56 protein-coding genes (2 of these 56 running past the window's edge) are annotated in these 57,671 nt (G+C 43.1%); 26 read left to right on the top strand and 30 right to left on the bottom strand.

Annotated features, from left to right (window positions below):
• The 11 genes from IEW69_RS10920 to IEW69_RS10870 form a co-directional block, all read left to right on the top strand.
• Window positions 1–464, top strand: the 3' portion of a protein-coding gene (locus IEW69_RS10920; protein WP_188626886.1) for a DNA-3-methyladenine glycosylase. It extends 139 nt beyond the left edge of the window; 464 of the gene's 603 nt are visible here — the last part of the coding sequence; its start codon lies off the left edge, out of view; it ends in the stop codon at window positions 462–464.
• 50 nt (window positions 465–514) lie between these two features.
• Window positions 515–1,003, top strand: coding sequence for a pyridoxamine 5'-phosphate oxidase family protein (locus IEW69_RS10915; RefSeq protein WP_188626885.1), 489 nt, complete (start codon window positions 515–517; stop codon window positions 1,001–1,003).
• Between the two features lie 105 nt (window positions 1,004–1,108).
• Window positions 1,109–2,017: a histone deacetylase family protein gene (locus IEW69_RS10910; RefSeq protein ID WP_188626884.1), complete on the top strand. Its 909-nt coding sequence runs from the start codon at window positions 1,109–1,111 to the stop codon at window positions 2,015–2,017.
• Window positions 2,014–3,846 (top strand): DNA topoisomerase III, encoded by a 1,833-nt coding sequence (gene topB, locus IEW69_RS10905; protein WP_188626883.1) that lies wholly within the window; start codon window positions 2,014–2,016, stop codon window positions 3,844–3,846. Before IEW69_RS10910 ends, topB begins: the two co-directional genes overlap by 4 nt.
• A gap of 56 nt (window positions 3,847–3,902) precedes the next feature.
• A complete protein-coding gene (locus tag IEW69_RS10900) occupies window positions 3,903–4,274 on the top strand; it encodes a response regulator (protein WP_188626882.1) in 372 nt (123 codons plus the stop codon).
• A 63-nt stretch (window positions 4,275–4,337) separates the two neighbouring features.
• A complete protein-coding gene (locus IEW69_RS10895; protein ID WP_188626881.1) occupies window positions 4,338–4,661 on the top strand; it encodes a hypothetical protein in 324 nt (107 codons plus the stop codon).
• A complete protein-coding gene (locus IEW69_RS10890) occupies window positions 4,652–5,479 on the top strand; it encodes a hypothetical protein (protein ID WP_188626880.1) in 828 nt (275 codons plus the stop codon). Before IEW69_RS10895 ends, IEW69_RS10890 begins: the two co-directional genes overlap by 10 nt.
• A gap of 6 nt (window positions 5,480–5,485) precedes the next feature.
• Window positions 5,486–6,430 (top strand): tRNA (adenosine(37)-N6)-dimethylallyltransferase MiaA, encoded by a 945-nt coding sequence (miaA, locus tag IEW69_RS10885; RefSeq protein WP_188626879.1) that lies wholly within the window; start codon window positions 5,486–5,488, stop codon window positions 6,428–6,430.
• A gap of 120 nt (window positions 6,431–6,550) precedes the next feature.
• Window positions 6,551–7,087, top strand: coding sequence for a hypothetical protein (locus IEW69_RS10880; protein WP_188626878.1), 537 nt, complete (start codon window positions 6,551–6,553; stop codon window positions 7,085–7,087).
• Window positions 7,088–7,289: 202 nt separating this feature from the next.
• Window positions 7,290–7,820: a DUF3347 domain-containing protein gene (locus tag IEW69_RS10875; RefSeq protein WP_188626877.1), complete on the top strand. Its 531-nt coding sequence runs from the start codon at window positions 7,290–7,292 to the stop codon at window positions 7,818–7,820.
• A gap of 107 nt (window positions 7,821–7,927) precedes the next feature.
• The gene (locus IEW69_RS10870) at window positions 7,928–9,214 is read left to right on the top strand and encodes a citrate synthase (protein ID WP_188626876.1); all 1,287 of its coding nucleotides are present in this window, start codon (window positions 7,928–7,930) and stop codon (window positions 9,212–9,214) included.
• Between the two features lie 74 nt (window positions 9,215–9,288).
• Here IEW69_RS10870 and IEW69_RS10865 read toward each other — a convergent pair whose 3' ends face one another.
• The 5 genes from IEW69_RS10865 to IEW69_RS10845 form a co-directional block, all read right to left on the bottom strand.
• Complete coding sequence (locus IEW69_RS10865; protein ID WP_188626875.1) at window positions 9,289–10,341, bottom strand: DUF3667 domain-containing protein; 1,053 nt, start codon at window positions 10,339–10,341, stop codon at window positions 9,289–9,291.
• A 24-nt stretch (window positions 10,342–10,365) separates the two neighbouring features.
• Window positions 10,366–11,631: a nucleoside permease gene (locus tag IEW69_RS10860; protein WP_188626874.1), complete on the bottom strand. Its 1,266-nt coding sequence runs from the start codon at window positions 11,629–11,631 to the stop codon at window positions 10,366–10,368.
• Window positions 11,632–11,735: 104 nt separating this feature from the next.
• Window positions 11,736–12,353, bottom strand: a complete 618-nt coding sequence (locus IEW69_RS10855; RefSeq protein ID WP_188626873.1) for a bifunctional nuclease family protein — start codon at window positions 12,351–12,353, stop codon at window positions 11,736–11,738.
• Window positions 12,354–12,391: 38 nt separating this feature from the next.
• Entirely contained in the window at window positions 12,392–13,366 is a 975-nt protein-coding gene (locus IEW69_RS10850) for an electron transfer flavoprotein subunit alpha/FixB family protein (protein ID WP_188626872.1), read from the bottom strand.
• A gap of 34 nt (window positions 13,367–13,400) precedes the next feature.
• Window positions 13,401–14,138 (bottom strand): electron transfer flavoprotein subunit beta/FixA family protein, encoded by a 738-nt coding sequence (locus tag IEW69_RS10845; RefSeq protein ID WP_188626871.1) that lies wholly within the window; start codon window positions 14,136–14,138, stop codon window positions 13,401–13,403.
• Between the two features lie 46 nt (window positions 14,139–14,184).
• Here IEW69_RS10845 and IEW69_RS10840 point away from each other — a divergent pair, with 46 nt between their 5' ends.
• Window positions 14,185–14,520 (top strand): tetratricopeptide repeat protein, encoded by a 336-nt coding sequence (locus IEW69_RS10840; RefSeq protein ID WP_188626870.1) that lies wholly within the window; start codon window positions 14,185–14,187, stop codon window positions 14,518–14,520.
• A 5-nt stretch (window positions 14,521–14,525) separates the two neighbouring features.
• A complete protein-coding gene (chrA, locus tag IEW69_RS10835) occupies window positions 14,526–15,731 on the top strand; it encodes a chromate efflux transporter (RefSeq protein WP_229663596.1) in 1,206 nt (401 codons plus the stop codon).
• Here the strand turns inward: chrA and dnaB are convergent.
• Window positions 15,728–17,299 carry a replicative DNA helicase gene (gene dnaB, locus IEW69_RS10830; protein ID WP_373284101.1) on the bottom strand — a complete coding sequence of 524 codons (1,572 nt, stop codon included), beginning with the start codon at window positions 17,297–17,299 and terminating at the stop codon, window positions 15,728–15,730. The two genes, chrA and dnaB, sit on opposite strands and share 4 nt — an antisense overlap.
• Window positions 17,300–17,446: 147 nt before the next feature.
• Between dnaB and rlmB the strand changes: the two genes are divergently transcribed.
• Complete coding sequence (gene rlmB / locus IEW69_RS10825) at window positions 17,447–18,226, top strand: 23S rRNA (guanosine(2251)-2'-O)-methyltransferase RlmB (protein WP_188626869.1); 780 nt, start codon at window positions 17,447–17,449, stop codon at window positions 18,224–18,226.
• Window positions 18,227–18,301: 75 nt separating this feature from the next.
• Here rlmB and IEW69_RS10820 read toward each other — a convergent pair whose 3' ends face one another.
• Complete coding sequence (locus IEW69_RS10820) at window positions 18,302–19,393, bottom strand: mannose-1-phosphate guanylyltransferase (protein WP_188626868.1); 1,092 nt, start codon at window positions 19,391–19,393, stop codon at window positions 18,302–18,304.
• 21 nt (window positions 19,394–19,414) lie between these two features.
• Window positions 19,415–20,380 (bottom strand): KpsF/GutQ family sugar-phosphate isomerase, encoded by a 966-nt coding sequence (locus tag IEW69_RS10815; protein ID WP_188626867.1) that lies wholly within the window; start codon window positions 20,378–20,380, stop codon window positions 19,415–19,417.
• An 87-nt stretch (window positions 20,381–20,467) separates the two neighbouring features.
• Here IEW69_RS10815 and recQ point away from each other — a divergent pair, with 87 nt between their 5' ends.
• The gene (gene recQ / locus IEW69_RS10810) at window positions 20,468–22,657 is read left to right on the top strand and encodes a DNA helicase RecQ (protein ID WP_188626866.1); all 2,190 of its coding nucleotides are present in this window, start codon (window positions 20,468–20,470) and stop codon (window positions 22,655–22,657) included.
• Between the two features lie 9 nt (window positions 22,658–22,666).
• Complete coding sequence (kdsA, locus tag IEW69_RS10805) at window positions 22,667–23,482, top strand: 3-deoxy-8-phosphooctulonate synthase (protein ID WP_188626865.1); 816 nt, start codon at window positions 22,667–22,669, stop codon at window positions 23,480–23,482.
• Window positions 23,483–23,500: 18 nt separating this feature from the next.
• Here kdsA and IEW69_RS10800 read toward each other — a convergent pair whose 3' ends face one another.
• The 9 genes from IEW69_RS10800 to IEW69_RS10760 form a co-directional block, all read right to left on the bottom strand.
• Window positions 23,501–25,399, bottom strand: coding sequence for an OmpA family protein (locus IEW69_RS10800; protein WP_188626864.1), 1,899 nt, complete (start codon window positions 25,397–25,399; stop codon window positions 23,501–23,503).
• A gap of 42 nt (window positions 25,400–25,441) precedes the next feature.
• Complete coding sequence (locus tag IEW69_RS10795) at window positions 25,442–26,065, bottom strand: 7-carboxy-7-deazaguanine synthase QueE (protein ID WP_188626863.1); 624 nt, start codon at window positions 26,063–26,065, stop codon at window positions 25,442–25,444.
• A gap of 90 nt (window positions 26,066–26,155) precedes the next feature.
• On the bottom strand, window positions 26,156–27,034 hold the full coding sequence (locus IEW69_RS10790; protein WP_188626862.1) for a bifunctional 5,10-methylenetetrahydrofolate dehydrogenase/5,10-methenyltetrahydrofolate cyclohydrolase: 879 nt from the start codon (window positions 27,032–27,034) through the stop codon (window positions 26,156–26,158).
• A gap of 16 nt (window positions 27,035–27,050) precedes the next feature.
• Window positions 27,051–28,838, bottom strand: a complete 1,788-nt coding sequence (gene lepA, locus IEW69_RS10785) for a translation elongation factor 4 (RefSeq protein WP_188626861.1) — start codon at window positions 28,836–28,838, stop codon at window positions 27,051–27,053.
• Between the two features lie 70 nt (window positions 28,839–28,908).
• Entirely contained in the window at window positions 28,909–29,712 is an 804-nt protein-coding gene (locus IEW69_RS10780; RefSeq protein ID WP_229663595.1) for a nitrilase family protein, read from the bottom strand.
• Window positions 29,713–29,724: 12 nt separating this feature from the next.
• Window positions 29,725–30,870, bottom strand: coding sequence for a methionine aminotransferase (locus IEW69_RS10775; RefSeq protein ID WP_188626860.1), 1,146 nt, complete (start codon window positions 30,868–30,870; stop codon window positions 29,725–29,727).
• Between the two features lie 73 nt (window positions 30,871–30,943).
• Complete coding sequence (locus IEW69_RS10770) at window positions 30,944–31,324, bottom strand: YtxH domain-containing protein (protein WP_229663594.1); 381 nt, start codon at window positions 31,322–31,324, stop codon at window positions 30,944–30,946.
• A 60-nt stretch (window positions 31,325–31,384) separates the two neighbouring features.
• The gene (locus tag IEW69_RS10765; RefSeq protein WP_188626859.1) at window positions 31,385–32,230 is read right to left on the bottom strand and encodes a CvfB family protein; all 846 of its coding nucleotides are present in this window, start codon (window positions 32,228–32,230) and stop codon (window positions 31,385–31,387) included.
• 13 nt (window positions 32,231–32,243) lie between these two features.
• Window positions 32,244–33,110: an NAD(P)-dependent oxidoreductase gene (locus tag IEW69_RS10760; RefSeq protein WP_188626858.1), complete on the bottom strand. Its 867-nt coding sequence runs from the start codon at window positions 33,108–33,110 to the stop codon at window positions 32,244–32,246.
• A gap of 123 nt (window positions 33,111–33,233) precedes the next feature.
• Here IEW69_RS10760 and IEW69_RS10755 point away from each other — a divergent pair, with 123 nt between their 5' ends.
• Window positions 33,234–34,382 (top strand): MFS transporter, encoded by a 1,149-nt coding sequence (locus tag IEW69_RS10755; protein WP_188626857.1) that lies wholly within the window; start codon window positions 33,234–33,236, stop codon window positions 34,380–34,382.
• Between the two features lie 32 nt (window positions 34,383–34,414).
• Complete coding sequence (locus tag IEW69_RS10750; protein ID WP_188626856.1) at window positions 34,415–36,457, top strand: prolyl oligopeptidase family serine peptidase; 2,043 nt, start codon at window positions 34,415–34,417, stop codon at window positions 36,455–36,457.
• A gap of 134 nt (window positions 36,458–36,591) precedes the next feature.
• Here the strand turns inward: IEW69_RS10750 and IEW69_RS10745 are convergent, their stop codons facing one another.
• Complete coding sequence (locus IEW69_RS10745; RefSeq protein WP_188626855.1) at window positions 36,592–37,314, bottom strand: DUF4397 domain-containing protein; 723 nt, start codon at window positions 37,312–37,314, stop codon at window positions 36,592–36,594.
• A 452-nt stretch (window positions 37,315–37,766) separates the two neighbouring features.
• Window positions 37,767–37,979: a hypothetical protein gene (locus IEW69_RS10740; RefSeq protein WP_188626854.1), complete on the bottom strand. Its 213-nt coding sequence runs from the start codon at window positions 37,977–37,979 to the stop codon at window positions 37,767–37,769.
• Window positions 37,980–38,156: 177 nt separating this feature from the next.
• On the opposite strand from IEW69_RS10740, the gene IEW69_RS10735 reads away from it, so the two are divergent.
• On the top strand, window positions 38,157–38,777 hold the full coding sequence (locus tag IEW69_RS10735; RefSeq protein WP_188626853.1) for a phosphatase PAP2-related protein: 621 nt from the start codon (window positions 38,157–38,159) through the stop codon (window positions 38,775–38,777).
• Between the two features lie 2 nt (window positions 38,778–38,779).
• On the opposite strand, the gene IEW69_RS10730 is transcribed toward IEW69_RS10735, so the two are convergent.
• Entirely contained in the window at window positions 38,780–41,245 is a 2,466-nt protein-coding gene (locus IEW69_RS10730; RefSeq protein ID WP_229663593.1) for a DUF5686 and carboxypeptidase-like regulatory domain-containing protein, read from the bottom strand.
• 87 nt (window positions 41,246–41,332) lie between these two features.
• Entirely contained in the window at window positions 41,333–41,542 is a 210-nt protein-coding gene (locus tag IEW69_RS10725; protein ID WP_188626851.1) for an alkylphosphonate utilization protein, read from the bottom strand.
• A gap of 193 nt (window positions 41,543–41,735) precedes the next feature.
• Here IEW69_RS10725 and IEW69_RS10720 point away from each other — a divergent pair, with 193 nt between their 5' ends.
• From IEW69_RS10720 to IEW69_RS10700, 5 genes are all read left to right on the top strand, one after another.
• The gene (locus IEW69_RS10720; RefSeq protein WP_188626850.1) at window positions 41,736–43,250 is read left to right on the top strand and encodes a malate:quinone oxidoreductase; all 1,515 of its coding nucleotides are present in this window, start codon (window positions 41,736–41,738) and stop codon (window positions 43,248–43,250) included.
• A 48-nt stretch (window positions 43,251–43,298) separates the two neighbouring features.
• Window positions 43,299–45,725, top strand: coding sequence for an AsmA family protein (locus IEW69_RS10715; protein ID WP_188626849.1), 2,427 nt, complete (start codon window positions 43,299–43,301; stop codon window positions 45,723–45,725).
• 116 nt (window positions 45,726–45,841) lie between these two features.
• Window positions 45,842–46,252 (top strand): OsmC family peroxiredoxin, encoded by a 411-nt coding sequence (locus IEW69_RS10710; RefSeq protein ID WP_188626848.1) that lies wholly within the window; start codon window positions 45,842–45,844, stop codon window positions 46,250–46,252.
• A gap of 116 nt (window positions 46,253–46,368) precedes the next feature.
• Window positions 46,369–46,680, top strand: a complete 312-nt coding sequence (locus tag IEW69_RS10705) for an RNA recognition motif domain-containing protein (protein ID WP_188626847.1) — start codon at window positions 46,369–46,371, stop codon at window positions 46,678–46,680.
• An 82-nt stretch (window positions 46,681–46,762) separates the two neighbouring features.
• Entirely contained in the window at window positions 46,763–47,452 is a 690-nt protein-coding gene (locus IEW69_RS10700) for a lysoplasmalogenase family protein (protein ID WP_188626846.1), read from the top strand.
• 16 nt (window positions 47,453–47,468) lie between these two features.
• Here the strand turns inward: IEW69_RS10700 and IEW69_RS10695 are convergent, their stop codons facing one another.
• Together IEW69_RS10695 and topA are read right to left on the bottom strand one after the other, a co-directional pair.
• The gene (locus IEW69_RS10695; RefSeq protein WP_188626845.1) at window positions 47,469–47,873 is read right to left on the bottom strand and encodes a hypothetical protein; all 405 of its coding nucleotides are present in this window, start codon (window positions 47,871–47,873) and stop codon (window positions 47,469–47,471) included.
• Window positions 47,874–47,894: 21 nt separating this feature from the next.
• Window positions 47,895–50,519: a type I DNA topoisomerase gene (gene topA, locus IEW69_RS10690; protein WP_188626844.1), complete on the bottom strand. Its 2,625-nt coding sequence runs from the start codon at window positions 50,517–50,519 to the stop codon at window positions 47,895–47,897.
• A gap of 152 nt (window positions 50,520–50,671) precedes the next feature.
• On the opposite strand from topA, the gene IEW69_RS10685 reads away from it, so the two are divergent.
• Complete coding sequence (locus tag IEW69_RS10685; protein ID WP_188626843.1) at window positions 50,672–51,181, top strand: glutathione peroxidase; 510 nt, start codon at window positions 50,672–50,674, stop codon at window positions 51,179–51,181.
• Window positions 51,182–51,304: 123 nt separating this feature from the next.
• On the opposite strand, the gene mnmA is transcribed toward IEW69_RS10685, so the two are convergent.
• Window positions 51,305–52,396, bottom strand: coding sequence for a tRNA 2-thiouridine(34) synthase MnmA (mnmA, locus tag IEW69_RS10680; protein ID WP_188626842.1), 1,092 nt, complete (start codon window positions 52,394–52,396; stop codon window positions 51,305–51,307).
• Window positions 52,397–52,655: 259 nt separating this feature from the next.
• Between mnmA and IEW69_RS10675 the strand changes: the two genes are divergently transcribed.
• On the top strand, window positions 52,656–53,501 hold the full coding sequence (locus tag IEW69_RS10675; protein ID WP_188626841.1) for a sigma-70 family RNA polymerase sigma factor: 846 nt from the start codon (window positions 52,656–52,658) through the stop codon (window positions 53,499–53,501).
• Window positions 53,502–53,547: 46 nt separating this feature from the next.
• On the opposite strand, the gene IEW69_RS10670 is transcribed toward IEW69_RS10675, so the two are convergent.
• The 6 genes in view from IEW69_RS10670 to ribD are tightly spaced (at most 51 nt apart) and all read right to left on the bottom strand, a layout consistent with a single transcriptional unit that may run on beyond the window.
• Window positions 53,548–53,865 carry a hypothetical protein gene (locus IEW69_RS10670; RefSeq protein ID WP_188626840.1) on the bottom strand — a complete coding sequence of 106 codons (318 nt, stop codon included), beginning with the start codon at window positions 53,863–53,865 and terminating at the stop codon, window positions 53,548–53,550.
• 37 nt (window positions 53,866–53,902) lie between these two features.
• Window positions 53,903–55,099 (bottom strand): multidrug effflux MFS transporter, encoded by a 1,197-nt coding sequence (locus tag IEW69_RS10665; protein ID WP_188626839.1) that lies wholly within the window; start codon window positions 55,097–55,099, stop codon window positions 53,903–53,905.
• 48 nt (window positions 55,100–55,147) lie between these two features.
• Entirely contained in the window at window positions 55,148–56,011 is an 864-nt protein-coding gene (locus tag IEW69_RS10660; RefSeq protein WP_188626838.1) for a nucleoside phosphorylase, read from the bottom strand.
• Between the two features lie 51 nt (window positions 56,012–56,062).
• On the bottom strand, window positions 56,063–56,668 hold the full coding sequence (locus IEW69_RS10655; RefSeq protein ID WP_188626837.1) for an IMPACT family protein: 606 nt from the start codon (window positions 56,666–56,668) through the stop codon (window positions 56,063–56,065).
• The gene (locus IEW69_RS10650) at window positions 56,658–57,518 is read right to left on the bottom strand and encodes an EamA family transporter (protein WP_188626836.1); all 861 of its coding nucleotides are present in this window, start codon (window positions 57,516–57,518) and stop codon (window positions 56,658–56,660) included. Before IEW69_RS10650 ends, IEW69_RS10655 begins: the two co-directional genes overlap by 11 nt.
• Window positions 57,519–57,671, bottom strand: the final stretch of a protein-coding gene (gene ribD / locus IEW69_RS10645; protein WP_188626835.1) for a bifunctional diaminohydroxyphosphoribosylaminopyrimidine deaminase/5-amino-6-(5-phosphoribosylamino)uracil reductase RibD. 897 nt of this gene lie beyond the right edge of the window; only the last 153 of its 1,050 coding nucleotides appear in the window; its start codon lies beyond the right edge, outside the window; its stop codon occupies window positions 57,519–57,521.

The raw sequence follows: 57,671 nt of genomic DNA, 5'->3' as shown, positions 1-57,671 counted from the left end.
GCATAGAAGACAAGGCATCCCATGCTTATGGCGGAAGACTTACAGATCGTACTAAAACGATGTATTTAAAAGGCGGTGTCTCTTACGTCTATCTCTGCTATGGTATTCACAACCTGTTTAATGTTGTCACCGGGCCACTAAATACGCCACACGCTGTGCTGATCCGAGGAGTGGAGCCTGTAATTGGAACAGAAATCATGTTGCAAAGAAGGGGCATGGCCTTGTTAAAGCCAAATCTTACTGCAGGTCCAGGTGCATTATCCAAAGCATTAGGTATTGACCGAACATTTAACGCCAAGGATTTAACAGGCGAAGAGATCTGGATTGAGGATGGTTGGGATGTTGATACGGAAAGCATTGTTGCTGCACCAAGAGTTGGCGTTGGCTACGCTGCAGATCATGCTTTGTTACCATGGAGGTACTATATCAAAGGCAATCGGTTTGTCAGTAAACCCAATAGCTAAAACAATTTCATTTTCTTTACTGTTGACCTGTTATCCTAAAAATAGATATCATGGAAAACGAAAAGAATATAAAAGCACTTAAAGAAAAAGTTGAAGATGTTCGCATCTGCATGTTCACCACCTTAGATGCCGAAGGTCGCTTCTCTAGTCGTCCAATGGGCACCGCTAAAGTTGAAGAAGATGGTAGCATCTGGTTCTTTACCAATGAATATTCACTGAAGTCTAAAGAAATATCAAGAGATAACGAAGTTTCACTTGCTTATAGCAGCCCATCAGACAATACCTATTTGTATGTAAATGGTAAGGCTGAACTGGTAGACGATCAGGAAAAGAAGAAAGCATACTTTATGCCTCCTGTGAAAGTTTGGTTTCCAGACGGTGTTGATGATCCGAATCTTATATTGATCAAGGTGACACCAGCGTTTGCAGAGTTCTGGGATAGCAGCTCTTCTAAGATGGTCGTCGCTTTCAACATGCTCAAGGCGATTGTCACTGGTGAGAAAGGTGATGTTGGGGATCATGGCGAAATGAAGTTTTAGAAGCTTTCATCCAATTATAAATTGAGGCAGGTAATTAATTTTATCTGCCTTTATTTTTGACATTTGTAAATACCAACACTCAAGCATCTATCTTCAAAGCCAGGAATGATCAAAATAGCCTATTGCGACCTGTACGCTCATCCACTACCAGAAGGTCACCGCTTCCCCATGTTAAAATATGAACTCATTCCTGAGCAGCTCCTGCACATCGGTAAGATTTCTCGGGATCAGCTTTTTTGCCCGGACCCTGTCGCTGAAGATATCATTCTGCTCACGCATGATCGTCATTACTGGGAACAGCTGCGTGACTTAACTTTGCCTCATAAAGATCAACGCAGGATTGGTTTTCCACTCAATGAACAACTCGTAGAACGTGAAATAAGAATCGCACAGGGCACAATAGAGGGCGCCTTGTATGCACAGGACTTTGGAATTGCTTTTAACGTTGCTGGCGGTACGCACCATGCTGGTCGGAACTGGGGAGAAGGATTTTGTATGTTAAATGACCAGGCTATTGCGGCCAATTACCTGCTAAATAAGCAAATACATGACCGCATATTAATAATTGATTTAGATGTTCATCAAGGGAATGGAACGGCAGAAATCTTCCAGAATGAACCCCGGGTATTTACCTTTTCCATGCACGGCGACAAAAATTTTCCATTTCGAAAAGAAGCGTCAGACCTGGATCTACCGCTAGAAAACGACTTGGACGGTGAGCGCTACCTTCGACTTCTGAAAAGAACCTTGCCAGGTATTGTCGAAAGTTTTAAACCACAATTTGTGTTTTATCTCGCAGGCGTAGATGTATTGAGTTCAGATAAGCTGGGAAAATTAAAACTCTCAAAATCAGACGCACTCGAAAGAGACAAGTTTGTATTTGAGCTATGCAAAAGCAAAAACCTACCAGTACAAGTGAGTATGGGTGGCGGCTATTCTGCGGGTATAAAAGATATTGTTGACGCGCATTGTAATACTTTTATAGCAGGAATTGATATTTTTGAGCAATTATGAAAATCGTTATTGCGGAAAAGCCATCTGTAGCAAGGGAGTTGGCAAAGGTCTTTGGAGCTACAACAAAAAAAGATGGCTATATAGAAGGTAAGGGTTATTCTTTCACCTGGGCCTTTGGGCATTTACTACAGCTCGCCCCACCTCAGGAATATGGATTTATCGGTTGGAGAAGACAACACCTGCCAATGTTGCCTAAGAAATTCAAACTGTCCGTTCGTAAAGTGAAGACCAAGGACGGGTTTATTGAGGATCCATCTGTGAGAAAACAGCTTGACATTATCAAAAAGCTATTTGATGAAGCTACGGAAATCATTGTAGCTACGGATGCCGGGCGTGAAGGGGAGTTGATCTTCAGATATATATATTACTACCTTAAGTGCAAGAAGCCTTTCAAAAGGCTCTGGATTTCATCGCAAACAGATGAAGCCATTAAGGAAGGATTTCGCAATTTAAAACCTGGTACAGATTACGATACACTATTCAACTCGGCACACTGCCGTTCTGAATCTGATTGGCTTGTGGGCATGAATGCTACCCAGGCATTAAGTATCGCTGCCGGAAATCGTACGGTGCTGTCGCTGGGGCGGGTGCAAACGCCAACCCTTGCCATGATCTGCTCGAGATTTATTGAAACAAAGAACTTTGTACCTAAACTGTTCTATCAGCTCAGCATACTGTTAGATAAAGATGGTCAGCAGTTTAAGGCATTGTCCATTGCAAATTTCGACAAAAAGGAAGATGCGCAGGTTTTGTTCGACAAGATACAGGATGTCAGTGCTGGCTTCCCTACAGGCGGCCTGATTAAAGATGTCGAATCTAAACCTAGAAAAGAACCACCACCCTTATTACATGATTTAAGTAGCATACAACAGGAAGCCAATAAGAAGAAGGGTTACACAGCCGATCAAACACTGAGTATTCTTCAAAGTTTATATGAAGGCAAACTGATTTCTTATCCACGTACGGGTAGTCGATACATCGGAGATGATGTCTTCGCAGGTATTCCCAAGCTGATAGATCAACTTCGTAACCATCCCGAATTCGGAAAAAGTGCCGAATTCCTCACAACCGTTCCATTAAACAAGCGGAGCGTAAATGCGAAAAAGGTTACTGATCACCATGCAATATTGCCGACAGGAGAACCCCCATATCATTTAAGCAGTGAGAAGCAGGCAATCTATGACATGATCGTAGCACGAATGCTTGAGGCGTTCCATAAAGAATGTGTGAAGGAGCTTACGAAGATTACTATCGAGTCTGGCTCAACGTTCATTGCAAATGGTACAGTTATCCGCTCAGCCGGGTGGCGATCGGTACTAAACGATCCCGAAGATGACAATAAAGGTGAGGAAAGTCTTTCCTTACCAAAGGTAAAAAAAGAGGAATCATTACCCATATTGGAGAAAGCACTGGTTGAGAAACAAACAAAACCAAAACCGCTCTATAATGAAGCATCACTGCTAAAGGCGCTCGAGACCTCAGGAAAAGAGATTGAAGATGAAGAATTGCGATACGCGATGAAGGATAGTGGGCTTGGAACGCCAGCGACGCGAGCTTCAATTATTGAAACTTTAATTACAAGAGAATACATCAAGCGGGAGAAGAGGAATCTGATCCCAACGGACAAAGGCCTTGCGGTTTATGAAGTGGTCAAGGACCAGGCGATTGCCCAGGCGGAGCTTACCGGTCAGTGGGAAAAGCGGCTTGAAGAGATTCGGTCAGGTGCCTCCGTTTCTGAATTTAAGGAAGAGATAACGGCATACACGCGGACCATCACAACCCAGTTACTTGGCTGTGGTGTAAGCATCGCAGAAAAGGCTACTGTTTAGAAAACGCAGCCATGGTGTGGTTTTTGTTGCCTTGGCAAGTTCACAATTGGACTTGAATGGAGAAATTAAAAAGGGTAATGATTGCTGATGATGATCATGCAATTGTAGATGCCGTTATGGCAATGCTCGAGTTTGGAGGATATGATGTAGGCTTCACCTATAATGGCGCGACCATCCTGGAGATGAAAGAGGACTTGCCAGATTTAATCCTGCTCGATATATGGATGTCGGGTACAGATGGTCGGGATGTCTGTAAACTTTTGAAGCAGCAGGAATCAACAAAAAACATTCCTGTGATCATGATCTCCGCAAGCACTGATCTTGAAAAATCAGCAAAGGACGCAGGGGCAAATTATTCCCTCGAGAAGCCCTTCGATATGGATGAGTTGTTTGAAAAAATAGATAAACATCTCAATCCAGTGTCCTGAGATAGCCCACAGTAAACAATTGGAAAACTTCTATGTTTATGAATAAACATAAATCAGCATAGCATGAAAACAGATTATATCGAAATATTTCAGACCATCAGAGCAGAATTACAACCTTATGCTGCCCTTGGATTTACCAACAGAACAAACAGTGAGTCGGAATACGACTTGTGGAGTGAGAAGAACATCAAGGAAGACAACGTTATCGAGCGGTTTTTCGCAAGTATCAAAATCGAGGAAGATCATGTATGTTTCCGCTATTCTACCATAACCGGTGACGATCAGCTTCAGGAACGCATAACCAAGCTGGATGATGTGTCTAAAATGAAAATTGATGATATTCTTTCTGCTACATACAAGACATTTAAAGAAACTGAGTGGGTATAACTCCGGAGTGGATTGGCGATCTAAGACTGCGTCTGGCTGAAAAAGGAATTACAGTAACACGGATTTCAAGTGAGTTATTCTTTTTACTTCAGGTTGAGCAATCCAAAATAGTCATTAATTGCCTACCGCTTTCTACTAAATCAACGATCCAACAGGTAGTTGCTAAACAGCATGAACTACTCGGAAAGAGTCTCCATTTGATAAATCTTTGGGAAGATGTCTGGGACAACAGGCCAATTCAGGTGTTAAACCGACTACTCTCCCTTACAGGAAAAAACCTTCGGCTGCATGGTCGAAAGACAAGAGTTATATCTTTAAACAAAGAACAGGCGGATAATTTTTTATTCGCCTTTCACATTCAGGGCCCAGCCCTCGCCCGTCATAAGCTGGGTTTGATGTATGAGGATGAACTTGTAGCTGTGGCAACCTTTAGCGGTACACGGCTGATGAAACGACAAGGGGAGGGCTATCGCTCAGCGGAACTTATTCGCTTTGCTACAAAGCCTGGGGTAACGGTTACCGGTGGCCTGACAAAGTTGATTAAACACTTTGCCAATCAGGTCCAAACGAATGACATCATGAGTTATGCTGACCGGGACTGGTCTACTGGAGATGGATATAAAGCTGCAGGCTTCACTTTACATAGCGCAGTGCCACCGGCCTACCTTTGGCTGGATACCTCGACGAGCAAACGGTACTTCGAACACCGGCTCCCAAATGCGCTCAACATCACCGTTGCTACAGGGGAGAACCAGGATGATGTGAGATTCATCAGGCTCTTCAATACAGGCAGTCTCAAATACATACTATATTTGTAAACTCATATGCCTGCACAATACGCATCAAATCCACTTCTTGTTGTTCTCGGACCCACAGCCTCTGGTAAGACACGGCTCGCCGTTTCCCTGGCCGGGACGCTCGGTGCCGAAATCATCAGTGCGGATAGCCGTCAGGTTTTCCGTGGAATGGACATTGGTACGGGTAAAGATCTTACAGAATACAACTATAAAGGGCAGGAGATTCGATATCACCTGATTGATATAAAAAGGGCAGGTGAGCGTTATAATGTAGACGCATTTAAAAAGGATTTCTACAAGGTTTACACTGAGCTTTCCGAAAAAGGTGTTCTGCCCATCCTGTGTGGGGGCACAGGAATGTATATGCATAGTTTGCTACAGCATCAGCCATTTACGGCAGTGCCGGTAAACCAACGGCTCCGTGAGGAACTTTCAGGCACGCCCATTCCAGCTTTAATTGCACGCCTAGAACAACTTCCTGAAAGCTTAAGGGCACATGCAGACCGTTCTACAGCAAAGCGATTGATACGGGCAATTGAAATTGGAACTTTCTTATCATCAAATAAGCTCGAAACTGTGGAACCACCAGCATTCAGTTCGTTCGTCGTAGGTTTGGTTGACGATGTGCAAATTAGGCGCAAGAAGATTGAGCTGCGCCTTGAGCGAAGGCTTAAAGAGGGGATGATAGATGAAGTTGAAGAGTTGCTTCGCGCGGGGGTATCTCCAGAAATGTTAATCTTTTATGGCTTGGAATACAAAATCATTGTTTCTTATTTACAACAGAAAATCTCGTTGATGGAAATGAGGACCCAGCTTTTCAACGGAATTTGCCAGTTTGCAAAACGACAGATGACCTTTTTCAGAAAGATGGAGAAAGATGGGGTTAATATACATTGGTATCAGGCAGATATAGACCCGCAGATTTTAAAAGAACAGGTGCTTGCTGATTTCAGGAAAGAATTTCCCACTTAAATCAGTGCTTTTAGGGTATCGCAATCACTGTTTTGCCTTTCAATGGCATGCCTTTTGATTATGCGGTGTTGTCAGACAACAATAAGTTTAATGACGAATGATTAAACTAAATAATTAAAAATGAAAAAATTTACTAAAATTCTAGCTTCTGCAGCAGCTGTAGTTGCTTTATTCTTCAGTACAAATGCAAATGCACAAACTCCAAACTTTGGTATTGGTGCAAACATAGGGGTACCTACAAATGATGACTTCCATAGCCTTACCTTAGGTGTAGATGCTCGTATCCAATTTAATGTTGTTAAACAATTGTCGGTACCAGTTACAGTTGGTTACACACACTTTATAGGTAAAGATTATGACGTTGCCGGTGTTAACGTAGAAGCGCCTGATTACGGATTCATTCCGGTAAAAGCTGGTCTTAAGTATTTCTTTAGTCCAACTGGATCAGGATTATATGCACTTGGTGAAGTTGGTGCGGCATTTGGTGTTTCTGAATTCTCTAAAACCGGTTTTATTTATTCTCCAGCACTTGGTTATTCATGGAGCAGTGGCTTAGACCTTGGCGTTAAGTATGAAGGCATCTCAAAAGGTGTCAAATACACTAATGACAACATGGGTCACGTAGCACTTCGTGTTGCTTACGGTTTCAAGTTGTAATACCTGATAAAACAAAAAACCCCATCTGCATTTCAGATGGGGTTTTTTGTTTTACGACTTTTTCAATCGATTATAATTTGAATTACATAAGTTCAAAAACCAAAGTGGATTTTTGTTCAATCTTTCCAAATTTAAAATTTAAGTGCTAATTTGACCATTGTAGAGCTCGTGCTCTATTTGCAGAAGATATAAACAGAAAAGAATGAAAAATTACGCCGGAGTTGTGCTCATATTCGTATTAGCTGCTTGCTCCAATGCACAAAATCCAAAGGAGACTAGTGAACCTAAAAAGGTCCAGGCTGCAACAACAAACACCGCTGTTGAACTTGAAAATCCAAAACTCCAATCCATCTACAACAACTATGTCGTATTAAAGGATGCCCTTGTGGCCTCTGATTATGAGCCAGCAAAACAGGCTGCATCCGCCCTGGAAAAGCAGTTAGCTGGCTATGAGGGCTGTGAAAATACCTCCTTAATTGCTAAGAAAATCTCAGCATCCAAAGACCTTGCTGCGCAGCGCAAAGAATTTACATACCTCAGCTCTGATGTGATTGCTTTATTTAACCATGCAACGATCAAAAAAGGAACAATTTATGTCGAGCATTGCCCAATGGCGAATAAAGGAGATGGTGGATCCTGGCTTTCATCTGAGAAGAAAATTCAAAACCCTTATTATGGTGATGAGATGATGGAATGTGGTACAGTCACCGATGAGTTCAAAGTCAGCATCTAATCAGGAAAGTTGAATTAATTAACGGCTTTTTAAAATTATTTAAACAGCTTTGTTGGTAGTCTGCTGTGATAACAAGATTTAATTACGTTTAATAATAAATATATAATATGTCAGATATCGTAGAAATAAAGATTGATGGGAAGGCTTATGAGTTTCCTGTTATAACAGGTTCAGAGGGGGAAAAGGCTATAGATATTTCTAAGCTTAGAGACTTAACTGGTCACATTACCTTAGATTTTGGATATAAGAACACCGGATCCACTAAAAGTGCTATAACCTTTCTAGATGGCGAGCAAGGAATTTTGAAATACCGTGGGTACGGAATTGAGGAGCTGGCTCAAAAGTCAACCTTTTTAGAAGTAGCTTACCTGTTAATATATGGTGATCTACCTACCGCTGATCAACTATCAGATTTCCAAACCAGCATCAGTCGTCATACCCTTATCCATGAGGATATGAAGAAGTTTTTAGATGGTTATCCTTCTAAATCTCACCCGATGGCGCAGCTGTCATCCCTGGTTTGCTCACTCTCTACTTTCTACCCGGAGTCTTTAAATGCAAATTCATCTCCGGAAACCATGGATCTAACCATGATCAAGCTTCTGGCGAAATTCCCAACGATTGTTGCTTTCATTTACAAGAAGTCACTAGGACATCCGCTTATTTACCCTAAGAACAAGTATGACTACGTAAGTAATTTCATACACATGATTTTCGGGCAGCGTACAGAGGAAGTGGAAATTGATCCAGTTGTTGTTGCGGCCATGAACACGCTATTAATTTTACATGCTGATCACGAACAGAACTGTTCGGCATCTACAGTAAGAATGGTAGGTTCTTCTGATTGCAACCTTTACGCGTCTGTATCAGCAGGTATTGGTGCCTTATGGGGTCCTTTACATGGTGGGGCTAATCAAGCTGTAATTGAGATGCTTGAGAAGATTAAAGAAGATGGCGGCGATACTGAAAAATGGATCAATAAAGCAAAGGACAAGAATGATTCTTTCCGCATGATGGGCTTTGGGCACCGTGTTTACAAAAACTTTGATCCACGAGCTAAAATCATCAAGAAAGCCTGCGATGACATTCTTTCGAAATTAGGCATAAATGATCCAGTATTGGAAATTGCGAAGAAGCTTGAAGAGGCTGCTTTGAACGATCCATATTTTGTGGAGCGTAAGCTTTATCCTAACGTAGACTTCTACTCTGGGATCATCTATCGTGCACTTGGCTTCCCTACCGACATGTTCACCGTTCTATTTGCACTAGGCCGTCTTCCAGGATGGATTGCGCAATGGAAAGAAATGCACGAGAATAAAGAGCCTATTGGTCGTCCTAGACAAATCTATGTTGGTCACAAAGACAGAACTTTCACCGATATCTCTGAGCGCTAACGCTTAGCTCAATATAACAGAAAAGCCCGCTAAATTCGTTTAGCGGGCTTTTCTGTTATATATGATATAATGGTCTACAACATAACCATGGTTACTGCAATTACGATTATTGAACATACCGTAAATACCATTAAGTAACCGAACATGAGGAACGCAAACTTAGCTATGGTGATCGACCTGCGGCTGCCATAGAAGGTTCGTAATGACCTGTAAATGTACCAGAGTGCATAGATGAACCAGGCAAAGGCTAGCAGGTCAGAGATGTCATAGAACAGTTTGAAGAACCATGTTATCGCTGATAGTAGGAGTAAGCTTAAGAATAATGCAGAATGAACGTGGAAGGAATAGATAAGGTGTTCATAATAGTATTTCTTTGATCTATAGTAAACGACTTTAAGGGTGAGCGCAAATAGTGGTAGCAGCAGGAACATCATTTTAGGGACATTGTGTTTTACATCCTCTTTAATCTTCTCACCAACGTCAGGATATTTTCGAAGCTCAAAGTTCTTCCTTACAATGTAGTGCTTCAAGAAATTGTCACGTTCGGACTTCGGTAGCATTTTCTGTCGATGCTCATAAGCAGTGAGGCTTGTATCCCGACCATCCAGCCACTTACTATTAATCGTGAAGTTATTTTCCTGTCCTTCTTCATTTGAAAACTTTTTAATCGCAACTTTCAGCAAGCTATCACGTTCCTCCTGACTTAATTTTGGATTCTGAAGCTCTTTCTTCAGACGCTCCACTTTCACGTCTATTGATGTTATTTCAGCCGATTTTGAAGTTTCAACTGTATCCTTTTCTTCATGGCTGGATTTTGAACTGCCGAGCATAAAGAGAAAGAACACAATGCTGATGAAGATGTATAACCTGATTGGATGGATGAAGGCTACACGTTTTCCCGCGACGTAAACTTTAGTCAGGTAGCCAGGCTGGAACAAGAGCGGCTTTATTGTTCCGAAAAATTTAGAGTCAAAGTGAAAGTAATCTGCAACAGCATGGGAGATCATATGAATCGCATCTTCTTTAATTTCAATGTTCTCCTGACCACAATGTGTGCAGAAATGTTCTTCTACGTGATGACCGCAGTTGAGGCAATCATGCGCTTTTCTATAGTTACCGCTCGACATTCTAAATGTTCTTCATGATTTAAATTAATGTTCCATCGCCTTGATTGCGGAATCTTCTGCCGCAGTATGCTTGTATTTAAAAACGAAAGGGAAAGTTACAGCAAGTACCAGGGTGTAAGCCGCGAACGTGATCCAAATGTTCGTCCAGTCTTTACTTTGATCAGCATAGGTGAAGAAGTGTTCTATGATCCATCCACTTGCAAAACTTCCGAACAATGCACCAAATCCATTCACCATCATCATGAAAAGCCCTTGTGCACTTCCACGCATCTTAGCATCAACCCGGGTTTCGACGAATAAAGATCCAGAGATGTTAAAGAAGTCGAAAGCCATACCATAGATGATACAAGAAAGGATGATCATCCATAGTCCGCCAGCAGGGTCTGCATAGGCAAACAAACCAAATCTAAGTACCCATGCAAGCATACTGAAAAGCATTACATACTTAATCCCAAATTTCCGGAGGAAAAAAGGTATGGCAAGAATGAATAAGGTTTCAGAGATCTGTGAAATTGACATGATGATAGCCGGATATTTCACGGCGAGTAAATCAGCGTATGCTGGCACATTCTTGAAATCGTGAAGAAAAGTATCTCCGTACGCATTCGTAAGCTGAAGCGCGGCGCCAAGCAGCATGGAATACAAGAAGAATATGGCAAAGTTTCCTTGTTTAAAGAGGGAGAATGCACGCAGACCAAGCGCATCCACAAAGGATTGTGTATCTGTGTTCTTCGCAAGCGGTGGACACTTGGGTAGGGTGAATGCATAGATACCTAAAAATAGGGATACCGCTGAAGCGATGTAAAACTGGTTTGAAGATGCCTCATTGCCGGTTAAGCTCACCACCCAAAGCGCAGCAATGAACCCGATTGTGCCCCAGATCCGTATCGGAGGATAATCTTTAATCACATCTTTGTTGTTGTTCTTGAGTGCGGTGTATGCAACTGTGATTGAGAGCGATAGGGTGGGCATATAGAAGATCATATTTAGCAATATGACCCAGAAAAATGTTGTTGGATTGTCGACCAGGGGAAGGCTAAACAGCACTATTGATCCCAGGATGTGCATCATGCCTAAAAGCTTTTCCGCATTGATCCAACGGTCGGATACTATTCCTGCAAGTGCAGGCATGAATATCGATGCGATACCCATTGTTGAGAAGATAACCCCAAACTCTGAACCAGACCATTGTTTATTTTGAAACCAGTATACACCAATTGTAATAAGCCACGAACCCCAAATAAAGAATTGTAGAAAATTCATTAGGGTCAGGCGGAACTTAACGTTCATAGTAACAGTTTAGTTGAAATTTTATGTGTTGAATATAGAAAAATTTAAGTCCTAAGCCAATTCTGGGCTGAAAACAAGACTTATGTTCAAGCTTTATTTGCGCCTTATTGGCTCGCATTCCTTTTGTTTATTTCATCGCGTAGTCGTGCGGCCAACTCATAGGCCTCATCAGCAATGGCTTGCTGAAGCTTCGATTGAAGATCTTCAAGTGTGTAGGATTTGTAAGAAGTACCAGGTATAGACGTGTTGATGTCCTCTGAACCTTGTTCTTTAGAAATGTTGTCGATATTTTCGAGAAAAAGAAATTCTTCTCCTTCTATAAGTATCCCAGCAGATGATAGGATAAACTCATAGGTATAAATGTTTGCATTGAAACGGACTGCTAAGGCAATAGCATCGGATGTTCTTGCATCTAGTTCCTGTACAACGTTACCATCAAAACAAATGATTTTTGCAAAGAATACACCTTCAACCAGGTTGTATATCAGTACTTCACGGATTTCGACGTTGTAGGCAAGTGCGAAAGTTTTAAATAGATCGTGGGTGAGCGGGCGGGTAGGGGTCATCTTTTCCATTTCAATGGCGATTGCCTGCGCTTCAAATGCCCCGATGATGATGGGAAGACGACGTCGTCCATTTACCTCTCCCAGCACAAGTGCATAGGCTCCAGACTGTGTCTGGCTGTAGGATAGTCCAACGATATCAAGTTTTACTTTTTTCATGATCAAGAATATCTGGCCGGCAAAGCCGGCCAGATATATTACCCTTTATGTGCTTTTAATGCTTCGATTAACTTCGGTACCACTTCAAAAGCGTCACCAACAATTCCATAATCAGCGACCTTAAAGAATGGTGCCTCAGGATCTTTGTTAATAACGACAATAACCTTTGAAGAACTAATGCCTGCAAGGTGCTGGATTGCACCAGATATCCCAATGGCAATGTACAGATTAGGACTTACTGTAATGCCTGTTTGACCAACGTGTTCTGAATGTGGTCTCCAGTCTGCATCAGATACTGGTTTAGAGCATGCGGTTGCTGCACCTAAAAGTGATGCAAGCTCTTCAACCATACCCCAGTTTTCTGGACCCTTCAAGCCACGTCCAGCAGAAACCACGATTTCCGCGTCTGGAAGTGAAACCTTATCTGTTGCTCTGATGATTTCTTTAACCACAGCAGCGAAGTCACTTGCTTTATCAGCTGGAGTAAAGTCTTCTACTGAAATCTCAGATCCAGCAGATTCCTTCACGCCAAAAGCATTCGGGTTCAGAGCAATAACCTTGTTTTCAGCTGTGATTTCCGTTATTGCAAATGCCTTTCCAGAGAAGGCCGTTTTTTTAACGCTGAATTTTCCGCCTTCAACAACGGGCAATTCAATTGCACCATCTACAAATCCCGCTTTCAACTTAACAGCAACTCTTGGGCCTAAGCCTTTGCCTGAAAACGAGTTTGATAGCACAACAATATTTGCGTTTTCTGCATTAGCAGCTTCCGCAATTACAGATGCATAAGCCTGGTTAACAAAATTCTTAAGTTGTTCATTGTTAACGGAAAGAACTTTAGAAGCACCGTATTTTCCAAGTGCACTCAATTCTGTTGCTTCAACTGCTCCAATAGAAATGGCTGTTAAATTTGTATTATTTTGTTCCGCAATGGCTTTAGCATAAGATACTGCTTCATAAACAGATTTCTTAAACTTCCCATCGGCGTGTTCTACGTAGACTAAAACTGACATATATCGTTATTAATTCTAAATGAGTGGAGTTAAATTATATTACTTTAGCCTCTTGATGTAACAGGTCTATCAGTTTTTCGGTTTCTTCCGTTGGTACAAGCTTTACTGTACCTCTTGGTGGGGGCGTTTGAAAAGACTGGATTGTTGAAAGTTGTTCTACTTCTTTTGCCTCAACAACCTGCAAAGGTTTCGTTCTCGCAGACATGATGCCTCTCATATTTGGAATCTTTGGTTCAGCAACACCTTCTGCACAGCTCGCTACAAATTTCCCGGTTACGGTTAAGATTTCCTTACCTCCTTCGATTTCTCGCTCAATGGTTGCAGTAGTGCCGTCGTAATCAAGCTTTTTAATGATGGATACAGATGGGATATCCAGAAACTCTCCAATCATAGCCGCAACCTGGGCACCATTATAGTCGATAGATTCACGTCCGGTAAGGATCATGTCAAAATCATTTGACTTCGCATATTCTGCGATTTGAAATGCAGTAAAATAAGCATCCCTAGGGGCAGCATTAACTCTTACCGCATCATCAGCGCCAATAGCAAGGGCTTTTCTAACTGTTGGTTCAGTACTGCTTTCTCCAACATTAATTACTGTTACAGATCCTTTTCCACCTTCGCAAAGCGAAATAGCTTTGGATAACGCAATCTCATCATAAGGGTTCACAATGTATTGAACACCCGCAGTATTGAATTGTGTATTATCGTTAGTAAAAGTTATTTTTGTCGTTGTGTCTGGCACATTACTTATACAAACTAATATTTTCATAAAAAAAGTCTTTTTGCAAATCTAATTAAAAAAGCAAGGATTAAAAATGCAAACTACCCGATTAAACAAGTTATTGGAATTTTTAAAAGCTGATCCCACTGATCCGTTTATTTTATATGCACTGGCCACCGAATACAATACCTCCGGGGACTATGAACAAGCATTTCATTACTACAACCTGTTGGTTGATAACAGTCCTGAATACGTGGGAACCTACTATCATCTGGGCAAATTACTAGAGAAAACTGGCGACAAAAATCGGGCGGTTGAGATCTATCGCTTAGGCCTCAATGCTGCAAGAAATAAGCATGATAACCATGCTTATGCTGAGCTTCAAGGCGCGCTCAATGCCGCAATGGGTATGGATTATGAAGATGACTAATCCATATGATGTTTGCAGCTAAAAGACTGTTATTCCTGAGACAGGTACTCTTCTTTACTTTTACGGCTTTCGGTGGTGCTCAGGCACATATGTCTCTTTTACTAAAGTATTTCGTTAAGGATACCAAATACATATCTGAGGAGGATTTACTGGAATTAAATGCCTTGGCTCAAGTGCTTCCCGGACCAGCCTCCACCCAAACCCTCGTCGGTCTAGCATATAAAGTAGGCGGGCTAGGGCTATCCCTTATTACGTTCCTGATCTGGATTTTGCCATCTGCAGCAATCATGACTTTCGCCGCCATAAGCTATGGGCGTTTAGATCATAAGCATCAATTTACTGACATCATGCGGTACATCGAGCCTGTAGCGCTAGGGATTGTTGCCTACGGCGCCTATAATCTGGGGAAAAAGGTGTTGCGCTCACAACTATCGTTTTTCCTTGCGGGATCCGCTGTAGTCGCTACGCTTGTACTTAGAAACGCATATGTGTTCCCAATCGCGATTCTTATTGGCGGCATTATATCTTCATCCATCGATACGCCCAGGGAAGAGAACGAATTGCGGATGGGATTGTTCTCGAACATCAACCGTAATAAACTCATCTACTATTTCGGTGTGCTGCTTTTTCTCGCGCTACTTGGCGCCATCATAAATACCACATCGCCATTCAGCTTACCGATCCGTTTATTTGAAAACTTCTACCGAAATGGGATCTTCATTTTTGGTGGCGGACAGGTCCTGGTGCCGCTTATGTTCACGGAGTTCGTGCAAATGAAGCATTACCTAAATGCCTCTGAGTTTATTTCCGGATTTGCGCTACAACAAGCGCTTCCAGGCCCAACCTTTTCCTTTACCAGCTATCTCTCTGCCATAAGCATGAAGAACTTTGGCTATGGTGTTTACGGGCAATTCTTGGGCGGCCTTATTGGCGTACTTGGGATCAACTTGCCTGGCGTTATTCTGGTGCTGTTCATTGTGCCCTTTTGGGATGATCTGAAGAAGGTAAACCGTATAAAATACTCGCTGTCAGGTGTTAATGCTGTGAGCGTAGGCTTCATAATAGCAGCCTTTATGCTTCTTGTAAAACCAATCGGGCTGGATTTGTTGTCCATTGTGATCATGGTTATCACTTTCGGCATATTAAACTTCACGCGCGTAAGCGCACCCATCCTTATTATTGCAGGTATCGCTTTAGGGTATTTTCTTTAGAATGGTGCGTCTTCATCATGCATATCATCCATTCTGGATGGCTTGATGATGACGTTGCCAAAAGAAGACCTGTCAAAATCCGGGGAAGGTGCAAGTCCTGCTCCCGGGCTATCCATTGAAAATGAATTCTGAGGCGCGAAGTCTTCTTCGAGATCCTGAAATTTCACGTATTTACCAACGAAGCGAAGTGGAACAATGCCCGTTTCACCATTACGGTGCTTAGCAATAATAACTTCACCAACTCCCGCCTGCGATCTGCCTTGTTCATCTTCGGTTATACCGTAATATTCTGGTCTGTAAAGAAACAGTACCATATCCGCATCTTGCTCAATAGAGCCGGATTCCCTCAAGTCGGAGAGTAAAGGACGTTTACCATTTTGCCCCGGTCTGTTTTCAACCGCACGACTCAACTGTGAAAGGGCCAGTACTGGCACGTCAAGTTCTTTCGCTACTGACTTCAATGCCCTGGAAATACTACCAATCTCTTGCTCACGATTTCCTCCGCCGCCTTCACCTTTACCATGCATCAACTGCAAGTAATCGATAATGACCATCTGAATGTCGTACTGCGACTTTAGTCTTCTACACTTCGCTCTAAACTCAAAAATATTCAGGGCAGGGGTATCATCAATCAGCAGTGGCGCTTCCGTTAACGTCCCGATCTTACTATGTAGTTGTTGCCATTCCCAGTCCGCAAGATTCCCTTTTCTGATTTTTTCCTGCTCAATCTCTGTTTCACCAGATATCAAACGATTTACGAGCTGAACGGACGACATCTCTAAAGAGAAAACAACAACTGGTTTTTTGAAATCTACAGCAGCATTCCTTGCACAACTTAATACAAATGCCGTTTTACCCATAGCGGGACGTGCCGCAATGATCACTAAATCAGACTTCTGCCATCCACCAGTAATCCGGTCAAGTGCAGTAAAGCCGGAAGGTACACCCGTAAGGCCGTCCGTTTTCGTACGGAGCTCTTCTAAGGTGGCCAGGGATTGTTTTATGATCTCATCCATCTTCTGCGTATCGCGTCGAAGATTGTTCTGTGCAATATCGAAGAGGTTCTTCTCCGCATGATCCAAAAGGTCGAAGATATCCGTTGTATCTTCATAAGCGTTCTGAATGATTTCTGAGGAAATTCTGATGAGTTCACGCTGAATGTACTTCTGCGAAATGATACGGGCGTGGTACTCAATGTTAGCCGCTGAAGCAACCCGATTGGTGAGGTTTGTTATGTAATAAGCACCACCAACCATTTCCAGTAGGCCCAGTGTTCTCAATTCCGAAGTAACGGTAAGAATATCTACAGGCTTTGATTTTTGGAAAAGAAGTTGGATGGCCTCAAATATCTTTTTATGTGATTCCTGATAAAATACCTCCGGCTTAAGAATATCTATAACTGTGGAAAGCGCATCTTTCTCCAGCATTAAGGCACCTAAAACAGCCTCTTCAAGATCTATCGCCTGTGGTGGAATCTTGCCCATCGTACTAACAGTACTAGTTAACCTGTTCTTGCGTGAGGTATAATTAGACCGTTCCTGTCCCTGACTTCCGTTATCAATCATCATAGTACAAAATTATGTAAAATAAGCCGACCTGTAGGATTAGTTTTGCACATAATATAACAGCCAACTAAGGCCGCACGTGGAACTGTAATCCATGATAAATCCTTAAAACAGAAAAATAACCTTAGTTTTGCGAATAATTTTTACAGAATGGAGCAGTTCAAAAGGGTGTCAAGACCTAAAGAAAATAATGAGTTTATATTCGGTATACGTGCTGTTATAGAAGCAATAAAGGCCGGTCGGGATATTGAAAGTATATACCTGCAGCGAAGCTTGAATGGCGAGCTGATTGTCGAACTTAAAGGTCATCTGAAAAACCTGGATGTTCCCGTGCATAACGTTCCTGTAGAAAAGCTGAACCGGATGACGCAGAAGAATCACCAGGGGGTGATTGCTGTAATTTCTTCCATTACCTTTCAGAAAATTGAGGACATCATTCCTGCAATCTACGAAAAAGGGGAAACACCTTTAATATTGATTTTGGATGGCATTACTGATGTAAGAAATATGGGCGCCATTGCCAGAACCGCAGCTTGTACCGGTGTTCATGCCATTGTCGTTCCAACCAAGAACTCTGCTCAAATCAATGCCGACGCCATAAAGACCTCCGCTGGAGCATTGTTTACCATTCCTGTTTGCAGACACGCCAACTTACATAAAACAGCATTATTCCTACAAGAATGCGGATTGCAAATTGTTGCCTGTACGGAGAAAACCAGCGACCTGATTTATGTGCCCGACTATACTGTACCCACAGCAATCGTCATGGGGGCAGAGGATGAAGGCATCTCAAATGATATCATGCGCATGGCAAATCACCTTGCAAAAATTCCGATGTTCGGTGAAATTGGCTCGCTAAATGTCTCTGTGTCTACTGGCGTAATTCTTTATGAAGCCATCCGCCAACGTAGTACAAACACCACCATCTAGTCATATTAAAACATTATAAGGAAAAAGCCTCTGCCGATATTCGACAGAGGCTTTTTCCTCATAAAATGCTTATGCTTAGATGAATTTCGCTCCAAACTTACCTTTTACATCAGCTACAATCTGCTTTACGCGCTCTTCTTCTGTCCTCGGACAGATGAGCAATATATCATTAGATTCTACGACGATGAAATCATGAAGACCTTGTAAGATAACCAGCTTCTCCTTTGGCATGTTCACCATGCAGTTTGACGAATCAAACATCATGACCTGATCCGAGGGTATAACTGCATTACCGACATAATCCTTATCAGCCATGTCGTAAATTGACGACCAGGTTCCCAGATCAGACCAGCCAAAGTCTGCAGGCAGCACATACACGTTTTCTGCTTTCTCCATAATACCAAAATCAATAGAGATGTTGGTGCATTGCAGATAAGCATTGGAAATAAAAGGCTTTTCCATGTCCGTGTTATAGGTCTGCGCGCCGAGCTGAAATATTTCATGCATATCTGGCAAATGCTTCTTAAATGCATTATTAATAGATCTAGCAGACCAGATGAAAATACCGGCATTCCATAAAAAGTCTCCGCTCTGTATAAAAGTTCGCGCAAGCTCTATGTTTGGTTTCTCCGTAAACAACTTAACCTTATGAATCTGCTCATCACTCGCCAGGGTGTTTTCTGTGTACTGGATATAGCCATACCCAGTATCAGGGCGGCTGGGTTTGATACCAAGTGTAATTAAGGAATCAGTTGCAGCTGCCGCAGTCAGCGACTGCTCAATAGCTGTTTTAAATGCTGGCTGATTGGCAATGGTATGATCAGAGGGCGCAACAACAATGATCGCATCCGGATTAAGCTCAGCAATTTTCATAGAACCATATGCAATACAAGGTGCCGTATTTCGCATTATGGGCTCTGCCAGAATTTGGTTATCACTAATGGCTGGCAATTGTTCTTTGATCAGCGTTACATATTGTTCGTTGGTAACGATGAAGATGTTTTCTGCTGGGCAGATATCCAGAAACCGGTCGTAGGTGCTTTGTATTAAAGTTTTCCCGACGCCGAAGAAGTCAATGAACTGCTTTGGAAATTCAGTGCGGCTCACCGGCCAGAATCGACTGCCCACACCACCGGCCATAATCAGTGCATAGTTGTTTTTGTTCATAGTTGAATCGTAAGAGCGTTATTAAATTATTCCTTCGTGAAGAAGGTCGTGCAAATGTATAATCCCAAAGTACTTTTCATTGTCCATCACAAGTAGCTGGGTAATACTATTATCTTTCATGATCTGCAGCGCATCGAAGGCGAGCATATTCTTATCTACTTGTTTTGGATTGACAGTCATAATATCCCTGGCACTAATATTAAGCAAATTCGTGTGTTTTTCCAACATCCTTCGGATGTCCCCATCTGTAATGATACCAAGAACATTCGAGCCTTCCAAAATTACAGCGGCGCCGAGACGATTTTGACTAATCTCCAGAATTACATCTTTTACTGCCGCATCCGCCTGAATCTCCGGTTTCTTGTTTTTCAACGCAAGCTCCGAAACTTTAAGGTATAAACGCTTACCCAAGGCGCCACCTGGATGGTATCGGGCGAAATCGTCTTCATTAAAGTTCCTGGTTTCCAGCAAACACATCGCAAGGGCGTCGCCCATGGCTAACTGTGCGGTTGTACTGGTTGTCGGCGCAAGATTATGGGGGCATGCTTCCTTCTCAACACTCGTATTCAAGATCAAGTCTGCCAGGCTTGCCAAATCAGAATTCAGTTGCCCAACCATCCCGATAAGCAGATTGCCAGATTGTTTTAGGAGGGGTGCCAAGACCTTGATCTCCGGCGTATTACCGCTCTTTGAAATACAGATCACAATATCATCATGCTGTATCATGCCAAGGTCTCCATGAACGGCGTCGCCGGCATGCATGAATATGGAAGGGGTTCCTGTAGAGTTAAAGGTTGCGACAATTTTTTGCGCAATTATCGCACTTTTTCCTATACCAGTAAGTACAACCCGACCCTTACTTTCAGCAATCGTTTCTACAACTTTTATGAAATCCTCATTAACATTTGGAATGAGGTTTAGGATAGCCTGAGCCTCTAATTGCAATGTGTTTATGGCCGTTTCGTAAGTTGATTTTTTACTTTTCAAGGAGAATTTATTAGGGTCCAAATGCTTTTATCCGTGCAAAATTATGTTATTTTGAATGAAATATAGCACTGAATATTTTATACACGGATGGATGTGAAAAAGTCGTTGTTTGACAACTTGCAAACCTTTTTTGGTTTCAATAATTTTAAAGGTGATCAGGAGCCGATCATTACCAATGTTCTAGAGCGGAAGAATACCTTTGTAATAATGCCTACTGGTGGGGGCAAATCAATATGCTACCAGCTGCCTGCACTTATGAGTGAAGGTACCGCCATCGTAATTTCACCCCTTATAGCTTTAATGAAAAATCAGGTAGATCAGCTTCGTGCCTTCGGCGGAAGCGACAGTATCGCCCATTTTTTAAATTCTTCATTAAACAAATCAGAAATAACCCAGGTAAAAAGCGATCTGCTTAATGGAAAAACCAAGCTTCTTTATGTTGCACCAGAGTCTTTGTCAAAGGCCGACAATGTAGAGTTTCTGAAGCTTATTAAAATCTCTTTTGTCGCAGTTGATGAAGCACATTGTATCTCAGAGTGGGGCCATGATTTCCGCCCGGAGTACCGAAAGATTCGTCAGGTCATTGCAGGACTTGGATCGGATATTCCAATCATTGCATTAACGGCTACAGCAACCCCAAAGGTTCAGCTTGATATCATCAAGAACCTTCAAATGGGCGATGCAACCTTGTTTAAATCGTCCTTTAACCGCCCAAATCTATTTTATGAAATCCGCCCCAAGCGTGATGTCATCAAAGAAATCATCAGATACATAAAGCAGAATACTGGTAAATCGGGAATCATCTACTGCCTTAGCCGCAAAAAGGTAGAAGAGGTGGCAGAAGCACTAAACCTGAACGGCATTAAAGCACTTCCATATCATGCAGGTCTGGAACCTAAGGTTCGGGCAGACACTCAGGACAAATTCCTCATGGAGGATGTAGAGGTTATTGTTGCAACCATCGCCTTTGGTATGGGGATCGACAAACCAGACGTTCGCTTTGTGATTCACCATGACATTCCAAAGAGTATGGAAGGTTACTACCAGGAAACTGGTCGTGCCGGCCGTGATGGTGGAGAGGGTGTCTGTATCGCCTTCTACGCACAAAAAGATATTGATAAACTTGCTAAGTTTATGAAAGACAAGCCGGTTTCAGAACGGGAAATCGGTACGCAAATCTTAAAAGAAGTAATCGACTATGCAGAGTCGGGGGTATGTCGGAGAAAACAAATTCTGCACTACTTCGGAGAAAACTTCAACGAAGCGGGTTGTAACGGTATGTGTGATAACTGCAGAAGAGCTAAAACGTACTTCGATGCAGAAGAACACCTGAAAAGCTTATTGGAGCTTATCAAACGTACAGGCGAAAAGTTTGACGACACGCATATCCTGAATATCATTATGGGCATGGAAACAGCCCAGACTATTGCTTACGAACACCGTAAATTACCTGAGTTTGGTTTAGGTAAAATCGAAGGAGAGAACCTTTGGAAGTCGCTTGCAAGACAAGCGCTTCTAAACAACTTCGTCGTAAAGGACATTGATAATTACGGACTGCTAAGTCTATCTAAGGCAGGACACGACTTCATTGATAATCCATACGCCCTCAAATTCATTTTGCGCGAGCCAATTGAGAGTGATACTAGTGATGATGACGATGACGCGAAACAAGGCGCTGATGTACTGGATACACAGCTCCTGCAGCTTCTGAAAGATCTTAGAAAGAAGATCGCTAAACAAAAGAACGTTCCACCCTTCGTAGTTTTTCAAGATCCATCCCTGGAGGAAATGTGTACGCATTACCCGGTATCCATGGAAGAACTTAAACAGATTTCCGGTGTGGGCAATGGAAAAGCCATGAAATTCGGAGCGCCATTTATAGAGCTGATCAAGAAGTATGTCGCGGACAATGATATTGAGCGTCCGGTAGATCTAATCATTAAGACGCAGGCAAATAAATCACAGCTGAAAGTTTCCATCATTCAGAATGTTGACCGTCAGATTGGTCTTGACGATATCGCCAGAGCTAAGGGCATCACTTACGATGATATTTTGAAAGAAATAGAAGCAATCGTAAATTCAGGCACCAAGTTGAACCTTAACTATTTCGTAGACGAAGTATTGGACGATGATCGCCAGGATGAGGTATTTGATTACTTCCGCTCTGCCGAGAATGATTCCATAGACGCGGCTTTGAAAGATCTTGGTGAAACCGACTATACACGTGAGGAAATACAGTTAATGCGCATTAAGTTCATGTCTGAACTTGGAAACTAATAGATAATCATGATCAATTTCGAATTAGAAAAGTTAAAACATACAGCTGGTAACAATTTCTTTTTAATGGCTGGTCCATGTGCCATTGAAAGCGAAGAGATGGCACTCCGCATAGCCGAACGAATCGTTAATATTACCGACAAGCTGGAAATCCCTTATATTTTTAAAGGTTCTTATCGCAAGGCAAATCGCTCCAAAGGAAGTTCCTTCACCGGAATTGGTGATGAAAAAGCACTGAAAATCCTGGAGAAGGTAGGCAAGACCTTTGACGTACCAACCGTTACGGATATCCACGAGAGTGCAGAAGCTGCTATGGCTGCTGCCTACGTAGATGTGTTGCAGATTCCGGCCTTCCTATGCCGTCAGACAGATTTGCTGATTGCCGCTGCTAAAACAAACAAAGTCGTAAACGTGAAAAAAGGTCAATTCCTTTCGGCAGGTTCCATGAAATTCGCAGTGGAAAAGATTGTAGAATCAGGGAATAACCGGGTAATCCTGACCGACCGTGGAAACACCTTCGGCTACCAGGATTTAATCGTTGACTATCGTGGCTTGCCCGAGATGCAGACCTTTGGTGTGCCTGTCGTGATGGATTGTACACATTCTTTGCAACAGCCTAACCAAAGTTCAGGCGTTACAGGTGGAAAGCCGGAGCTAATTGCGACAATTGCGAAAGCTGCGATAGCGGTAGGGGCCGATGGTCTTTTCATTGAAACACATCCTGATCCTGCTTGTGCAAAATCAGATGGAGCCAACATGCTCCACTTAGATCGGTTGGAAGAGTTGCTTACGCAACTGGTTAGATTAAGAAAAGCGGTTATTTAACCGCTTTTTTCATTAACACTAAATCCCTTTTACAACAAAGGAAGTTCTACGATTTTGCTGTCTTCCCTCCGGAGTTGCGTTACTTGCTATCGGTTTGTTCCGTCCATAACCTTTAAACTGCAGCCTTTTTGCTGCTATATTCTTTTCAACAAGATAGTTGTACACCGCTTTCGCTCTTGCCTCAGACAATAATACATTCTGTGCATCGGTTCCCGTGTTGTCGGTATGTCCCTGAATTTCAATCGACAAAGATGGGTTCTCTGTTAGTAAGCCAAACAAAACATCCAGTTCAACAATTGATTTTGGCAGAAGCGTAGCCAAATTGGTATCGAAGAAGATGTTCTTTAAAGTTAGATTTTGCCCGGTTTTTATCCGATCCATATAGACTATGAGTTCCACCGGTTTATTGCCGTTTTCTCTGGGCAGCTCAAAATGTTCCGAATAGAAGAGATAGCCCTTCGAAGAAACATTAAGTGAGTAATCACTGCCAACGGGCATCACCGCAAGGAAGTCACCAGTTTCAGCAGAAGTATAATCATTAAATTGTATTTTCTTGGTTTTAAGGTTAACCATCAATATTTCTGCAGCAAGCGGCGCCTTTGTTTCCTTGTCATTTACAGTTCCACTCACGTAAGATATCCGCTTAGGCTGCGCAAGCACCGGCATTTTAAAGGTGTACAAATCCAGGTCTCCAAATCCATCTTTTAGATTAGTTGAAAAAATACCGTTCAGACCATCTGGTGTAACGATTAATCCCGTTTCTTCATTATGACTGTTGATGGGATAGCCCAGGTTGACCGGCTTGGCCCATTTACCCTCGGCATCAAGCCTGCTGTAAAAGATATCCTTGTTGCCTAGTCCAGGCCAGCCATCTGATGAGAAGTAGAAAGTCTGTCCATCAGGGTGTACGAAAGGGGTGTGTTCATCGTAGGCAGTATTAATCTCCGGTCCAAGATTTACCGGTGTGCTCCAGGTTCCATCCTTGCCAAGCTGCGTCTTCCATAAATCATAGCCACCAAGACCGCCTGGACGATTGCTTGAAAAGTACAAGGTGTTTCCGTCAGGACTTATCGCCGGTTGAGAATCCCAATATTTAGAATTTACAATGCCACCAAGGTTAAATGGACGATCCCATTGTTTCCCGTTCTTATGGCTTACATAGATATCACAGCTCCCAAGTCCATCCGGGCGGTTACATCCCGTAAAGAAAAGGTATTTCCCATCTGGTGATAGCGACTGTGCACCCTCATTATATTCTTTAGTGTTAATGTTTGTACTCAGGGGAAGGGCAGTGCTCCATCCGTTTTGTTTTGAACGTTTGCTGATCAGAAAGTCTTCATTGTTATCTATCACACGACTGTAGATCATGGTACTGCCGTCAGCCGTAAGTGCGGGAAAATACTCCCGGTACTTGGTATTGATATGTTCGCCCATATTTAAGGGCTGAAATGGCTGAGGTTTTTTCATTGCCTCCATGGAAAAGAGACAATCTGCGATATATTTCTTGGCACGAAGAACAATCTTCTGGTCCTTACCGGTATACTTGTTGGTGAAGTTTTGTAAATTTTCTAATGCTTGCTGGTAGTCACCCGTCAGCAATAGTGATTCACCAAGCGAGTAGTAGACCCTTGCGTCTACCGGCAGGTTTAGCGCCATGCCACTTAGATAGGCTTCCTTGCTTTTATCATAGGATTTCAGGCGTCGATAAAGATCACCCATTTGAAAGAATGCAAGTTGAAATTGAGGATCTGCGATGATGGCTTCCTGTAGTTGCGAAACAGCATTTTCGTAATTGCCGTTATCTATAAGGGACTGGGCAGTATGGAAATGCTTCTGTGCAGCCCCATTACCAGACTGTTGAGCATCAGCCCTCAGCTGTATACAAACAATTAAGCATAGAATCCAGAATCCCTTCATTCTTAGTATGTCTCCAATAAAGATAGGGAAAAGGATACTGCCTTAGGGAATGTTCAGGAATTTGTGCGTTTGTAACGAAATTTCCCACTTCGGGTTTGCCATTACATAGTCAATGATCAAAGGTGTTATCTCATTCCTTTTAGACCACTCTGGCTGTAAATACAATTTACAGGTCGGACTAACAGACTCGGCATATTGCTCGGCCCACATGAAGTCACTTTTGTTGAAAACAATGACCTTTAGTTCATTAGCAAATGGCGTAATGTCCGGACGTGGAGCCTTAAACTTCTTTGGAGATAAACAAATCCAGTCCCATGAACCCGACAATGGATATGCACCTGAAGTTTCAATGAAGGTTAAGATCTTTTTCTCCTGCAACCTGGCGGTAAGGTAATCCATATTATAGATCAAAGGTTCTCCACCTGTAATTACAACTGCTCTACCGGGAAAAGTATCTGCCTTGGCAACGATGTCATCTGCTGCTGTTAAAGGATGAGATTCAGCGTCCCAACTTTCCTTAACATCACACCAGTGACAACCAACATCACAGCCGCCAAGCCTTATAAAATATGCAGCTTTACCTGTGTTGTAACCTTCTCCTTGTATCGTGTAAAATTCTTCCATTAACGGAAGCATTGTTCCATCTGTCGGTATCTGATGCGCCATAATAAGCTGCAAAGGTAATAAAATAAATGCGCCGGAACTTTTATCTCCGGCGCAGTAAATATTAATGACTTAGTTATGAAACTCTCGAACTTAATAGATTTCTTTTCTCGCGGATGCTAGTGTGTTTTTTAATAAACCTACAATGGTCATCAGTCCTACACCACCTGGCACAGGTGTAATCCAGGAAGCCTTTTCAGCCACATTTTCGAAATCTACGTCACCATAAAGTTTGTAGCCGGATTTTGTCGTTGTTGAGCTCTCCCGATTGATGCCAACGTCAATTATAATCGCACCTGGCTTCACCATGTCAGCTGTGACAAAGTTCTTTTGACCAATAGCAGCCACAATGATATCTGCTTGTAATACAATTGCTTTCAGGTCCTTGGTTCTGCTATGCGTTAAAGTAACGGTGCAATTTCCAGGATTGGCATTCCTCGCCATTAGTATGCTCATCGGGCTACCTACAATGTTACTACGTCCAACCACCACGCAATGTTTACCTGTGGTGTCGATGTTATAAGCTTGTAACATGAGTAAGATCCCATAAGGTGTTGCTGGAATGAAGCAGGGCAGGTTTCGCATCATACGTCCAAGGTTAACAGGGTGGAAGCCATCAACATCTTTACGATAATCTATGGTTTCCGTTACCTTTTCTGGATCAATGTGTTTTGGCAATGGAAGCTGAACAATGAGCCCATCAACATCTGCATCCAGGTTTATTTTGCGAATTTGCTCAAGCAATGCTTCTTCCGTGACGTCAACATCATAGCGTATTAACGAAGACTTAAACCCAACCTTTTCACAGTTCTTCATCTTGCTCGCAACATAAGTCTCGCTGCCTCCGTCGTTACCAACGAGGATGGCGACAAGGTGTGGCTTTCTTCCGCTATCTTTCAAAAAGCTTGCTGCTTCTTCTGCAATTTGATTCTTAATCTGTTCAGAGGCGAATTTTCCGTCTAGTAGTTGCATAGTGTTATAGTAGCTGTTAGTCTAATTTAAGTACGGCCATAAATGCTGTCTGTGGAATTTCCACGTTACCCACCTGGCGCATGCGTTTCTTACCCTTCTTTTGTTTTTCAAGTAACTTACGCTTACGTGAGATATCACCACCGTAACATTTAGCCGTTACGTCTTTACGCATGGCTTTAACGTTCTCCCTGGCAATAACCTTTGCACCAATTGATGCTTGTATAGCAATTTCAAACTGCTGTCTTGGTATCAGTTCCCGTAGTTTCTCACAAATCCGTTTACCGAAATCATACGAATTACTTCTGTGGATCAATGAAGATAATGCATCTACATGCTCTCCATTCAACAGTATATCCAAACGTACCAAGTCTGACTGGCGATATCCAATCTGATGATAATCAAACGACGCATAGCCCTTCGAGATGGTCTTCAGCTTGTCGTAAAAATCAAATACGATCTCACCCATTGGCATTTCAAACACCAATTCTACACGGTCTGCAGTTAAGTAAGATTGATTTACAATTACGCCACGCTTTTGAATACATAGTGACATCACCGGACCTACAAATTCAGCCTTGGTAATGATGTTCGCTTTAATAAATGGTTCCTGAACATACTCCAGCTTACTTGGATCTGGAAGATCCGAAGGGTTATGTACCGCAATCTCCTCATCACGGGTTGACTTTGCGATGTAAGACACGTTAGGTACGGTTGTAATTACCGTCATGTCGAACTCACGCTCCAGTCGCTCCTGGATAATTTCCATGTGTAGCATACCAAGGAATCCGCAACGGAATCCAAAGCCCAATGCTGCAGAACTTTCGGGTTCAAATACGATAGAAGCATCATTTAGCTGCAGCTTGTGCATCGCTTCGCGAAGTTCCTCAAACTCGTCCGTATCGACAGGGTAGATACCGGCAAATACCATTGGCTTTACCTCTTCAAAGCCCTGAATACTCTCTAGTGATGGTCTAGCAACATTGGTAATCGTGTCACCAACCTTTACTTCCCGTGCTTCTTTAATACCGGAAATGATGTAACCTACGTCACCGGTCTTAACAACTTGCTTTGGGAACATATTGAGCTTCAGTACACCAACCTCATCCGCAAGGTATTCTTTATTTGTGTTGATAAACTTTACTTTATCGCCTTTCTTAATCTCGCCATTCACCACCTTGTAGTAGGCGATGATACCCCTGAAGGAGTTAAAAACCGAGTCGAAAATTAATGCTTGCAATGGTGCTTCAGGATCTCCTACCGGTGCAGGAATTCTTTCTATGATAGCCTTTAAGATATCAGGAATACCTTGTCCGGTTTTACCAGAAGCTGGAATAATTTCTTCGCGTTTACAACCAATAAGGTCTACAATCTGATCTTTAACCTCTTCCGGCATTGCGCCAGGAAGATCCATCTTATTCAGGATCGGAATAATTTCCAAATCATGTTCAAGGGCCAGGTATAGATTTGAAATCGTTTGTGCCTGGATGCCTTGCGAAGCGTCTACGATTAATAATGCACCCTCACAGGCAGCAATTGAGCGGGATACTTCATATGAAAAATCCACGTGTCCGGGTGTATCTATGAGGTTTAGTACGTATTCTTGTCCATCCTCAATGAAATTCATCTGAATCGCGTGACTCTTAATCGTAATACCACGTTCACGCTCCAGATCCATGTTATCTAGTAATTGGGCCTGCGCCTCACGTTGGGTAATGGTATTGGTATATTCTAGTAACCGGTCGGCCAAAGTACTCTTACCGTGGTCTATATGTGCAATTATGCAAAAATTACGTATGTGCTTCATCTTTGCGCAAATATATGATTTTGCCCCGGTTATTTAAATGTAAATTGTAGCCAGGCCGCCGCTGCCTAATTTACGACAATTGAAAGGTGTCAGCGTCCCTCAGAAAAGGAAAGCTGCGTCTGTTCTTCACAAGATCCTGATAATTGATGCTGAAGGTGTAAAGATCCTCATCCTCAGGTTTATAGTAGACTGTGTTTCCATTCGCATCAAGGCACATGGAGTGCCCGCTATGGTAGACCTCATTGCCATCGTGTCCAACTCGATTTACAGCGATGACATAACATTGGTTCTCTATTGCACGAGCGGGAATGAGTGCCTTCCAATGACCGGCACGCTTGTCCGGCCAGCTTGCAATAACAAGCAGTATATCGTAGGCGCCATCAGCATTCCGCAGCCATACCGGGAATCGAAGATCGTAACAGATGGCCAGACGAATTTTCCAGCCTTTAAGATCAACAATTACCTGATCTTGTCCTGCGGTATATATCTTATCCTCTCCGCCTAAGCCAAAAAGATGGTGTTTATCATATTTCTCAAAGCTTCCATCCGGTAACATCCAGATCATACGATTGTAGAAGTTGTTGTCTTCATAGATGATCAGGCTACCCGTTACTACGCAGTCGTACCGGTGTGCGGTATCTTTTAACCAGGTCATCGTCTGACCATCCATGCTTTCTGCCAGACTCATCGCGTTCATGCTGAAGCCAGTGTTGAACATTTCTGGCAGCACGATCAGATCTGTCTTTTCCTTTACGCCTATATTCAATCGGAGGGAGAGGTTCCGAAGGTTTTTCTCCGTGTTTTCCCAGAAAAGATAAGCCTGGAAAACTGTGACTTTTAAGTTGCCTATGTTCAAGTAATCAGGAGCTTCCATTTCAGTTTTTCTTTAGAATTGCATTAACTTTTCAACCGCCTGCTCCAGCGTTTCTTTCTTCTTCGCAAAGCAGAAACGGAGTGCGTGGTGATCGGTATTTCTTGTAAAGAAGGCCGACACAGGTACACTTGCTACACCAAAATCTTTAACCAGCCGTGTTGCAAGTGCAACATCAGTTTCTTCACTTAAATGATCAAATGTCACACACTGAAAGTAGGAACCCTTACAAGGTAATAAATTAAAGCGCGTTTGACCTAACATTGACCTGAAGTAATCACGTTTTTCCTGGAAGAAATCCGCAAGCCCTAAGTACTTGCTTTCATCCTGGAGATATTCTGCAATGGCATATTGTACTGGCGTATGTACACTGAAGATGCTGAACTGATGCACCTTCCTGAATTCCTTCATTAAATTCTCAGGACCTAAACAGTAGCCCGCCTTCCAGCCTGTAGCATGCAGAACCTTGCCAAACGAGCCTACGATAAAACTACGTTCCTTAAGTTCCGGATAGCTGGCAATGCTAAGGTGTTTTAATCCATCGTAAACGATGTGCTCATACACTTCATCACTTAAGATTAATACATCTGTGCCCTTGGTCAGTTTGATCAAGCACTGCATGTCTGTGTCCGATAGCACGCTGCCCGTAGGATTATTCGGACTGTTCAGAATAATCATCTTCGTATTCGCACTAAAAAGACGTTTAACGATATCCCAGTCAATTCCATAATCGGATGGAATCATCTCATACGTCTTTACCAGACCTCCATGCATTCTGATTGCAGCCGCATAGCTGTCGTATGCAGGCTCGAAGATAATCACTTCGTCTCCAGGGTTGATGCAAGTTGCTATCGCAGTAAACAATGCCTGCGTACCTCCAGCGGTTACGGTGACCTCATTTTCCGCATCGTAATCCGAGCCATAAAGCTTGTTCGTTTTCGCAGTGATCAGGGACCTTAACGCAGGTATACCGGTCATGGGTGCATACTGGTTAAAACCTTTATGCATGTAATCCGCTACCATCGCTATAAGCTTTGGATCAGTGTCAAAATCAGGAAATCCTTGCGAAAGATTTATGGCCTGGTGTTCTTCTGCGAGCTTCGTCATTACAGAGAAGATGGTGTTGGCCGTACCGGGTAGCTTCGAGTTTATAGGTATCATGTATTGCGAAAATAGCAAATATAGGAGCAAAAAAAAGCCGGTCGAGACCGGCTTAACAAAATTGTGATACTATTTATGCATTTTGTACACTATCATTCAAATCATCTGATGCCTGCTTCACGTCATTTTTAGCATCTTCTTTATAAGCTTTAAACTCCTGGTTTAGATCACCGGCTTTAGTTTTCACACTTTCAACGGTACGATCTTTCAAGTCGATCAGGTCATCTTTCCCTGCAACGATTTTCTCTTTTACAGATTGATATCGCTCTTTCAAATCACCGGTTAAATCCGTTGCTTTATCGGAGATCAGCGTTCTGGTTTCTTCACCACTGCTTGGTGCGAAAAGCACACCCAGTACTGCACCTACAGCTAAACCTGTTAGCAGTGCAACAATAGCCTTTGAAGAATCAGATTCCTGAGAAACGCATTTGGATAACATTTTGTCGTATTTCATAATCGAATGTTTTATTTATGATTAACAACACTTTACCCATTGTGTTTTTTGAAATTGAAATTACTCAGCAGTCTCATCAACCACAATTTTAATCTCATGGTCCGCTATCGTAATTCTTCGTTCTTTATATAAAGCACCAATAGTCTTTTTGAAAGCGTTCTTGCTGATCTTGAAACGGTGGTAAATGTCGTCAGGAGAACTTTTGTCACCTAAGTGGATCACCCCACCATTTTCTTTTAGTTCTTTATAGATGATGTCCTTAGAATCCAGGATGTGGCTATAGCCCATTGGCTGCAAGCTCAGATCAATTTTCCCTTCTACGCGAATCTTCTTAATCCAGCCTTTTCGAAGTTCACCTGGCTGCAGATCATCAAACAACTCATTAGCATAAAGTAAACCAATATACCTGTTGTCAATGATGGCGTTAAAACCCAGGTCCGAGCGATCCACAATCAGCAGACTCACTTCATCACCTTCTTCAAGATCAATCTCCTCTTCCTCAACAAAGTTAGTGAGGCGGGAAGAAGCGAGCATCCGGTCATTGCTATCATCCAGGAAAACATAGACCACATGTTTATCGCCCTTAAACATCGGTCTTTTCTGTTCTTTTAACGGTACATAAATGTCCTTACCGATACCAAGGTCCATAAATGCCCCATCTTTGGTTTCGTCAACCACCGTCAGATAGGCGAAGTCGCCAACACATGCGAAAGGCCGCTGTGTAGTTGCAACCATACCACCATCCTTATCTACATAGACAAAAACATTTACAACGTCGCCAATTTCATTCTTCGGGGTCACCTCAGTATAGTTTAATAAGGCTTCCTTTTCACCGTCCGTTAAGATCAGTCCTTTTTCCGATTTCCCTGAAATCCTTAAATCATTGTATTGTCCAATAGCTATCATGCTGCAAAGGTAATTATTTAATATTGCCTTGTTCTACTTGCTTATATATGGCAACCATATCTTCTTCGCCCATACCATTTTCAATGGCCTCCTGAAGTGTTGCTGCGAGGGTACTCCCTGCAGGGCTCTGCATACCCATCTCTTCAGCAAGTCGGATGTCCTTCCGCAGGAGCTTCAAGGCAAATGCAGGTTTGAAATCGCGGTTGATGATGTTGGTGGATTTTATTTTTGTAATGCCACTGCCCACAGCACTCTCATTGATCAGCGGTAGGAGCGCATCAGCTGCGATGCCATTTTGTTCCGCAAACACCACCGATTCTGAAAGGCCCTGAATAGTGATGCCGAGAAACAGGTTAATGGCCAACTTGGCCACATTGCCTGCTCCATGATCACCAAGGTGCGTAGCCGATTTCCCTAAAGTCAGTAGTATAGGTTTTACTTTGTCGTATGCCGCTGCAGGTCCGCCAACCATGATTACCAGTTGCGCATCTGTTGCCGGTTTGACGCTGCCAGATACCGGCGCATCCAGGTAGCTGATGTGCACACGGGCAGCTTCTTCCGCTAGCATCCTGCTGGTTTCGGGGGCAACGGTGCTCATGTCCACTACTGTTAATTCCTTCGTGCGACTTACACCAAACAGACCTGCTGTCCCACTATAAATAGATTTTACCGCCTGATCATCACTTAACATGCTGATGATGACGTCAGCCTCTGGTAGTAAGTCGGCAGGGCTTCCCGCAACTGCAACGCCAATTTCTGCTGCTAATGCGGCAGATTTTGCTTCATTCCTGTTGTACACGGTAACCGCATACCCAGCTTTAACCAGGTTTTTTACCATCGGGACACCCATGTTTCCCAAACCTATAAATCCAATTTTCATGTTTTCTCAATTTGTATTGCCATTTAAAGCATCAAACATTCAACAATGTTTGTGTTTGATCATAAAAGGGCACATAAATAGGTATTAAAGTTGACACGGTTCAAAAATTAATAAATTTGCATCATGATTTCCAAAAATACCCAGCGTATCTTCCTCAGCTTGTTCTTTTTTCTCTCTGGTTTTAGTTTCTCTACATGGGCGTCGCGGATACCTACGATAAAGATGGCTTTCGATTTCAATGATGCCGAACTCGGTTCCATATTGCTTGCCATGCCGATAGGATCTTTGCTGGGACTGCCCATCTCTGGCTGGTTGGTCTCTAAATACAACAGTAGGGTGCCACTGATTATTGGCTTCGCGCTAAATACTTTTGCCCTGGCACTCATTGGCTTTTCCCATAACGTTGTCACGCTGGTTATTGCCGTGTTGCTATTTTCTTTTACAACCAGAATATATAACATCTCGGTAAACACACAGGCCATTTCCTTGCAGAAATTCTATGAGCGTAAGATCATGGGCTCGTTCCATGGTTTCTGGAGCACGGGAGGCATTTTCGGAATACTATTTTCCACTTTGATGCTCAATTGGGGCATCTCCATTCAGTCACACTTCATCATGGTTGGTGCTGTTGCATTGGTCCTGACTGTTTTCTCCTACAAGTACTTGTTGAAGAATGATAAAGCCGAGAAAGGCAATAAGATCATCCTCGGCAAACCCGATCCTTATATTTTTTACCTGGGTGTTGTCGCTTTCTTATCGGCGATTTGCGAAGGAGGCATGTTCGACTGGAGTGGAATCTACTTCCAACAGGTGCTTAACGTAGAGATATTCACCTACGGCTATCTGATTTTTATGACGTTCATGGCCGCTTCCAGATTTTTATCAGACAAAATCATTGCGGTAATCGGGATGCCAAATACCTATATCATGAGTGCCACCTGTATTGTTGCAGGTATTGCCATGGCCATCATTGTCCCAACGTTTTGGACCGCCATGATTGGCTTTTCTCTGGTGGGCTTTGGAACTGCCGCCGTTATTCCGATGTCTTATGCACTGGCAGGAGCCTCTCACAAGTACTCACCAGGCATGGCGGTATCCATCATCGCCACTTACTCCATCACCGGAATGCTGCTTGGCCCACCCTTAATTGGCTATCTGGCGCATGCGTTTAACCTTCGAGTGTCGTTTGTGATATTTGGACTTTGTGGCTTGATGCTGATTCCGGTATCCCGAATGTTCTTTATCCATAAGAAAACGCTCGAAGCAGCCTAGTTTTAATTTCAAGACCAATACCCTAAATGCTTATGAAATACCCATTAACCAAAGAAGTTGATGTACAGGATAATTACTTCGGTACAATAGTAAACGACCCATTTAGATGGCTTGAAGATGATCGTGCAGATGATACTAAAGCCTGGGTAATTGAACAAAATAAATGTACCAACGAATACCTGGAAAAAATCCCATTTAGAGCGGCTATTCGACAACGCTTACAGAAGTTGATGGACTATGAGAAGTTTTCCCAACCCTTCAAAGAGGGGCGTTACACTTACTTCTACAAGAACTCCGGTTTACAGAACCAAAGTATATTGTACAGGCAAAAATCTGAAGATGAAGAAGCTGAAATATTCCTGGATCCTAATACTTTCTCTGCTGATGGCAGCAATTCCTTAGCAGGTATAAGTTTCTCCAAAGATGGTTCTTTGGCTGCTTACCAAATCTCAAAAGGGGGGTCGGACTGGACAGATGTTGTTGTCGTTGACACGGAATCAAAAAAGCAGCTTTGGGAAGTTATTCATGATGTTAAATTCTCAGGAATCGCCTGGCAAGGCAATACTGGGTTTTACTATAGCACGTACGAACAGAAGCAGGGTACCTCTGCTTTGTCGGCCAAAACCGAGCAGCATAAGCTTTACTTTCACAGATTAGGAGAAAAACAGTCAGAAGATCAGGTGGTTTTCGGCTCTGAAGTCTCCAGGAGGTACATTAATGCTGGTTTGACGGAAGACGAGCGATATCTGGTCATCTCTGCTGCAAATTCGACATCCGGCAATGAATTGTACATCAAGGACCTTCACTTAGAAAATGCTCCAATCTTAACCATTGTCGACAATTTCGATAAAAATCATGAAGTCCTCCTGCATGACGATGCTAAGCTTTACATCTACACCGACCTTGATGCCCCGAATGGCCGTGTCGTTGTTGTGAATGTGGAAACACCGACGCCACCATTCTGGACGGATCTTATTCCTGAAACCAACAATGTTTTAACACCGGGTACCGCAGGGGGTAAGTTGTTTGCAAACTACCTGAAAGATGCCGTATCAATGGTCTGGCAGTATAACCTAAATGGATCAAAGGAAAGGGAAATTGAACTTCCCGGCCCTGGTACCGCAATTGGTTTCCATGGCAAGCAGGAGGAAACAACGATCTACTACACGTTTACGTCGTATATCTATCCGGCAACCATATTCTGCTATGCTATTGCGAATGGAACATCAACGATCTACCGTAAATCCGGGGTTGATTTCAGCCCGGAGGCTTACGTTTCTAATCAGGTTTTCTATACCTCGAAGGATGGTACCCGTGTACCGATGATCATCACCCATAAAAAAGGTCTGGAGCTGAACGGAAAAAATCCAACCGTTCTGTATGGCTATGGCGGTTTCAATGTCAACCTTACACCAGCTTTCAGCAATTCTGCAGTTGTCCTTCTAGAACAAGGGGCCGTATATGCCGTTGCTAACCTTCGTGGTGGTGGAGAATATGGCGCAGAATGGCATCTTGCAGGTACGAAGATGAACAAGCAGAATGTCTTTGACGACTACATTGCTGCCGCAGAATACCTGATCAGCGAAAAGTATACTTCTTCAGCTTACCTGGCAAGTATGGGGGGTTCTAACGGCGGACTACTTGTTGGGGCAACCATGGCACAACGTCCGGAACTGTTTAAGGTGGCACTACCGGCGGTAGGTGTACTGGATATGTTGCGGTATCATCAATTTACTGCTGGCGCAGGCTGGAGCTTTGATTATGGCACAGCCGACGATTCTCCAGAAATGTTCGGGTACCTTTATCAGTATAGCCCATTACACGCGTTAAAATCGGGAGTTAAATATCCGGCAACCCTGGTTACCACTGGTGACCATGACGATCGTGTTGTACCAGCACACAGCTTCAAATTTATAGCGCGTCTGCAGCAGGTGCAGACAGGGGAGGCTCCTGTGTTAATTCGGATAGAGACCAATGCCGGTCATGGGGCAGGAAAACCCACGGACAAAGTTATTGGGGAAATTGCAGACAAATGGGCCTTTATGTTTCAGGTCATGGGACTACACTGGTTATAACCAGCTAGGGCGTCAACCTGGTGTCGATGCGGTATCAATACGGCGTCTATACGGCGTTCATCCGGCCTTTGGCCGGGTTAACCCCGTATGTACCCCGCATTGACACCGGATCAACATCCTAGTCAATGTATATCCTATCGGTTTGTAATCACTTCTATTCTCAAAGGTTGTTGAAGTTCGCCTGGTGTGGTAAAACCTCCAGCAACAACCGTATACATCTTGCCGGCAGTTAGCGTCACATCTTTAATGGTTGCCAGTACAGCTCCACTCTGCTTGCTTTTAAGCTCAAGCGTGTAAGGTTTTGCATCAGCACTGATGAAGTCACTGGCAGATTTAAATGCTTTGTCTCCAACCAGCACTGCTCCACCACTTATAGCCAGGTCTAAGGATCCTGCATCGGGAGACAGGTTGATGAAACGTACAAATGCTTTCTCTGCAGATGTTAATGATAAATCATCCTGCACAAGTAATCCGGAAAGGTTTGGGCGATCATTAATCAGGTAATAAGAATATGCTTTATCCTTATCAAGGTTTGTCGTTTCTGTGTACACGCTCTCCGTATTACTGGCAGTGGTGAATTTTAAAATGTTGGCACCTGGCGTAATGTTGATATAGGGCGCGGTGGTACCCATAAAAGGTAGTGCACCTTTCGTGTTCACTGGAGATACGATATTATTGATGTACACATTGTAGGTACCGTAGCTCGGTGAGGCATTTACGACCATTAATCCTGAAATCGAGGTTGTTTCCATTTCATCTTTCGAACAGGAACTGAATGTTAAAGCGGAGGCGGTTAAAAGCAGGGCAGCTGCAATGCGGGTAATTTTGCTTGAATAGATGCTGGTAAAGATTTTCATTTACTGTTTCGGTTTTAATTTATTGTTAGACAACTGTGCTTAAAACGAGCGAAGCCTGTTTTACGCTACATGCAAATATTTACTTTTTTGCCTACAAGCAACGTTAAAAAAGGTTAAATCATGGGAATGATACACGATTGATGCAGCGTGTGATGGCGCACCAAAGAAATTTTTATTTTTTTTTCTTAGTGTAATTTGTACACTAAGAAAAAAGGTTATATATTTGTATCAACAAAGCGGTTAACCGCCTATTGAATTGAAATTACACACCTGCATGATGTCACCTTGATGAACATCTTCAGGATTTAAGAGAAAACCCGTTCATACAGGTTTATATTTGGTTAGAAAAGGGATGCGTCTGGATGGAGCAACCCTTTCTTTATTTATAGCCCTTTCTAAACAAAAAAACGCCATATTGCTATGTCGTGAATGAGGTCTTAAACCGTTGAGTACTACAGGTTCTCCCCGGATATTTTGCTCGAATCAGATTGGTTTTCCTGCTCTGCATTCATTTCCTCCTGAAAGGTTTCACTTCTTTCCGTGGGATGTACATCCCCAATTGTGTCGTCCGCGTTATCCGCTTGCTTTAACGCCTGATCTGCACCTTCTGTTACGGGTTTACCTTCTTCGGTTCTTGCTGGGTCGTTATTCTGATTGTTTTCCATAGGTTCTAAATTTGAATAATGTTCAGGTTTTAATATCATTAACAAGGCGGGTAGCGTATTGTTTAGTGGGGCTCCAGGCCATGTTAGTTTCAGAATAGCGAAAATGAAACTAACCTTGAGGTTTAAACCTACGGCGCAAAGCCTATATTTGCTGCCTGAATTTATACCAAAGAATTAATGCAATACGACTCCATTTCCTGGCAGCGTGCCTGGGAATATCCCGCCTTTCGACTTAAACTTGTAACAGGCCTAATTATCCTCCTTGGCATATTGGTGTTTGCACCAGACTACTTCTTATACATTCAGTCAAGGGAAGGTGTGCTGCTGAACGATTGGTTGCTAAACGAACTTCCCGCAGTAAATGTGTCTTCCTATATCTTCCTCATGCTATATCCTTTTATGGCATTGATGATTTGGCGAATGGTTGAAAAAACTGCTTTCTGCATTACTGCGCTTTGGGCATATATTTTCTTGTGCATGGGCCGGATGATCACCATCTATCTCATTCCACTGGAAGCTCCGGCAGGTATCTTGCATCTGGAAGATCCGTTTTCGGTATTTTTCTATGGTACCGAGATCATTACGAAAGATTTATTCTTTTCCGGCCATACCGCCACGCTATTTCTTATTGCACTCTGTCTGGAGAAGCCTCTCGAGAAGTACCTTGCCTTTATTGCAACTGCTATCCTGGCTGTTTTATTAATGATTCAGCGCGTTCATTATACAGCAGATATCATTGCAGCTCCAGTATTCAGCTATCTGTTCGGGATGCTGGGCAAGCGCATTTCGAAAATTTAACGTTAAAGATCTACCTTAAACTTTGCGCGTAGTCCCCATTTGGGCACATCGGGATGGTTCAGGTAATTGAATCTTCTTACCAGATCTAAGCGTAAGAATTTGAAAACATTGCTCAAACCGATACTCCCTTCAACGTATGGCACACGATCAAAAGTGTAGGTTGTGCGCAGGCCGGCCGCATTCGTCTGGAATTGCATTAAGGTAGGATCCAGGTCCGGATTGTTTTCTGCTCTCACGCCACCATATATCGCCTTCAAGGATGCGTGTTCCCGTAACTTGAGTCGTTTTAGCAAGGGCAGTTTATTCAGGAAGAATCCACCAAAGCCATGGTCAACATTGATGCTCGCGTAGTGATCGCTTACGAACTCAAGAAAGTTCATCATGTTGAAGGCATTGATCTGATAAGCATAACTTTGATTCGCTTTATGAATGGCAAGTAGCGGGTAGGGTAGTTTATTGAAGATATAACCGCCCTCTACTTTGAAGTCTGTAATGCCGAGCTGCGACAAATAGAAGCGCTTATTGACGCTACCATAGAGGTTGTGATAATCATACTCGCCGCCAGCAAGTCCTTTTATACCGGCTGCATAACGAAAGTTAAAAATCGGAAATCTATTGTTCACCGCAACGCGGCTTCGTTTCCCCTGGTAGAATTTTTCCTGAGGTGCATAGCGTATGGAAAGGTTAATTTCTGAACTGGTAATTGCATCTTTATCGATGCCAAGGCCATCGTAATAGTCGAGTGCTAGTGCCGGTCTTTGGGTCCACCGTCTGAAACCTAAATTGAACGACAAGCGATTTTCAAACTCTTGCACATATTCAAATTTGTAAAAGTCATTGTAAAGAAAGCGATTGTTAACGCCCCGCCTGAAAGAGGAAATGAAATCATCTTCGGTGTTGCCTCTTAGTTCCTGACCGGGCGCATAGGTGTCGCGCTGCACACTGGCCCGTAAGAAGCTTTGTGGGTAGGTGTAAATTGATTTGTTATTTAAGGCATAGGCAACACTTGCGAGGCCTTTCCAACGTTCATCTTTGAACCCGTATCCTACATAGCCTTCCAAATAATACCTGGTACTGAATGCAGTAGTCGTACGTCCACCTAAACGGAGTTTTAGTCCCTCTAAACTGTTGAAGGTATAGAAGGTGTAAAATGGGCCAACCTCAACAGGTCCGGCATTATAGTAGCCATTGAACAAGATGCCTGCAACAGCCATCGCTCGCTTGAATGTCTTACCCTTGGTTAAAGAATCAATGTTTTCGTAGATTTTTAAAGTAGAATCTGACACCTGCTCTAGTCTGTGCGCCGACCAGTAGCTGGCGGAACGATTAAACGCGCCCTCAGCGACCAATTGCTTCTTGCCTGCAAATATTTGATCCGGATCTTGGATTTGGGTTTCTACCTGGTCAATAACCTGACTACGCTCGCCCGTGAAGCCTCTGCCTTTCTCTTTCGAAATACTGAAATCGAGGACGATATTGCTCTTATGTAAGTAATATCGCTTGTTGGGTAATTGACTAAATTCCTGTTTAACCTCAACGCCACGAACAAAATTAAGGTTCGCACGGTTGCTGGCTGTCAAGAATACTCTTTTTACCGCGAAGCTCCCGTCATCGGCGATATATAATTTACCCTCCAGTAACAGGTCTGCCGGGTTTCTGGGCATGAATGATAACTCGATAAGCCTTGTATCAGAAGTTTTTATGGTGTCAGATATAAAGTACTTGTAGAAAGTAGGGGCAAGCGATGCAATAGGGCTCAGGAACTGCGTGGTTGCGATGAGCACATTGTTATCGTATATATCCACATCTTCGTACATCCTTTCCAGGTATACTGCCAAACCCTGATTATCAATAACCAGACTATCAAATTTCACCTGCTTGTTTGCCAGCAAAATTGTTTTCTCCTGATCTGGATTTTTGGTTTGGTACTTCTGAACAAGTTTCTCCTGCAGGTAGACCGGAAGCAACAACTTACCGCCGATTCTGTTTGAATCCTGCTTCTGAAACAGATACTGGTGGTTTCTGAACAGCTTTTTTTTCGGGAAGTTCTCTTTAAGGTTGTTGAGGGAAACCTGTAATCTGTCGTACTGTTTAAAGCTAAGTTCCGGATAATTTCCCATCTGGTTCTGAGCCTTATGGTCAATAACCTTGCGAATCAACGCTACTGCAGGATTGTCTTTGTTGCGGTATTTGCCATGTTTGGCCGTGGTAATGTTAACTTCGTTCAGCCGTTGCGTGTCTTCCGATAATTCAAGATCAAGCTGCTGAGCTTGCCCGGATTTGATGTTGATTACTAACGACTTAAAGCCAATGTAGTTAAGCTGCAGTTTATGCTGAGGTGCAGTGCTTTTTAACTCAAAATCACCCTGTGCATTTGTTTTTGTTGATATGGAGCTGCCTGGAAATATGACCGTTACTGCAGGCATGGCTCTCCCCGTAGAAGCATCTTTTACCTTGCCGCTGACCATAGTTACTTGCCCATAGATGCTACTACAACATAAGCATATCAATAGTGCCAGCAGGCATGAAGTCCTAATGGGAAAATGAAACATTAACTAGCCTTTTTTCAGGAAAGCGGTTTTTAAAACTACGCGCATCTTCTCCGCCTTGCACTCCACTTCAGCATCATCCTCTGTTAGTCGGATATTTTTAATCACCATTCCTTTTTTCAAGGTGATGGAAGTACCTTTTACGGGTAAGCTTTTAATTAAAATCACTGAATCTCCGTCTTTCAAGAGATTTCCATTGCTATCCTTTACATCCATCCTTATAATCGTTTAATATTTTAGCTAAGAATTTGCAAGATTACAGCTTAAAAAGGTAAATGTTGTACGCTCGTGTCAAAATAAATGTAAAAAGTGACAGATGTGTAAACTGATTCTTTGATAAAGCTAATATTACATAGCAATGGTTTTTGTGGCCTGGTTTTTATTGTAAATTTGCTCAAAAAAGAATACTGTGACCCGTACTAAAAATAAATCTGATAAGACTGTAGATGTTGTATTAATCGGCGCCGGAATCATGAGTGCAACTTTAGGTGTAATGCTTAAAGAACTTGAACCAGGAATTACGGTTGAAATTTTTGAAAGACTGGATGTCGCTGCAGCTGAGAGTTCTGACGCATGGAACAATGCTGGCACCGGACACTCTGCATTTTGCGAGTTGAACTACACGCCGCAAAAGCCTGACGGCTCTGTTGATACTGCTAAAGCAGTATCCATTGCCGAATCCTTTGAAGTATCTAAACAATTCTGGTCGTACCTGGTGCGATCCAAATTGGTTGATGCCCCAGAAAACTTTATTCGCAGCATCCCGCACATGAGCTTTGTTTGGGGTGAAGCAAACGTTAAGTTCTTGAGAACCCGCTATGAAGTGCTGCAGAAATGTGCGCTTTTTCATGGTATGGAATATTCTGAGGATCCAGCACAACTACGCGAGTGGATGCCATTGGTGATGAAAGATCGTAATCCTGCGGAAAAGGTGGCTGCGACACGCATGACCCTTGGTACAGACGTGAACTTCGGCTCGCTGACACGCATGATGTTCAACAGACTTCAAGAACAGGAAAAAGTAGAAATGCATTTCAGTCATGAAGTTAAGAAACTGAAGCAAAAAGACGGATTGTGGCAAGTACGGGTTAAGGATGAAATCACAGGTGAAAAAAGAAACGTCTTTGCAAAGTTCGTATTTATTGGCGCAGGTGGGGGTTCTTTACCGCTGTTGGAAAAATCGGGTATTCCTGAGGGCAACGGTTTTGGTGGCTTCCCTGTTAGTGGACAATGGCTGAAGTGTACAAACCCTGAGGTTATTGAACAACACAATGCGAAAGTATATGGTAAGGCTTCTGTAGGTGCTCCACCGATGTCGGTTCCACACCTGGATACCCGTATGATCGATGGTAAGAAAGCGCTGCTTTTTGGACCTTATGCTGGTTTTTCAACGAGGTTCCTGAAGAATGGATCATTGCTGGATCTACCACTTTCAATCAAGCCGAATAACATTATGCCGATGATAGCTGCAGGTCTGGATAATCTGCCGCTTACAAAATACCTTATTAATCAGGTGAGACAGTCTCAAGACGATCGCCTTCAGGCGTTAAGAGAGTATCTGCCTACTGCGAAAGCAGGTGACTGGGAACTTGAAACTGCCGGGCAACGTGTACAGGTGATTAAGAAGGATGAGAAACATGGCGGTATCCTTGAATTTGGAACTGAGGTCGTTTCGGCTGCCGACGGTTCTATTGCAGCTTTGCTTGGTGCATCTCCAGGTGCATCTACTGCGGTTTCGATCATGCTGACCTTAATGTCCAGGTGTTTCCCTCAGTATGTGTCTAAACCCGAGTGGCAGGCGAAACTCAGCCAGATGATTCCATCTTATGGCTTGTCGTTAAGCGATGATCCTGTGTTAATGGAGACCTTACGTACGCAAACTTCACATGCACTAAAATTAAGAACCGAAATACCAGTCCTTTAAGAACTTTTTTGTCAGTTTAACCTTATATTGATATTTACATCGATATATATGCCAAACTGGTTGAGAATTGCCTTCAGGACGCTAGTCGTTTTAGTTCTTATCTTAATAGTCGCTTTCATTTCATTGGCCGTTTATGTCAATGCGAACAAAGCTTATATACTTACTTTAGTTACGAGGGAACTGAACAAGAACCTTGACGGTTCCCTCGTAATTGGTAATATGGAGCCTACACTTCTAAGTGGGCTACCCGGTGTCTCTCTTACGCTCAATAATGTTGAGCTAAAAGATAAGAGATGGAATATTCATAAACACACCTTATTACAGGCAAAGGACATTAAGATTAATGTCAACTCACTTGCGCTTTTCCGCGGTACCGTGGAGATCAACAAGATTGACATTGCCGACGCATCGGCATACCTTTATACCGACTCCACTGGTTATACCAACACCTCTGTTTTCAAAAAGAACAAGAAGGCAACGACTGCTCCGGATGAAAGTACTTCGTCTTCTACCGAGATTAGGAAAGTCATGTTACAACGCCTGAAGCTTGTTGTGAACAATGAAAAAGGAAACAAGTTGTTTCAATTTGCGGTAGACGAATTATCGGCTAAGGTGGATTATCCTTCTAAAGGTTGGAAAGCAGATGTGGACCTCGATGTCTTAGTAAATTCATTGGCTTTCAATACAAAGCGGGGTAGTTTCATAAAAAACCAGCGCCTTAAAGGCCCTTTTAACATCAACTTCAACGCCGACTCATCTGTCATACAAGTTGCAGAGAACAAACTAAAGATCGGCGACAATGATTTCGTGATTGGGGCAAGCTTCAACACCAGTAAAGAACCAACAACATTCTCCATCAATATTCGGGCGGACAAAATTGCCTGGAGGAATGCAGCCGCGCTACTCGCACCGAACATCAAGAAACGGCTTGATCAGTTTAATCTTAAGAATCCGATCGACGTAAAGTGTGCTATTGTCGGGAATATGGGGCCTGGTGGCGACCCACTCATCAATGTAGTTGCGGATGTTAAAGACAACGTGCTAACTACACCGGGAGGGACGGTAGACAGCTGTAGTTTCAGAGGAATGTACACGAATAACTTTTTCGAGGGCAGAGGATTAACGGATGAGAATTCTGCAATTAAACTTTTTGGCTTCAAAGGCGCGTATGAACAGATCCCTTTTTCCATTGACACCGCATTTATCAATAACTTTAAGGCGCCTGTGGCAACAGGGGTGGTGAAGTCTAAGTTTGACATTTCTAAATTAAATGCGATTGTAGGGGAGGACTTACTTAATTTCAACGGGGGGCAAGCAGATCTTAACCTTACCTATAGCGCCGACCTTGTCGATTTGATGCTTAGGAAGCCATACTTCACAGGCTATGTAAACATCAAAAATGCGGACGTAAATTATAAGCCCAGAAATTTGAGGTTTAAAAACACTGGCATTTCACTTAAGTTTACAGGACCAGATTTATTTATCAATGACTTACGACTTCAAAGTGGTAAGAGCATTTTGCTCATGGAAGGCAGTATACGAAACTTCTTGAACCTTTATTATACCGCGCCAGAGAAGATCGTCCTCAACTGGGAAATCAAAAGCCCACAACTACATCTGGGTGAGTTTTTGGGCTTCCTTAATGCTCGTCCAAATGTTACGCAGGTAAAGAATAAGTCAAAAGGAACTTTCGGAAGGGATTTGAACAATGTCTTCAACTCTAGTAAGGTCAATCTGAACCTGAAGGTGGATAAGATCTATTACAAAAAATTCTTAGCCACAGACGCGACCGCCCAATTATACGTATCTGAAAGTGGTATTCAGATCCGGGATACACGCGTAAAGCATGCGAATGGGTCAATTAACGTTACGGGCAATCTGTATCAGACAGGGGATGCAACACGATTTGCTATCAACGCCGTGGTCGCAAATGCCAATGTAAAAAGCCTGTTTTATGGCTTTGACAACTTCGGCTTACAAGCGATTCGGCACGACAACATTAGTGGGAATCTATTCTCTAAAGTGAAGCTCAATGGTCGGATTTCCAACAGGGGAATTCTACTTCCTAGTTCTTTAAACGGTTTGATCACCTTCAACCTTAAAAATGGCGCATTACTGAACTTCCAGCCACTTATAGATGTTGGAAAGTTTGCATTTCCACTTAGGGATTTGAATAATATCACCTTTGGTGATCTTGGTGGAGCACTTGATGTACGTGGTGAAAAAGTAAACATCCGGCCGATGAAGATCAATTCCAGTGTGCTTAACCTGGACGTTGCAGGAATTTATGCTATGAACAAAGGCACGAACATAACCATGGACGTCCCTTTGCGAAATCCAAAGAAAGATGAAGGCAGCAGTAAACAGGAAAAAATGGAAAATAGAATGCGCGGAATTGTGCTGCACCTTGTTGCTGTTGATGGGGAAGATGGAAAGATCAAAGTAAAGCTAAACCGTAACAGAGATAAAAATTAATAGGTTAGAAATTCTAAAGAATAAAAACCATTATAAAGCCATAGTGTTTATTCAGTGATATAACTAGTCCCAGGTTTACTGGGCAAAAATCTACTAACCTATTCAACCAATAAATTATGAAACGTAATGCAACCGCAATCTGGACCGGAACAGTAAAAGATGGAAGTGGAACACTTAGTACAGGAAGTACTACGCTTGACAAAACGCAATATTCTTTTAAAAGCCGCTTTGAAGAAGGTGTAGGAACGAACCCCGAAGAACTTATGGCTGCAGCACATGCGGGTTGTTTCACCATGAAGCTAAGTGCAGATCTTACGGAAGCTGGATTTACGCCAACAACACTTGAAACCACAGCAACAGTTTCTTTGGAAAATGGCGTGATTACAAGTTCTCATCTGGTGACCAAGGCTAGTGTTCCTGATTTATCAGATGAGCAGTTTCAAACGATTGCTAAGGGTGCAAAAGAAAACTGCCCGGTGAGCAAAGCTTACAACTTAGAAATTACGTTGGAGGCGACATTAAGCTAAGCAAGTAAATAAACCAAGTACATAATCATAAAGGGCTTAATAACTGAGATTACTTACAATGCAATTGCAATTTAGCGCAGTAATTTAATTACCTTTGTGTAAATTTTTAAACATTAATGAAGATATTTATTACAGGACTTCCTTTAGAAGTAGGGGAAGAGGAATTAACAGCCGTATTCGGCGATTTTGGTCCAGTTAAGTCACTTAGGATTATAAAAGATCGTGAGACTGGTCAGAGTCGTGGTTTTGGATTTGTTGAAATGCCGAATGATGATGAGGCAAGAGAGGCAATCAAAAGAATGAATGGCGGCGACTATAATGGTAACCGTATTAAGGTTGCTGAAGCGCAGGAAAAACCAGGTAACGGCGGCGGAAATGCTGGCGGCGGTTTCAAGCGTAACAACAACAATAGAGAAAGAAGTTTCTAAGTTATCATATAGCTTTTAAGATAAAATGGTCAATTGTGCAGCAGCATAGTTGACTTTTTTATGTCCAATATTATCCATCCATATGCCGCCTAGCCAATCAAGAGTTCATTACCTGTTCATTCCTGTCTTCATAATCCAGTTACTGCTTTACTTTACAGAACAGGCCGCATTTTTGAATATATTGAATATCGCCTATGTGGCGGTCCTGGCTGTTTTGCTCCTACGGTATACGAAACTGAAAGGCAGATTTCACAAGCGCGTGTTTTCTGGCTTAATCGTGTCGATTATCGGCTTGCTATATTTCGCTTTCTTTCAGGAACGATACACGACGGTGTTCTCATCAATGCTGTTTTATTTGCTGCCACAAATCTTTTTTATCAGTGCTTTTTACCTGGACTTCAAGTCGGCACCTGAACTTGATAAAAGAGGGGCGCGGATTGCGATTGCTTTAGCATTTGTGATTAGCATTTCTTATTATCTGGTACTTAGGAAGGATTTGGGTATTCTGAAAATCCCGGTGATGTTGGGGCTCTTTACCACATGCCTGATGTTTATGATGGCTGCTTTCAGAAATTTGCGTGTGAACAAGGAAAGCTTCAGACTTGTTGTCGGGGCTGTACTTTGCTATATGGTTGCTGAAGGCTTATTTGCATACCAAAACTTTTCGCAGGAAATACCTGGCATCAGCCTGATCTACGCAGTCTTTTTTACCGGTGCTTTACACCTGCTCGTGGTAGGCGCAATATCAAGAAAATTGATTCACACCAATTGATCGTACGTTCCGTTGACTACTTGATCATCACGCCCGGCTTATTGAGCAAGGGCACATGCCGAAGATTTACATCAATGATGCTTTCTGGTAAAAAGATAAACTTTTTGTCGTAGATCGTTCCGTCTATGTAAAAGCTGAGGAGGTATTCGTTCGTCAAGCCAAACACTGCCGGGTCAATGGCTTCGATAACGGCAAATGACATCGGTTCTACATCGCGCAGTGCATGGCGAAGCACAGAGGTCTTGACCATTTTACCATCCTTCTCCCCGTAGCCCTTAGAGCTTACCAGTACATGTTCAAGCGTCTCGTTCTTGTAGTTGATCAGGTACACACTCCAACTCGCCACTTCAGGTGTGTCGTTCATCAGAACCACTGCGATAGCAATGTCTTCAACAATATTCGCGGGCAGATCTTTTTTCATTGTAGGGATTGAACCTTCGTGCTACTTCTTAACTACTGCTTTCTTAGGCGCTGCTTTCTTTGTTGCTGCCTTTTTCGTTGTCGCTTTCTTTGTTGCTGCCTTCTTTGGTTCAGCACCATCTGCAGTCACCTTTTTTGTTGCTTTCACCTTCTTCTCAAAGGCATTAGGAACTTGTTCCTTAATCAAAGCTTTAACATCGTCGAGGCTTAAAGCAGCGAGTTCTTCAGGCGTATACTTATCATTTGATGCTGGATTCTTACGAAGCTTGAGCATATCCTTTCCAAAGCGAATGAAGGGTCCCCATCGTCCATTCTCAATCGCAATCTTTTCATCCGTCCATTGTTGAATGAAACGGTTTGCTTCTTTTTCAACCTTTTTATGGATCAATTCAGTGATGTCTTTCTTGCTGAGGTTATCGAAATCATAAGCACGTGGCACGTTGATGAATAGGCCGTTCCATTTAATAAAGGGCCCAAAACGGCCAGTGCCTTTTGTAACAGGCATACCTTCATGTTCCGCGACAGGCGCATCTGCCGTGATTTTCTCCTGGATAATTTCAGTTGCCCGTTCGAAATCGATGGTTAATGGATCTTCGTTCTTAGGCACGGAGATAAAGCTGTCGCCCCATTTCACATATGGACCAAAGCGGCCTACGCCAACGGAAACCTCTTTACCTTCGTAATCTTCCAGTTGAAACGGTAACTTAAATTGCTCCAAGGCTTCCTCAAGGGTGATTGTACCTACGCTTTGCGTCTTGGATATACTGGCATACCTTGGTTTTTCTTCTTCATCCAATTGCCCGATTTGAACAAGTGGACCAAATTTCCCCACCTTAGCGTAAACATTCTTGCCGCTGTCCGGATCCACACCTAACAAGCGCTCGCCATTTGCACGGTCAGCAGTGTCAAGGGTAACCTGTACTTCTTCGTGGAATGGTTTGTAAAAGGCATGAAGCATATTCGTCCATTCCTTTAATCCTTGTGCGATCTCATCAAATTCTTTCTCTACCGATGCGGTAAAGTTGAAATCTACAATGTCCTTGAAATGTTCAACTAAGAAGTCGTTAACAACCTCACCAATGTCCGTGGGAAACAGTTTGGATTTCTCCGCTCCGGTAATTTCCGTCTTTGTCTGTTTACTGATTTCATTATTGGCCAGGGTGATGGTATTAAAGGTACGTTGTCTACCTTCACGATCTTCCTTAACTACATAACCACGGTTTTGTATCGTGGAGATGGTCGGTGCATATGTGGAGGGACGACCGATACCAAGCTCTTCAAGCTTCTTAACGAGGCTGGCCTCTGTGTATCTTGCCGGTGGTCTCGAAAAGCGTTCTATAGCATTCATCTGCTGTAAAGACAGCATCTGATTCTTTTGCAATGGCGGAAGCATATTGTTGTTTGATCCATCTTCCGCGTCTTCATCGTCGCTGGATTCAAGATAAACTTTGAGGAAGCCGTCAAATTTAAGGACTTCGCCCTCTGCAATCAATCGTTCGGGTCTGCTGCTCACTTCAATCTGAGCGGTTGTTTTCTCAAACTGTGCTTCACTCATCTGTGATGCAATTGCGCGTTTCCAGATCAGCTCATACAATCGTTGTTCAGCGCTATCACCTGCAACCGTATGCTGGTCGAAGTAAGTAGGTCTGATGGCCTCGTGCGCTTCCTGCGCGCCAGCTGACTTCGTTTTATAAACGCGTGGCTGATGGTACTTTTCCCCGAATGCAGAATTGATTTCTTTAGCGGCTGCCTGCACTGCGGTTTCGGAAAGGTTCACCGAATCCGTTCTCATGTAAGTGATTTTTCCACTTTCATAAAGACGTTGTGCTATTTGCATGGTCCTGGATACACTATATCCTAGTTTCCTGGATGCTTCTTGTTGCAGGGTTGAAGTGGTAAAAGGTGCTGCAGGGTTACGCTTTGCAGGTTTTGTTTCAAGCGTGGCTACTTTGAAGTTTGCGTTAACGCAGTCCTGAAGGAACTTCGCTGCGTCTGCTTCATCGCTAAACCGTTGTGGAAGTTCTGCACGCACAATCTCCTTCGGATTACCGTTATTGAATTGCGCGGAGATTTTGAAGGCTGCGCTTGGCTTAAATTTATTGATTTCGCGTTCCCTGTCTACAATCAACCGTACAGCAACAGATTGTACGCGTCCTGCAGATAGGGAAGGTTTAATTTTTTTCCAAAGTACAGGCGATAGCTCAAAGCCCACCAAACGGTCTAGGACACGCCTGGCTTGCTGTGCATGCACAAGGTTATAGTCTATGGTTCTTGGGGCCTCAATGGCTCTTAGAATGGCGGGTTTGGTGATTTCATGAAAGACAATCCGCTTGGTTTTCTCTGCTTTTAAATTCAGCGTTTCGAAAAGGTGCCAGGATATGGCTTCTCCCTCGCGGTCCTCATCGGATGCGAGCCATACCATTTCTGCGTTCTTTGCTAGCTTTTTAAGTTCTGCCACAACCTGCTTTTTGTCAGCAGGGACTTCATACGTCTGTGTAAAGTTGTTGCTGATATCAATAGCCATATCGCCTTTTACCAGATCACGTATGTGGCCGTAACTAGACTTAACCATGAAATCCTTACCTAAATATCCTTCGATGGTTTTTGCTTTTGCAGGGGACTCAACTATCAATAAATTTTTCGCCATTCAGAACGTTTTTCTGCAAATAAAGCTATAAATAAAGCAGAATTCAAAATTTGATCTTCATTTAATGGTAATTTGTCTTGTATCTTTACATATATAGTGGTCTTGCAAAACAGCTTGTGCATCTATATTGTTAACCTAAAAAATTAAAACCAATGAATATACTGTTAGTAATCATCGGGCTATTTTTCAGCCCACCAAAAAGTGTTTACGATTTCAAGATCAAGACGATTGATGGTAAGGAAATCGCGCTGTCGAAGTTTAAAGGAAAGAAACTTCTGATCGTAAATACCGCCTCCAAGTGTGGCTTTACACCGCAGTATGAAGAACTGGAGAAGCTGCATCAGCAGTATGGCAAGGAAGTGGTGCTTATCGGCTTCCCGGCAGGAAACTTTGGTGGCCAGGAACTTTCTTCCAATGCTGAAATCAAAGAATTTTGTGAAGCCAACTTTGGCGTAAGCTTTTTGCTTAGCGAAAAAGTGAGCGTTAAAGGCAGCGACATCAATCCATTATTTGCCTACCTGACCAGCCAGGAGAATCCAGACTTTAAAGGCGAGATCAACTGGAACTTTGAAAAGTTCCTGATTGATGAGCATGGAAAGTTAGTTCACCGTTTCCGCTCTAAGGTGAAACCTTTGGATGCAGAAATCACAGCTAAGCTTTAATCGCTAAATCGCGCATGCTAATCAATAAGCATGCGCTATGCTGCGCTTAAAATAACAAAGGCTTGCACGTTAAACGTGCAAGCCTTTTCTATATAGATTAATTTATTGGCAATTGAAATCAGCTTAGCACAGGAAGCCGCCACCTAAAAGATCATTTCCTTCATAAAACACTGCGGACTGTCCAGGTGCAATTGCAGAAACAGAATGGTCAAATACCACACGCATCTTATCTTTCTCCTGTACGATCGTGCTCAGCATACCTGCATCTTTGTAACGGATTTTTGTAATCACATTATCCATAGGATCCAAAATGCTTTCATATTTCTGAAGATTCACATTGCGGACCATTGCTTCACGTCTTTCAAGCTCATCTGCACGTCCCAGAACAACCGTATTACTTTCTGGAAGAATCTGCGTAACAAACATCGGCTCACCAAGGGCGATGCCCAAACCTTTACGCTGGCCAATAGTATAGAATGGATAGCCTTTATGCTGACCCACAACCATTCCATTGCTCAGAATAAAATTGCCACCAGCTACACGCTCCTCTAAATCTTCAACCTTATGACGCAAGAACGAACGATAATCGTTATCCGGCACAAAGCAGATTTCATAACTTTCGCTCTTCTTAGCTAATTCTTCCTGGCCCATATCCAAAGCCATTTGCTTAATCTCCGACTTTGCGAAAGATCCTAAAGGAAACTGCGTGCGTGACAGGTTCTCCTGAGATACGCCCCAAAGCACGTAAGACTGGTCCTTGTTTTCATCTTTTCCTTTAGAGATTACATAGCGTCCATTATCATGTTGTCTGATGTTCGCGTAGTGTCCTGTTGCGATAAATTCACAGTCCAGCTTATTGGCCCGCTTCAAAAGCGCCTCCCATTTGATATGCGTATTGCAAAGTACACAAGGATTCGGTGTACGACCCGCAAGGTATTCATCAACAAAGTTGTCGATTACATAATCTCCAAACTCATCTCTAATGTCTAATATATAGTGTGGAAATCCATAGTTCACCGCAAGTGTGCGTGCATCGTTGATGCTATCCAAACTGCAGCAACCAGTTTCCTTGCCGTTGGTTCCAGAAGTAGCATAGTCCCATGTCTTCATGGTTAAGCCGATGACTTCATATCCCTGCTCGTGCAGCATGACCGCAGCAACCGAACTATCCACACCACCACTCATGGCGACTAAAATTCTGCCCTTTTTACTCATAGTAATTAAATGTGGTACAAAAGTAAATGTTTTTAGAGGAATGTATAAGAAGGGGAAGTCAGAAGCTTGTAATAATACCCCGCGGCATTCTTTCCATTCTCCTGCTTAGGATATGGATTGCAATAAAATGCAAATAAGTACAGTCTTAGAACATCATTTTTTAAAACTAAAATAAGTATAAACAATTTTATTAAAATAATTTGTTTCTTACGATACCATCTTTATCTTGTGTTAATATTAGAAGATTAATTTAAACAATATGAAATCATTAACGCTCTCGGACTGGAACTTCGAGAACTCGCTCCTCGCCATCTACATCCGGGAAACAAAGCAATACAAACTGCTCAGCAGGAGGGAAGAACAGGTATTAGGGGAGAGGATTAAGGCTGGGGATCCTCAGGCTGCTGATATCCTGCTCAAGGGAAACTTGCGATTTGTTGTGTTTATCGCTAAACGATACGCCTTCAACCAAACACAAATGCTCGATTTTATATCGGAAGGGAACAGAGGTTTGATGGCAGCAGTTAGTAAGTTCAATGTTGATTATGGCTGTAAACTCATCACTTTAGCAACCTGGGACATCAACCAGATGATCCAACGATCAAGGCGAATGAACATGATTGTGACCATTCCAAAGAATAAACTCGATAAAAAGAAGTTTTTGGAAAAGAACATCCGCAAATTTGAACAGGCCGAAGGCCGGACACCCTCCATTACGGAAATCGCCGAACTTGTCAATTTACCTGAAAAGAATACTTCTGAATACCTGGAGTATCATGGGAAAATTGTCTGGATAGATGCGCAGCAATTAGATCGGAGTGTGATTGATATGATTCCTGATGCCACAGACAACGCGGAACAAAAAATGGTTAAGCGTTCAAAATATAACAATGTGCTCCGTGCCATTGAGTCTTTGCCGAAAAGGGAAGCACTTATTATAAAATACTATTACGGAATTGACTGTGACGAGAAGCTAAATACCATGGAAATCGCCAGCTTACTTGGTTACAGTAAAGAGCGCATCCGTCAGCTTAAAGCAAAAGCTGAGAAAACCCTCAAGCTCCGCTTTCGCAAGCATATGGAACATGTAAAGCATGACGATTAATGCAGCGCCTCTGTTACTGGCGGTCATCAGTAACAGAGGCTGCAGATTACTTAAGCCGATAAAGGTCAGGCATGGGTTGCGCTAATGCGGCGTTATATGGCCGAGCCCGAAGCGGCTGCTTTGCTTTACTACCAAGTTTATTTTCTCCGGTTGCCCCGTTATACAACAGTAAGCCGCCAAGTGCGAGCTCCTGAACAGCGATTACCGGGCTTTTAGTAAGGTTCTTCAGTCCTCGTCTAAAGATGAAAGCACCTGCAAGTATGGAGATCATCCGCTTTCCAGTACTCAACCGCACTTCATCAGTACCGTTTAAAATTGTCTTACCTGCAGCTAATGCAACTGTGTGTTGTAGTTTGTTAAACATAGATTTTCCGTTTTAGATCATCTTTTCAACACCGTAGCTATGCTATTGTTTTACTTAATTTCAGTCGTCCGAAAAGCAGTATAATCATGGCTATCGCTGTGGAACCCGCCATTACGGCCACCATAGGAAGGGCAGATTTGGTGTCGAACACACTCAATAGCGATGAGGCAACCGCACCAACACCCATCTGAATGGCGCCCATCAATGCCGAGGCACTACCTGCATTCTTTTTAAACGGGGAAAGTGATAGCGCCGAAGTGTTGGGATTGATAAAACCTAAACAACACAGGAATAGGAACAGCAGTCCTATGGTATTGTAAAGGTTTAACAAGTTCAAGTATGCGCCCGCAAAGAAACAGAGCGTAAGTACCAACTGCGTACTTAATGCAACGAACACGATCCGTTCACTCTTAAACCGCCGTACGAGTAAGCTGTTTATCTGGCTGGAGGTAATCAGTCCAATAGACAAAATTGCGAAGATCCATCCGTACATCTCCGTACTCACCTTAAATACTTCCATGAATACGACAGGTGAGCCAGCCACATACGCAAACAAGCCTGAGAACGCCATTGCTCCAGTTAAAGCGTAAGTATAGAAGTAGGGTTCCGCAATAACAGATAGGAAGGTTTTAATGATTGGTGCAGGCAATAAGGAGATCGTTGGATCAGGTTGGTACTTCTCCGGCAACCAGAAAATACTCGCAAGTAAGTTTATCAGACCTAAAGCCATGAGCGCAATGAATATCGCATGCCAGCCAAAGAGGATGGTTACGTAACTACCAGCAGTAGGTGCAAGCATCGGCGATACGCCAACAACCAACATCAATAATGCAAATACCTTGGCGCTGTCTTTAACCGGAAAGAGATCCCTAACCATTGCCACCGAAGCAACAGCTGCCGCGCAGCTACCAAGCGCCTGTACTGCACGAAGAATGATGAGCTGATTCAGCGTCGTTGCGAAAACACAACCAAGAGAGGCAAGGATATAGAGTAACAAACCTAAACATAGGGGTTTCTTACGCCCGAAACGGTCTAGCAAAGGTCCGTAAAGCAATTGCCCAAGGGAAATACCAATGAAAAAGCTGGAGAGCGAAATAGCCACCTGCTCGGTGCTTGTGTTCAGATCTTTCGCGATTACCGGAAAGGCCGGCAGATACATATCTATGGAAAATGGTCCTAAAGCGGTGAGGGATCCAAGAATTAAAATTAAAGAGAAATATTGCTTATTGTTCATGTATAGTAATGTCGTTTGGGAGGAGAATACCGTTAAGGGGCTGGTAGTTTAAATTCGCTCTAGCACGTGGCGGATCGCTTGATCAACCACCTGCTGAGGATTGTTGCTGAAGGCGAACTTTACGCGACTGGCAAGAATTGCGTTAATGGAAAGTGCACGATGCCCGAGCACTTTTGCCAGCGCATAGATTCCTGCTGTTTCCATCTCCAGATTCGTGATCCGCAGATCGCCATCGCGGAAGCTGTTCAATTGTGAAATCAGGTTTGGGAACTTGGCAGCAGCCCTGACTTTTCTGCCTTGCGGCGCATAAAACCCCGGGGCAGTAACTGTAATCCCCTTCGGAAGGGTCGAGGCAATTTTTTCTGTTAATGGGCTGCTGGCCGCTGTGAAATAGGGCTCAACAGCATCGAACCCTGTTAAATGCTGACGTACCATTGCTAACAATCTGGCATCTTCCGGATCAACTTCCGCCAAATAGAAGCCCATGAGCGTGTCCAGCCCAAGGCCGTGGGAAGCGGCCAGGATGGTGCCGATGGGCAGATCATCTTGTATTGCTCCGGATGTGCCAATCCGGATGATGTCAAGTGTACGAAGCTTGTCCTTAACTTCACGGGTCTCAAAGTCAATATTCACCAATGCATCCAGTTCATTGAACACGATGTCTATATTGTCTGTTCCTATGCCAGTAGAAACAACACTCAGCAGGGTTTTGCCAACATAGCCGGTATGCGTAATAAACTCTCGCTTACCTTTCCGGACTTCTATACTGTCAAAGTAGCGGGACACCTCAGCTACACGATCCGGATCACCAACAGTGATAACGCTGTCAGCAAGATCCTCGGGGCGTAAGTTTAGGTGGTATATGCTGCCATCAGGATTGATGACAAGGTCGGATTCGGATATTCGGGACATAGTGAAAATTTGCGGGCAAAGGTACAGTTAATCTGCGCCAAAAATCTCCAATCATGTAATGTCAATCTGAATTTCCTCCACCTGGCTCAACTTTGCAGTTAAAAGCTCCACTGTGGCTTTCCTGACTTCAAGTACAAACGTACATTCCAGGTCAAAGGTTTGTGTGCGTACAGTGAGATCCGTTTCTTTGATGATGCGCATCACGGCATTCAATTGCAGGTATGCACAACGAACGGTAAGTACAACATTTTCCGTTTTCTCAATGATCACACTGTTTTCTATGGCCGCTATGGTCGCCGACTTGTAGGCATTGATCAGTCCTGGAACCCCTAAGAGGGTGCCACCGAAATAGCGGACCACCACGACAAGCACGTTTGTAAGCCCGGCAGACAATAAGCTGTTCAGTATTGGTCGTCCTGCGGTGCCGGAGGGTTCTCCATCATCATTTATTCGATAATTGTCGCTGTCAAGTCCGAGTCGGTACGCCCAACAATAATGTCGCGCTTTCGGATGTTCCGCACTGAGTTGTTGCAGTATTGGCTTCAGCTCAGCTAGTGCTGACATCGGAAAAATATAGCCGATGAACTTACTGCCCTTGTCGCGGAAAATACCTTCAGCCGCAGACGCCACTGTTTTAAACGTATCCTTAGCTTCCATAATACTGCGCAATGGTGATCATTACAATAGCGACAATGGCAAGACCAACTCCGGCAAAGTTCAACTTGCTGAGTTGCTCTTTAAACAAGAAATAACCCAGTAAGGTGCCAAGTACCACCACACCGATGTTCATGGATGCAAAAACAAGTGAGGGCTGCGCTGACAATGCCTGATGAGCTTTAAGGTAAAAGAAGATGTTCATGAAGTTGAACATGCCCAGTAACATGCCATATAGCACATTGACCAACTTAAATGAACGTTGGTATTTAAACCGCTGGTATAATGCCGCAGCTAGTGCAAGTGGAAAGGCAATCAGAAATACAAGCAGGAGAATTGTGGCATAAGGCCGACTTGGGTCTGCTGCGATTTGTTTAAACAGGATATCTACCGTCCCAAAACCCAGAAATACGAGAACGGGAAAGATGATACTTGCCTTGCTTTTGGCATTTCCTTTATTAATTAGCATCAGCACCACAGAGAGGAATGCTAGAACCAGTCCAACGATCTTCACTCCGCCAAACGCTTCCTGAAAAATCAGATAAGCCGCCAACAAGGGGATGATTAAAGAAAGACGCTGTGCGATATCGGTCCGGGCAATGCCGACTGCTTTCACCGACCTGGACAGAATCCAGAAAATCGTGGGAAGTAAAATACCTAAAATGTAGTAAGTAGGGGTACTGGGCAAGCTAAGTTGTGCAACAGCTGGTTTAAAGAGCAACAGCGATAAAATGATTGCCGTTAAGTAGTTCCAGGCGATTGCCTGTTGAATGTTTATGCTGTACCTGGATGCGAGTTTAAATAGAACGCCTACAGTAACGCTGCAAATTACACTAATGAAGATGTATACCATTTAGCTTCTGTTCTGATGAATAAACAAAGTATCGGTATCCAGCGTGATGATGTCTTCCAGAAAACCATTTATCTGCGGTGCGGTAACACCTTCCTGCCAATTTGTGCTTGATTTTATAATCCGTGCTTCATCCCACAGACCTGCTGAGATGAA

The organism is Pedobacter quisquiliarum, assembly GCF_014642175.1.
GTDB classification, from domain to species: domain Bacteria; phylum Bacteroidota; class Bacteroidia; order Sphingobacteriales; family Sphingobacteriaceae; genus Pedobacter; species Pedobacter quisquiliarum.
Note: the sequence above shows the minus strand (reverse complement) of the source record. Positions and strands in the feature narration are given on the sequence as shown.

Bases quoted from the DNA above. Each gene is read 5' to 3' on its own strand.
- IEW69_RS10915 (WP_188626885.1), top strand. From the start codon at position 515: ATGGAAAACGAAAAGAATATAAAAGCACTTAAAGAAAAAGTTGAAGAT.
- IEW69_RS10910 (WP_188626884.1), top strand. From the start codon at position 1,109: ATGATCAAAATAGCCTATTGCGACCTGTACGCTCATCCACTACCAGAA.
- topB (WP_188626883.1), top strand. From the start codon at position 2,014: ATGAAAATCGTTATTGCGGAAAAGCCATCTGTAGCAAGGGAGTTGGCA.
- IEW69_RS10900 (WP_188626882.1), top strand. From the start codon at position 3,903: ATGGAGAAATTAAAAAGGGTAATGATTGCTGATGATGATCATGCAATT.
- IEW69_RS10895 (WP_188626881.1), top strand. From the start codon at position 4,338: ATGAAAACAGATTATATCGAAATATTTCAGACCATCAGAGCAGAATTA.
- miaA (WP_188626879.1), top strand. From the start codon at position 5,486: ATGCCTGCACAATACGCATCAAATCCACTTCTTGTTGTTCTCGGACCC.
- IEW69_RS10880 (WP_188626878.1), top strand. From the start codon at position 6,551: ATGAAAAAATTTACTAAAATTCTAGCTTCTGCAGCAGCTGTAGTTGCT.
- IEW69_RS10875 (WP_188626877.1), top strand. From the start codon at position 7,290: ATGAAAAATTACGCCGGAGTTGTGCTCATATTCGTATTAGCTGCTTGC.
- IEW69_RS10870 (WP_188626876.1), top strand. From the start codon at position 7,928: ATGTCAGATATCGTAGAAATAAAGATTGATGGGAAGGCTTATGAGTTT.
- IEW69_RS10865 (WP_188626875.1), bottom strand. From the start codon at position 10,341: ATGTCGAGCGGTAACTATAGAAAAGCGCATGATTGCCTCAACTGCGGT.
- IEW69_RS10860 (WP_188626874.1), bottom strand. From the start codon at position 11,631: ATGAACGTTAAGTTCCGCCTGACCCTAATGAATTTTCTACAATTCTTT.
- IEW69_RS10855 (WP_188626873.1), bottom strand. From the start codon at position 12,353: ATGAAAAAAGTAAAACTTGATATCGTTGGACTATCCTACAGCCAGACA.
- IEW69_RS10850 (WP_188626872.1), bottom strand. From the start codon at position 13,366: ATGTCAGTTTTAGTCTACGTAGAACACGCCGATGGGAAGTTTAAGAAA.
- IEW69_RS10845 (WP_188626871.1), bottom strand. From the start codon at position 14,138: ATGAAAATATTAGTTTGTATAAGTAATGTGCCAGACACAACGACAAAA.
- IEW69_RS10840 (WP_188626870.1), top strand. From the start codon at position 14,185: ATGCAAACTACCCGATTAAACAAGTTATTGGAATTTTTAAAAGCTGAT.
- chrA (WP_229663596.1), top strand. From the start codon at position 14,526: ATGATGTTTGCAGCTAAAAGACTGTTATTCCTGAGACAGGTACTCTTC.
- dnaB (WP_373284101.1), bottom strand. From the start codon at position 17,299: ATGATGATTGATAACGGAAGTCAGGGACAGGAACGGTCTAATTATACC.
- rlmB (WP_188626869.1), top strand. From the start codon at position 17,447: ATGGAGCAGTTCAAAAGGGTGTCAAGACCTAAAGAAAATAATGAGTTT.
- IEW69_RS10820 (WP_188626868.1), bottom strand. From the start codon at position 19,393: ATGAACAAAAACAACTATGCACTGATTATGGCCGGTGGTGTGGGCAGT.
- recQ (WP_188626866.1), top strand. From the start codon at position 20,468: ATGGATGTGAAAAAGTCGTTGTTTGACAACTTGCAAACCTTTTTTGGT.
- kdsA (WP_188626865.1), top strand. From the start codon at position 22,667: ATGATCAATTTCGAATTAGAAAAGTTAAAACATACAGCTGGTAACAAT.
- IEW69_RS10800 (WP_188626864.1), bottom strand. From the start codon at position 25,399: ATGAAGGGATTCTGGATTCTATGCTTAATTGTTTGTATACAGCTGAGG.
- IEW69_RS10795 (WP_188626863.1), bottom strand. From the start codon at position 26,065: ATGGCGCATCAGATACCGACAGATGGAACAATGCTTCCGTTAATGGAA.
- IEW69_RS10790 (WP_188626862.1), bottom strand. From the start codon at position 27,034: ATGCAACTACTAGACGGAAAATTCGCCTCTGAACAGATTAAGAATCAA.
- lepA (WP_188626861.1), bottom strand. From the start codon at position 28,838: ATGAAGCACATACGTAATTTTTGCATAATTGCACATATAGACCACGGT.
- IEW69_RS10780 (WP_229663595.1), bottom strand. From the start codon at position 29,712: ATGGAAGCTCCTGATTACTTGAACATAGGCAACTTAAAAGTCACAGTT.
- IEW69_RS10775 (WP_188626860.1), bottom strand. From the start codon at position 30,870: ATGATACCTATAAACTCGAAGCTACCCGGTACGGCCAACACCATCTTC.
- IEW69_RS10770 (WP_229663594.1), bottom strand. From the start codon at position 31,324: ATGAAATACGACAAAATGTTATCCAAATGCGTTTCTCAGGAATCTGAT.
- IEW69_RS10765 (WP_188626859.1), bottom strand. From the start codon at position 32,230: ATGATAGCTATTGGACAATACAATGATTTAAGGATTTCAGGGAAATCG.
- IEW69_RS10760 (WP_188626858.1), bottom strand. From the start codon at position 33,110: ATGAAAATTGGATTTATAGGTTTGGGAAACATGGGTGTCCCGATGGTA.
- IEW69_RS10755 (WP_188626857.1), top strand. From the start codon at position 33,234: ATGATTTCCAAAAATACCCAGCGTATCTTCCTCAGCTTGTTCTTTTTT.
- IEW69_RS10750 (WP_188626856.1), top strand. From the start codon at position 34,415: ATGAAATACCCATTAACCAAAGAAGTTGATGTACAGGATAATTACTTC.
- IEW69_RS10745 (WP_188626855.1), bottom strand. From the start codon at position 37,314: ATGAAAATCTTTACCAGCATCTATTCAAGCAAAATTACCCGCATTGCA.
- IEW69_RS10740 (WP_188626854.1), bottom strand. From the start codon at position 37,979: ATGGAAAACAATCAGAATAACGACCCAGCAAGAACCGAAGAAGGTAAA.
- IEW69_RS10735 (WP_188626853.1), top strand. From the start codon at position 38,157: ATGCAATACGACTCCATTTCCTGGCAGCGTGCCTGGGAATATCCCGCC.
- IEW69_RS10730 (WP_229663593.1), bottom strand. From the start codon at position 41,245: ATGGTCAGCGGCAAGGTAAAAGATGCTTCTACGGGGAGAGCCATGCCT.
- IEW69_RS10725 (WP_188626851.1), bottom strand. From the start codon at position 41,542: ATGGATGTAAAGGATAGCAATGGAAATCTCTTGAAAGACGGAGATTCA.
- IEW69_RS10715 (WP_188626849.1), top strand. From the start codon at position 43,299: ATGCCAAACTGGTTGAGAATTGCCTTCAGGACGCTAGTCGTTTTAGTT.
- IEW69_RS10710 (WP_188626848.1), top strand. From the start codon at position 45,842: ATGAAACGTAATGCAACCGCAATCTGGACCGGAACAGTAAAAGATGGA.
- IEW69_RS10705 (WP_188626847.1), top strand. From the start codon at position 46,369: ATGAAGATATTTATTACAGGACTTCCTTTAGAAGTAGGGGAAGAGGAA.
- IEW69_RS10700 (WP_188626846.1), top strand. From the start codon at position 46,763: ATGCCGCCTAGCCAATCAAGAGTTCATTACCTGTTCATTCCTGTCTTC.
- IEW69_RS10695 (WP_188626845.1), bottom strand. From the start codon at position 47,873: ATGAAAAAAGATCTGCCCGCGAATATTGTTGAAGACATTGCTATCGCA.
- topA (WP_188626844.1), bottom strand. From the start codon at position 50,519: ATGGCGAAAAATTTATTGATAGTTGAGTCCCCTGCAAAAGCAAAAACC.
- IEW69_RS10685 (WP_188626843.1), top strand. From the start codon at position 50,672: ATGAATATACTGTTAGTAATCATCGGGCTATTTTTCAGCCCACCAAAA.
- mnmA (WP_188626842.1), bottom strand. From the start codon at position 52,396: ATGAGTAAAAAGGGCAGAATTTTAGTCGCCATGAGTGGTGGTGTGGAT.
- IEW69_RS10675 (WP_188626841.1), top strand. From the start codon at position 52,656: ATGAAATCATTAACGCTCTCGGACTGGAACTTCGAGAACTCGCTCCTC.
- IEW69_RS10670 (WP_188626840.1), bottom strand. From the start codon at position 53,865: ATGTTTAACAAACTACAACACACAGTTGCATTAGCTGCAGGTAAGACA.
- IEW69_RS10665 (WP_188626839.1), bottom strand. From the start codon at position 55,099: ATGAACAATAAGCAATATTTCTCTTTAATTTTAATTCTTGGATCCCTC.
- IEW69_RS10660 (WP_188626838.1), bottom strand. From the start codon at position 56,011: ATGTCCCGAATATCCGAATCCGACCTTGTCATCAATCCTGATGGCAGC.
- IEW69_RS10655 (WP_188626837.1), bottom strand. From the start codon at position 56,668: ATGGAAGCTAAGGATACGTTTAAAACAGTGGCGTCTGCGGCTGAAGGT.
- IEW69_RS10650 (WP_188626836.1), bottom strand. From the start codon at position 57,518: ATGGTATACATCTTCATTAGTGTAATTTGCAGCGTTACTGTAGGCGTT.